The sequence below is a fragment of the Tuberibacillus calidus DSM 17572 genome (genome assembly GCF_000430685.1).
GTDB lineage: Bacteria > Bacillota > Bacilli > Bacillales > Sporolactobacillaceae > Tuberibacillus > Tuberibacillus calidus.
Window position 1 is genome coordinate 1 of record NZ_AUMM01000003.1, and the last position, 57,671, is coordinate 57,671.

Sequence of the window (57,671 nt, forward strand, 5' to 3'; positions counted from 1 at the left end):
AACATCAGAGGAGAAGCGCAAGGAAACACCGTGAAGTGAAGAGGGTCGTCAAAAAGGCTGAAATTCTCCATCAAAAGACGCGCCCTTCCATTGGTGTGAAGCATGGGCGTATCCCGTTGAACGGCCCAAGTTCATCCGCTTTGGGACAGCTTATCAAAGGGTTCAAGTATTAACCCAAAATATCAACCTGTGTGATTTTGATTCATTCTTTGAATGAACGAAATCACACAGGATACCAAGCGATAGCGCGGTAGGGTAGGCGTACAAAATTAGGGTGCCGGAGATATTGATCTATAAAGGTTGTCGAGAAAATCTTGACACATACATTTTTGATTTCCGAGTTGAAAATTCGTTAGGAATTCACTATAGTTAATGTGTAATTTATTGTCCGATTTCAGAAGGCATCGGCAATGATCCTTTTTGCTAGTAGCGAAAATTGGGTGAAAGTTATGGGAGGTATAAAATGGTAGCCCAAAATCATTCAGAACAGAGTCATAAAGAAAAACTTGATGTTCTGGAATCAACACAAACCATTATTCACGAGGCTTTAACCAAATTGGGGTATCCCGAAGAAGTGTATGAATTATTGAAAGAACCGTTGCGCATTTTAACGGTTCGCATTCCTGTCCGCATGGACGACGGCAGCATCAAAATTTTTACAGGCTACCGTGCACAACACAACGATTCTGTTGGGCCAACGAAAGGCGGCGTACGCTTTCACCCCGATGTTACAGAAACAGAAGTGAAAGCGCTGTCAATTTGGATGAGTCTGAAAGCGGGAATCGTCGACTTGCCCTATGGCGGCGGTAAGGGTGGCATTGTGTGCGATCCGAGGGAGATGTCTTTCAGAGAGCTGGAAGCATTGAGTCGAGGATATGTGCGTGCCATCAGCCAGATCGTCGGGCCGACAAAAGATATTCCGGCACCTGATGTCTTTACCAATTCGCAAATAATGGCTTGGATGATGGATGAGTACAGCCGAATCCGAGAATTTGATTCCCCAGGATTTATTACCGGTAAACCCCTTGTCCTCGGCGGGTCACATGGCCGTGAAACAGCGACAGCCAAAGGTGTGACGATTTGCATCCGCGAAGCCGCAAAGAAAAAAGGCATCGCATTGGAAGGCGCACGCGTTGTCGTTCAAGGGTTTGGCAATGCCGGAAGCTTTTTGGCAAAATTCATGCACGATGCTGGGGCAAAAGTCGTCGGGATTTCCGATGCCTACGGCGCGTTGTATGACCCAGACGGTTTAGACATCGATTATTTACTGGATCGCCGAGACAGCTTTGGAACGGTCACAAAACTGTTTAAAAATACAATTACGAATAAGGAACTTTTGGAATTAGATTGTGACATTCTCGTACCCGCTGCGATTGAAAATCAAATAACGGAAGAAAACGCACATAACATCAAAGCATCCATTGTCGTGGAAGCGGCGAACGGCCCGACCACATTACGGGCGACGGAAATTTTAACTGAGCGCGGCGTCCTCATCGTACCCGATGTTTTAGCGAGCTCCGGCGGTGTAACCGTTTCATACTTCGAATGGGTACAAAACAACCAAGGATATTATTGGTCGGAAAAAGAAGTTGAAGAAAAGCTCGAGGAAGTGCTGGTTAAAGCTTTCAACAACGTTTACAATACGGCACAGAATCGCAAAGTCAATATGCGACTTGCAGCGTATATGGTCGGTGTCCGCAAAATGGCCGAGGCTTCCCGGTTCCGCGGTTGGATTTAATCAGATATCTTGCATTCACTCCATGCTTCCCCTATGATTTTAGGGGAAGTTTTTATATGGCTATCATCAAGCGAACCGCGGTTCGCTTTTAGAGAAAGGCAAGATGGGGAGTGTTGATATGTCGGAGCATCGAGAGGATGTCATTATCATTGGTGCTGGACCATGCGGGTTATCGGCCGCGATTTACCTTCAAGAAGCAGGCATCGAACCGCTCGTGATTGAAAAAGGCAATATTGTCGAGTCTTTATACCGTTATCCGACCCACCAACAATTTTTTAGTTCCAGTGATAAATTAGAAATCGGTAACATGCCTTTTGTGACAGAACATCCGAAACCGAAACGCAATCAGGCGCTTACCTATTATCGGGAAGTCGCAAAACGCAAAAACATTCGCATTCGTCGGTTTGAAGAAGTCATTGAAGTTAAGAAAGAAGCGGATGAATGTTTTTCTATTGTGACGGATAAGAACGGGAAAAAAGCTTTCTATACCGCTCGATTTGTCGTCATCGCCACAGGTTATTACGATCATCCAAACTACATGGGCATTCCCGGGGAAGAGCTCCCGAAAGTTTTTCACTATTTTAAAGAAGCACACCCGTTTTTCGATTGCGATGTCGTCGTGATCGGAGGGAAAAATTCCGCCGTCGATGCCGCAATGGAGCTACACCGTGCAGGGGCACGTGTGACGGTTATCTATCGCGGTTCAGATTATTCCCCAAGCATCAAGCCGTGGATTTTACCGGAATTTCAATCCCTTGTGAAACACGGCTACGTTAAGATGATCTTTGATGCGGATGTCATTGAAATCACCGAAGACCGCGTCATTTATAAGAAAAACCAAGAAACGCATGAAATCGTCAATGACTTTGTCTTTGCCATGACCGGTTATCATCCGGACCATGCCTTTCTGAAGAAACTCGGCGTCGGCGTTGACCAAGAAACTGGTCGGCCTATTTATGATCAAGAAACAATGGAAACGAACGTTTCCGGCGTTTTCATCGCCGGTGTGATTGCCGCAGGAAACAATGCGAACGAAATTTTTATTGAAAACGGCCGCTTCCACGGTGAACCGATTGCTAAGACCATTAGCGCGCGCATAAAAAAACGGATGGTCAATGAACGATAGGCATGGTACGATAAAGGAAACGGAGGACAAATGAGGCGAAGACATGGTTGGCGTTATATCAGCAGCGATAGCCCCTGGGCTTGCACTATTATCTTATATTTATCTCAGAGATAAATACGAATCTGAACCAATCGGTATGGTTGTGAAATTATTCATCATCGGTTGCTTGCTCGTCTTACCGGTGATGGTCATTCAATATGCTCTACAAGCGGAACACCTTTTTCAGTATAAATGGGTGCAATCCTTCCTTGTTGCTGGTTTATTGGAAGAGTTTTTGAAATGGTTTATGATCATTTATACCGCCTATCATCACGCGGCTTTCTCCGAACGGTATGACGGCATTGTGTATGCCACGGCCGTCTCACTCGGTTTTGCGACGGCTGAAAACCTGTTTTATATCTATGCCTATGGGATTCATGTGGCGTTTTGGCGGGCGCTTTTACCGGTATCAGGACATGGCCTCTTTGGCATCATCATGGGTTATTACATTGGCTGTGCTAAATTTTCAAAAACGCCAAAGCGCTGGCTATTATTATCCCTTTTGCTTGTGAGCAGCTTGCATGGGATTTATGATTATATGGTATCCGCTGGTTTATCATGGGTTTATCTGATTTTACCTTTTATGTTGATATTGTGGATTTTTGCCTTATACAAAATGAAACGGTTAAATGAAAAACCAGATGCGTGGCTCGCTCGAGATCCGCAAATCACAGACCGCTTTTAAGGAACTCAACTCATTGTTGAGTTCTTTTTTTATGACGAAAAATAGGTGGCGATGCTTTTTTCATGTATCGCGCCATTTTGAATAAATAAGCGCTTTTGACAAAAAATACAGTTATGAGTTAACCAGTTCCAAATGATAGGGGCTTGATTTTTTTGCTTACCGATTAAAGGAGGTTTTGGAACGCGATGCATGGAATTCGAAAGCGCCTCTTGATGATTTTACTAGGCATCACCTTGAGCATCCCGCTTGCAGCGTTTTGGAATGAAAAGCCGGCACAAGCCTTTTCCCCACAAGTCATCCAGAAAGGGGCTACCGGCGATGACGTCATTGAACTTCAAGCCCGTCTACAGTATATCGGTTTTTACCGGGGTAAAATCGACGGTGTCTTCGGTTGGGGAACCTATTGGGCGCTACGTAACTTTCAACAAAAATTTGGTTTGAAAGTAGATGGTCTTGCTGGTCCCGATACGAAGAACAAACTCGTGCGTGTCTCCAAATATAACGAGTGGTATGTGAAATCAAATATTCGGAAAGGCAATGATTTTACGTATTACGGCGGAGTCCCATTAGAGAAACAATCGGCTCCCCACCCTAAAGTAAGAAAACCGAGCGGAAAACAGGCCGCGCCGACCCCAAATGCGGGCGGTGGCCGCCGTCAGACGGCCGCTAACAATGCGGAAGGAAATGATGCCAACTACAGCGTCAATAACCTGCCAGAAGGTTTTTCCCAACAAGATTTAAAGCTGTTAGCCAATGCGGTATACGGTGAAGCGCGTGGTGAACCGTATATAGGCCAGGTCGCGGTTGCTGCCGTAATTTTAAATCGGGTGGACAGTCCGATATTTCCGGATACAGTAGCCGGTGTCATTTTTGAACCCGGTGCGTTTACAGCGGTTTCAGACGGGCAAATCTGGCTGACACCGAATAAAACAGCCGAAAGAGCGGTGATCGATGCGCTTAATGGCTGGGATCCGACACATGGGGCTTTGTATTACTTTAACCCGGCAAAAGCGACTTCGGCTTGGATTTGGAGCCGACCGCAAATCTTAAAAATCGGGAAACACATTTTCTGTAAATAAAACGGAGGTGAAAAAATGGTCCGTAACGTCATCATCGGCGTCTTGGCTGTTGCTTTAGTGGCTGTCGGCATTTGGGGATATAAAGAACATCAAGATAAAAATGCCGTCTTAATTCATGCGGAAAACAATTATCAGCAGGCCTATCACAATTTAACTTACTATGTTGATCAAATCCACGACCATCTTGGCACTGCTTTAGCCGCAAGCTCCATGGATATGGCACGCCCGGAACTTTCGGAAGTATGGCGATTATCTTCCCTTGCGCGCGGGGATATTGGTCAGCTACCGCTTACACTTCTTCCATTTAATCAAACGGCTGAATTCTTGTCCAATTTAGGGAAATTCAGCTTTCAGACGGCTGTGCGCAGTGATCAAAAAATCTCAGGGGAACAATACCAACAACTGGAAGCTTTATACCGTCAATCGGACAAAATCGAAAATGACCTGCGCGATGTCCAGAAAAAAATCGCCGACCAAAACATGCGTTGGATGGATGTCGAAATGGCCCTCGCTTCACAAAAGCAACCGATGGATAACCAAATCATCGATGGATTGCGTACCGTCAACAAGAAAGTCGAAGGGTTCGATAATAAATGGGATCCGGCTGTCACACGTTCCTCGCTGGATGAATTAAGTAAGCTAAATCATTTAAGCGGGAAACCTGTTTCGGAAAGTGAAGCAGCCAAAAAGCTAAAGGCGTTTGTAGGCATAAAAAATGGCAGCGCAGAAGTACAAAAAATTGGCAAAGGCGCAAATTATAAAGGCTATACCGTAACAGTGAACGATCCAAAAACCCATCATACGGTCGTCGCTTCCATTACGGAAAAAGGTGGCCATGTTATCTGGTTCTTCAAGGAGCGCCCGGTTTCAGCTCGCCGATACAGCTTATATCGCGGCGATCTTTTAGCGAAGGAGTTTTTAAAGACTCACGGGTATCCAAAAATGGATCTCGTAAAAAGCGATCAGTATGATAATGTCGGTGTCTATACGTATGTTCGTTTGTTTGACGCGGTACGGGATTATCCGTCTTCCGTGCGGATTAAAGTCGCCTTGGATAATGGGGAAATCTTAGGATTTGATCAAAGGGAATACCTCGTACACATGTCAGACCAAAAAATCGATTTGAAACCGAAATTGACGAGTCGTGAGGCCAAAAAAGAGTTGAACAAAAATATGAAAGTCCAGGAGGAACATTTAGCCATTTACGAAAATGAGCTTGAGCAAAATGTCCTCTGTTATGAATATATCGCTACTAAAGGAAACGACACGTACCGCATTTTGGTCAATGCCAATACGGGTAAACAAGAAAAAGTGGAACTCATGAATGCCTAAACGAAGGTTGACACCAGAGGGCTTGCCCTTGGGTGTCAACTTTGTCTTTTTAAAGCAGCCAATGCCTTTATTAGGTATTGAATTTTTTCTTCGTACAGGCTTCTAAAATCGATGATAAGATGACATAATAGAGGTAATCGATGGAAAATTATGTGTTGGGGGTTATGGAGGATGCTTACGCCTGGGGATCGTCTGGAACTTGAATGGGTCAATGAGGAAGGTCAACGCGAACGGTACCAAACCGTGGTGGCCTCGCAATACAATCGACACTTATATGTAGAAATACCGTTGAATGTAAAAACAAAAAAATACGGTTATTTTCTGCTCGGTACTGTTTTTCATGCGACTTTTTATAAAAAAGAAAAAGCCTATCGTTTTGAAACCGAGTTGCTCGGACGCGTCCGAGAAAATGTTCCACTTTTACTCTTATCCTACCCTGGGGATGACCAGTTGCAAGTCATTCAGCGCCGTGATTATTTTCGTGTTGAAGCTGCACTGGATGTCGCCGTACACCCTGTCAACCGATCATTCAAACCGTTTACTACGTTGACTTATGATATAAGTGGGGGTGGATTATCCGCCTATCTGCCAAAAGAAGTATCAGAGAAATTACAGCCGGACATGGAAGTTGTTCTTTGGCTTGTTTTACCGATGTCCTCCGGACGATTGTACTATTTAAAAAATAAAAGCCGCCTGATCCGCGTGTATTCGGATAAAGGACGGTCACTTGCTTCCTTTCAGTTTATCCATTTGAAGAACTCGGAACGGATGCATGTGATGCGTTACTGTTTTGAGAGGGATTTATATTTAAAAAAAGAACTTGAGAGTAAAGGGGTGTGACAATTGAATGCCAAATGGGTTGAAAAATGGCTCATTCGGCTTTGCGTCATTCATTTGATTTTATTAATTATCGCTCAGTTCTTAATGGCGCATCGCGCATGGACGCCCTATTTGAATAAAGCTGTTCGGTATGAAGGGGTATTTGGGACTACATCAAAACAGACGGAATCGGTGGATGAACCGATTGGGTTATGGTATCATAAATAAGGCTTGAGACGGGAAACTTTTACCGACTCATGAAAATGATACTACATAAAAAAGCAGGATGCCTCCTGCTTTTTACATGATGTAAAGGATGTTTGTACATGGCATTGCAAATTGCGATTGATGGACCAGCCGCTGCAGGAAAAAGCACAGTGGCCAAACGGATTGCTGACCGACTCCACTACATCTACATCGATACCGGTGCAATGTATCGCGCGGTCACGTATAAAGCGTTAAAAAACAACATGGATCTGAATGACGGTCCTGCTTTAGCCGAGATGCTTCGGCACACTCACATTGATCTATTTGCAGGTAGAGATGGACAAACTGTCATTTTAGACGGGGAAGATGTCACCGATGTCATCCGGTCGCCTGAGGTGACCAATCATGTCTCATTTGTATCAAAACATCCAGAACTGCGCGAAGTGATGGTTGACAGGCAAAAGGCGCTGGCGGCAAAGGGCGGCGTTGTGATGGATGGTAGAGATATTGGCACACGCGTCATGCCGCATGCGGATGTCAAAGTGTTTTTGCAGGCTTCCGTTGAAGAAAGAGCAGAAAGGCGTTATAAAGAGCAAATAAAAAAAGGAATTAATACCCCTCTTGACGAATTAAAAAAAGAGATCGCATTGCGTGACGAGCGGGATCAAAAACAGCTGCAAAAAGCAGAAGATGCTATCGTCATCGATACGACGTCTTTATCGATCGAAGCCGTCACCGATAAGATCATGGATCTGATTAAAGAGAGGGTTAGGTCTCAGTGAGTCTCTACAGCGTGGGGAAAATTTTTGTTAAGGCCTATTTTAAATTTTTTTATCGATTAGAAGTCATTGGAGAAGACCACTTTGCAAAAATCCCGGAAGATCAAGGCATACTTCTTTGTGCCAATCACGTCAGCTTGCTGGACCCGCCAGCCATAGGCTGCGCAAGCCCGAGAGAATTAAGTTTCATGGCGAAAGCTGAACTTTTTAAAATTCCATTATTTAACAAGTTAATCACGACGCTAAATGCTTTCCCGATTAGACGCGGTCAAAGTGACCGAGCGTCACTTAAAACTGGGATCGATATTTTAAACCAAGGGAAAACACTTGTCGTTTTTCCAGAAGGGACGCGCTCGAAGGATGGGTTAATTGGCGAAGGTAAACCGGGTGCCGGTTTTCTTGCATTACGCTCGGATGCCGTCGTCATGCCTGTGGCGGTCATCGGCCGCTATAAATTGTTTCGCAAAACGAAAATTGCTTTCGGTGCTCCAATGCAAATGGACGAGATGCGCCTTTCGAAAGCAAGAGCGAATGAAGTGTCGGAGGCAATTATGGCAGAAATCAAAGCGCTTCATGAGAAATTTCAATCCTAAACGGATGTGCGTCACTTGACAAATAGACGGCTTTATTAGACTTTTAAATAAAGCGAATTTTTTATAATCGGCAGTTGAAATGATGATGCCTTCCTTCTAGATGGAAAAATATATTTACCAAAGAAAAACGCTTAGAAGGAGAACGTCATTGTGTCGTTGCTGAATTTAAGGAGGTCCTCAGTCTATGGTTGATGAACTGAACAATGAAATGACGACGTTTAACACCTTGTCTGTTGGGGATGTCGTCACTGGGAAAGTCACGAAAATTGAAGAGAAACATGCCCTTGTCGACGTCGGTTATAAAGTGGACGGGATTTTACCCATCAGTGAAATCTCGAGCCTGCATATAGAAAAGGTCAGCGATGCCTTAAATGTTGGTGATGAAATCACTGCGAAAGTGACGAAAATTAACGATGATGAACTCGTTTTATCCAAAAGAGATGCCGATGCCGATCGTGCATGGGGAGATTTGGAAGAGAAATTCCGTAACAATGAGACATTTACGGTACATATCGCTGATGTTGTCAAAGGCGGCCTAGTCGTTGATTTAGGCGTCCGCGCGTTTATTCCCGCATCCCTTGTGGAAAAGCATTATGTTGAAGATTTTTCCGACTATAAAGGGAAAGAATTGGATGTCAAAATCATTGAACTGGATCCGGAAAAACGTCGCGTGATTTTGAGCCATCGGGCCGTATTAGACGAACTCGCTGAACAAGCGAAACAAAAAACATTAGATGCCCTGAAACCGGGAGACATCGTCGAAGGGACCGTTCAACGCTTAACCGATTTTGGTGCTTTCGTCGATATCGGTGGCGTCGATGGACTTGTCCATATTTCGCAACTCGCCCATTATCGCGTTGAACAACCGTCTGATGTCGTCAAAGAAGGCGAGAAAGTGAAAGTCAAAGTGCTTTCCGTTGACCGTGATAACGAACGAATTTCCCTTTCCATTAAAGAAACGCAACCTGGTCCTTGGCAAGAAGCTGCTGAAAAAATTAAGCCAGGTGACGTCCTTGAAGGGAAGATTAAACGGCTTGTTCCGTTTGGCGCTTTTGTCGAACTTTTACCTGGCGTCGAAGGCCTTGTGCACATTTCGGAAATTTCTCATCGCCATATTGGTGTGCCAAGTGAAGTGCTTACTGAAGGTGACACCGTAAAAGTAAAAGTTTTGGACATCAATGTGCCTAACAAAAGAGTTTCTCTAAGCATCCGAGCCTTAGAGGAACCGACCGTCTCAAAGTCGGAAATCATTGAAGGAAAACCCGAAGAATCCACCGGTTTCTCTCTCGGTGATGTCATCGGAGAACAACTGGAAAAATACAAACAATAATCAATGGGTCAAACGAAGTCGGCCGTCTCTTAAGTCCAGATTCGGACTATTGGAGGCGGCTGCCCTTATTTTTGGGCGTCGAGTGGGTTGATCCAATGAGACGAGATTTTTGCCTATTTGGTTTATTTTCCGTCTTTTCCACTGATAATGGAAGCAGGAGGAAAACCAAAATGAGCGTTCTATTTTATTGGATCATATGGGGTTTCTGGATTTATTGTGCGTTTCTGATGAATAAAACGACCTGTCGAAGTCGAATGATGTTTGGCTTATTAATCATCATTATTAGTGCCGGCTACACTTTTTCTTTCGACGCAGTCACCATCAACGGCGCATGGCTATTGCTCCTTGTTGCAGGGTATGTTTTTTATATGAGGCGACCGTTATGGCAGGTGTTCCGATTATGCCTTTCGAATATGACAGTCACGATCGTCTACAGCCTCATTCATATTTATTGGTTAATGGACCCAGCCATTTTTCTAGTCATTGATCCTTGGGTATTTAGTGTTGTCCTTGCGGTTTTCACCATGTTCATCGTCAAAACGTATCATGAGCGGCTTGTCACTGGAATTATCGGAATCGGACAAGGCAATGGCCTCCTTATGCTGATTTTTTACCCTTATGAAAATGTTCTCGGAAACAGCGAATGGTTGAATACCGTAGCGGTGTGCGTTTTGACAATGAGCATTTGGGAAGGTTTACGCCTGCTTTCCGGTAAACTGCAAGCGACGCTCGGTAAGCCCTTTCATGAAAGATTGTAAAGGACCCTCATTGCCCACCTGCTCGGTTTCTGGTAATATGAAAAGGCTTGTATACCATACATATTGTTAAAACCGAGTGTATCGGTATGGAACTGTATGCAAAGGAAGTGACGTACATTGAGTTTACCGGTAGTTGCCATCGTCGGCCGACCAAATGTTGGTAAATCGACGATTTTTAACCGCATCGTTGGTGAACGGGTCGCCATCGTCGAAGATCTTCCCGGCGTGACAAGGGACCGGATATATGGTGAAGCCGAATGGTTAGGACAACGCTTCAACGTTATTGATACGGGCGGCATCGATTTAGGGGATGAGCCGCTCCTCGTACAAATTCGCGAACAGGCCGAATTAGCCATAGAAGAGGCGGATGTCATTTTATTCATCGTCGATGGTCGGGATGGCTTGACGGGTTCCGACCAAGATGTGGCAAATATTTTGTATCGTTCCGAAAAACCTGTCGTTATTGGGGTTAATAAGGTGGATAACCCTGAACGCAAGGATAATCTCTTTGATTTTTATTCCCTCGGCCTCGGTGAGCCGATACCGATTTCCGGCGCCCATGGCACAGGGATCGGCGATTTATTGGAGGAAATCGTTAAGCATTTCCCGAATCGTGACACATCGGAATACGACGACTCTGTGATCCGGTTTTGTTTAATCGGTCGACCAAATGTAGGGAAATCATCGCTTGTTAACGCGATTCTCGGCCGAGAGCGCGTAATCGTCAGCAATATCCCCGGAACGACCCGCGATGCCATCGACACGCCATTCAAAGCTAACGGCAAAGACTATGTGATCATTGATACGGCTGGCATGCGAAAAAGAGGGAAAATCTATGAGAAAACCGAAAAATATAGTGTACTGAGAGCTGAGCGCGCGATTGAACGCTCCGATGTCGTTCTCGTCGTTTTAAACGGTGAAGAGGGGATTATTGAACAAGATAAAAGGATTGCAGGATACGCGCATCAAGCGGGCCGAGCCGTTATTATCGTCGTCAATAAATGGGATGCGGTCGAAAAAGACGAAAGAACGATGGATCAATTCCGCCGAAAAATTCGCGATCATTTTCAATTTTTAAGCTATGCCCCAATTGTGTTCGTTTCGGCAAAGACGAAGCAGAAGATGCATCAGCTCATTCCCATGATCGACCGGGTTGCCGAAAATCACAGTCTGCGCGTGAAAACAAGCGCTTTAAATGAATGCTTAGCCGATGCGGTTGCCATTACCCCGCCGCCGTCTGATAAAGGGCGCCGTTTAAAAATTTTTTATGCCACCCAAGTTGGGGTCAAACCGCCGACCTTCGTGTATTTCTGCAATGATCCGGAACTTGTCCATTTTTCTTATGAGCGGTATTTGGAAAATAAATTGCGCGAAGCTTTCGGTTTTATCGGGACACCAATAAAACTCATCGCTAGAAAAAGAAATGAAACTTAATGGGAGGGGGGTACCCTGATGTTTTCGGCTCTATCATTTATTTTGGCTTATCTCATTGGGGCGATCAGCTTTAGCATCATTCTTACAAAACTGATTAAAAAAGAGGACATTCGCCGCTTTGGCAGCGGTAATGCCGGCGCGACAAATACGTTGAGGGTGCTTGGTAAAGGTCCGGCGGTCGCTGTACTCCTATTGGATATTTTAAAAGGCATTGTCAGTATATTACTCGCTTTTGCCTTTGGGCTTTCCGATTGGGGGATTGCCTTAACCGGTTTAGCGGCCATTGTTGGGCATGTCTGGCCGATTTATTACGGTTTTCGTGGGGGTAAAGGTGTGGCCACGACGATCGGCGTGATCAGCATGCTTTTGCTCGTTCCCGGAGCGATTGCCGGCGTTCTAGCTATTCTGGCAATTGTCTTGACCCGTTACGTGTCGTTAGGTTCCTTGATTTTTACGATCGCCACACCCATTGTGGCTTTGATCCTAGGAAATTATCCCTCATCTTATGTCATCGTCGCAGGGATCATCGCTGTTATATCGGTATGGAAACATCGGGCCAATATCAGCCGATTGATCAGCGGAACCGAGAATAAAATCGGCTCTGGAGCAAAAAAAAGCGTAAACTAAACTGATTATTGGAGGTAAGTGATGATGAAAGAGACCGTCACAGTCATCGGAGCAGGAAGCTGGGGAACGGCCCTTGCCATCGTCTTGGCCGATAACGGTCGAAGCGTCCGGTTGTGGGGAAGAAACCGAGAACAAATAGAAGCGATTAATAAAGAACACCGCAATGAACGGTATCTTCCTGGGGTCGACCTACCCAATTTAATCTATGGAACGACAGATCTTGAAGAAGCGCTGTCAGAGACGGAGACGGTCGTCCTAGTCACGCCGACAAAAAGCATGCGTGAGGTGCTCGGAAAAATAAAAAACCACCTCAAGCATCCGGTGACGTTCGTTCATGCATCAAAAGGGATTGAACCCGGTACCTTTAAACGGATATCGGAAATGATTGAGGAAGAAATACCGTCTGAATGGATTCGAGCCGTCGTCGTGTTGTCCGGGCCGAGCCATGCTGAGGAAGTATCCCGCCGTCAACCGACAACGGTTACGGCTGCCTCGGTGGATGTTCGAGCAGCTAAAAGAATTCAAGACTTGTTCATCAATCAAAATTTTCGCGTCTATACAAATGACGATGTGATTGGTGTGGAAATCGGCGGTGCACTAAAAAACATTATCGCGCTTGGCGCTGGCATTTCCGATGGACTCGGGTACGGTGATAATGCCAAAGCCGCTTTAATGACGCGCGGACTTGCGGAAATTACCCGGCTTGGCGTTCAAATGGGTGCCCACCCTTTGACTTTTACCGGTCTTGCCGGAATGGGCGATTTAATCGTCACATGTACAAGTACGCACAGCCGCAATTGGCGCGCCGGTCATATGCTCGGTCAGGGTCACACATTGGAACAGACGCTTGATGCAATCGGAATGGTCGTCGAAGGTGTTCGCACGACGAAAGCAGCTTATTTTTTGGCGAAAGAACAAAAGGTTTCGATGCCTATCACGGAAATGCTTTACAAAGTGCTTTTTGAAGCAAAAGACCCGAAGTCGGCTGTCGATGAACTGATGGGCCGAAATAAGCGGAGCGAATACAATGATCTTACTGAAATGCTCTCCGAAAAAATCAAAAGCGGTGACAGCCCTTTTTAAGATTTAAGAATTTAAAGCGCGCACATGGAAGCTCACCTCACCATATAATGTGTTGAACGCATGGAAAAGGAGGGCTTTCATGGATCCGAATCATCCATTTTTCGACCAAATAGAAAAAAGGACAAACGTCAAAAGAGAAGATATTTTTGCTTTAGCCCAATCCATTGCTAACGCGAATTTTCAAGACGAAGCGACCGTGCGTCAAATCGTCGGCCGAGTGGCCAAATTGGCGAATGTGGATGTTCCCAAAGAAAAAGAAGATAAAATTGTGCAATCGATCATTTCTAATAACATTCCCATGAATCTTTCTTCCTTGGCCAAAATGTTTGAGAAAAGGTAAAAAACTGGGCCAACGTCAGCGACAATACAATCTTTTAAGGCATACGGTATAAGGAATACACAAAACAATCCTATTAAGGGCTGTCAAAAACGGAAGGTTTTAGTCACTCGCCGAAAGAAAGCACCGCTTTCTTTCGACATTTTTTTTGGGGGTCAGTCCCCCACTAATTTAAAGTGCTAAAGCAAAACATTAAAAAAAGCTTATTACTGTAACTTTATTGCTTTAATGCATTAGTGTGATGGGGGACTGACCCCATATAGGATAAGTGCGCCTAAGGGGATAGCTATCGATGGGACCTATTTCTATGCGAGGTGTTTTTAGTGCTTTAAAGCGTTGGGGGACTGACCCCTTTATTAACTCTTGCGAAAATGTTGAAAATACAATAGAGTTTATAGAGGAGATGATGATAGCGGCGGGGCCGTTGTAAGGAGGAGTTGGTATGACCACGGGTATGGCTAGTATGTGGCTTTCCTTTGTGGCGATGGGGTTAATGATTGCCTCAGCACTGCTTATTATGTTTTCGCGCGCAAAGGTTACCGGCATGATTCGTTATCTCTTATCACTCATTGCTTATGCTATGTTCATCATCGGGGGGCTCCTGATGTTTCTCGTCGTTATTTCAGGTCCAGTCTAATCAGAGAACAAGAGCACTTCCTCTACGATGAGCGAAAAAGGATGTCTGTATGAAACGGAAAAACATTTACATCATCTTAGCAATGTGCCTAGTTATACTGTCGGGTTGTTTGAATCCCGGCAATGAAAAAGCACAAAACCATATAGCCTATCAATCAGATTTGACGGCTGTTCAAGAAGCGGTGAATGCCTACCGAAAGGACCATAATGGGCTGCTTCCGATCAAAAACAGTACGGAAAAAACGCCGATTTATAAAAAGTACCCGATTGACTTCGATAAATTAGCGCATTATATGGCCAATCCTCCAACAAACGCCTATGAAGAAGGCGGCATCTTTCAGTACGTCTTAGTAGATGTGGAAACCCATCCGACTGTCAAAGTCATTGATTTGACTTTGACGAATAAAGTCGAAGAGATTCAAATGAAGATCAATAATTTCCGCGCCATCCATCACTTCTCACCGATTAAAAATATTGTGATGAACGGCGTCTACACGATCGACTATCAGGATCTTGGCTATGAACGCCCGCCATATGTCATCAGTCCATACAGCGGTAAACAACTTGGTTTTGTGATTGACAACCGTTCAAAAGTTTATATCAATTACCTACCAGACATTTATGAAGCCGTTAAAGCTTCAGGAAAGGCATATCAGGAAGGAAAAGACTTGCGTCCGCTGCTCGTTTCAAAAAGCGCATTCGTACCGGTTGAATCCCTTCCCTATACGTTAAAAAATGGACAAGTCACCTTTTTACTAAACCATTGAACTACCACCACTTAATTTTCTAATGAAAATTTGAAGTGGGAGATTCCTTCGTAGAGGGTTCCAACGAACTCTAATTTAGCCCGCCGGAAAGAACAGGCTTTGAAAAGCGCTTTGCTTGTGGAAGGAGTCTTCTGGCTTTGCTCTGATAAAAATCTTTGACATAAAAGGTTTTCCGATTTTCTATAATTTTAGGCATCAAACCGCCTCTCCCAAAATAATCTGTATTGGGAGAGATTTTTTATGCTTTCAATCTGATAAACACCCACACATGTGTTTATATCAAAAAGGCATAATTGATGGACAAAGTCATAGTTATATAGTAATTGACAATGGCTTTTCAAGATTATGTTGATCGGGAGGGTTCAAAGTGGAAAGAGTCGATATTTTCAAAGATATCGCAGAGCGCACGGGTGGGGACATCTACCTGGGTGTTGTTGGGGCCGTGCGGACGGGGAAATCGACATTCATCAAAAAGTTTATGGAATTGGTCGTGCTCCCGAACATTCAAAATGATTCCGAACGAGCCCGGGCGCAAGATGAGCTACCGCAAAGCGGTGCCGGACGGCAAATCATGACGACCGAGCCAAAATTTGTCCCGAATAACGCTGTGGCGGTTAAGGTCGATGAAGGGCTGGAAGTCAACATCCGGCTCGTAGATTGCGTCGGTTATGCAGTGGCAGGGGCAAAAGGGTTCGAGGATGAAAATGGTCCAAGAATGGTCCATACACCATGGTATGATGAACCCATACCATTTCAAGAGGCGGCGGAAATCGGCACGCGCAAAGTCATTCAAGAACATTCGACATTGGGGGTTGTCGTGACGACCGATGGCTCAATTGGCGATATTGCTCGTCAAGATTACATTGAGGCCGAAGAACGGGTTGTCGAAGAATTAAAAGAAGTCGGCAAACCCTTTATCATGATCGTGAATTCCAGCCACCCGCACCATCCAGACACGCAAGCATTAAGAAAAGAACTGGCAGAAAAATACGATATACCGGTACTCGCTCAAAGCGTGGAAAATTTAACGGAACATGACATCAACAATATTCTACGTGAAGCTTTATACGAATTCCCTGTGCTCGAAGTCAACGTCAATCTGCCGAGCTGGGTCATGGTGCTGAACGAGGATCACTGGTTGCGCGCAAGTTATGAAGAAGCCGTTAAAAATACCGTCAAAGACATTAAACGGCTGCGCGATGTTGACCGCGTTGTCGGCCATTTCCGCGATTTTGATTTCATTGAAGAAGCACATTTGGCGGGCATGGAAATGGGGCAAGGCATTGCGGAAATCGATTTGTATGCCCCAGATGATCTCTATGACCAAATCTTAAAAGAAGTCGTCGGCGTTGAAATCAGAGGAAAAGACCATCTCCTCCAACTCATGCAAGAATTTGCCTATGCCAAGAGAGAATATGACCAAGTCGCCGATGCTCTAAAGATGGTCAAACAAACCGGATACGGCATCGCAGCGCCGTCCATTAATGACATGAGCCTTGACGAACCGGAAATCATCCGTCAAGGATCGCGTTTCGGTGTCCGGTTGAAAGCGGTGGCGCCGTCTATTCACATGATCAAAGTGGATGTGCAATCGGAATTCGCCCCGATTATCGGCACTGAAAAACAGAGTGAAGAACTTGTCCGTTATCTCATGCAAGATTTTGAAGATGATCCACTATCGATTTGGAATTCTGATATTTTCGGGCGCTCCCTTAACTCCATCGTCAGGGAAGGCATATCAGCGAAATTAGCCTTAATGCCGGAAAACGCCCGCTATAAACTCAAAGAAACGCTCGAACGCATCATCAATGAAGGATCGGGCGGCCTCATTGCCATCATTTTATAGAAACGGGCTCTCGTTTCGGCGAGGGTCTTTTCTTTTTTACAGACATTAAATAGAAATAAATGGTAAAAAACCAATAAAAAAGCTGGAAAAACGAGAAAAAAGCATAAAACCATTAAAAAAACGTTGAAATATCGCGGAGCTTCATTTAATATATCGTTGAAACCAGCTTTTTGTCGAAAAGACAAAGCTGAATCCTTCAAAGGAGGTGAAGGCTTTGAATAAGACCGAATTAGTGAATGCCGTGGTTGAATCCACGCAATTGTCCAAAAAAGACGCTGCCAAAGCGGTTGATTCTGTATTCTCCGCTATTACAGAAGCCCTAAAAGAAGGCGGTAAAGTACAATTGGTCGGTTTCGGTAACTTTGAAGTTCGTGAACGTGCAGCACGCAAGGGTCGTAACCCGCAAACCGGGGAAGAAATCGATATTCCTGCGAGCAAAGTGCCGGCTTTCAAACCAGGTAAGGCCCTTAAGGATGCTGTCAACTAAACCATACATAGGGCGCAAAAGAGCTGCCATTTTCGGCGGCTCTTTTTTTGCATGGGAAAGCTTTTTAGGCCTGCATAAGGGTAACTAAGGCAATGCTATTGCCCATAGGTCTTACGAGTGCCAAGCTGTCCCCATTGACATAACCAAGGATTGTGCAAGTGACACAATGGACAAATCCGATGAAGCGGTTCGATTATCTGCTTTTATAGCTTTCTTATTTGTCGTTTTAAGCAAAAAGCTCGACAATATCTGAAGGGTATACGAAAAATAATGAGAATAAGGTTGATCTCCCACCCAACAATATTTGCTCTCGAACTAAAAAACATTATGGCGGTGGCTTTACCTAAACTTTGGATCCACGAATGGCGCGTATAATACCATGCGTACGGGGCGAAAATTTTTGCTAACGTGTGACGGGTGTGTTATCATTTTAATGATACATATGGACTTTCGCTTGAGGAGGACAAGTCGTGTCTGTCGATAAAGAAAAAGTCGAACGGGCGGTTCGGATGATCATTGAAGCGATCGGCGAAGACCCGAATAGGGAAGGACTATTGGAAACGCCGAAACGCGTCGCCCGTATGTACGAGGAAATTTTCCAAGGCTTGGACCAAGACCCGAGGGATTATTTCGCAACCATATTTGGTGAAGATCACGAGGAACTTGTTCTAGTTAAAGATATTCCGTTTTATTCGATGTGCGAACACCATCTCGTACCGTTCTACGGCATGGCTCATGTGGGCTATATCCCGCGCGGTGGCCGGGTGACAGGACTGAGTAAATTAGCTCGCGCCGTCGAAGCGGTGGCCAAGCGGCCGCAACTTCAAGAAAGAATTACCTCGACGATTGCCGATGCCATCGTCGAAACACTTGACCCACACGGCGTGATTGTCGTCATCGAGGCCGAGCATATGTGTATGACGATGCGAGGCGTTAAGAAACCAGGAGCAAAAACCGTTACCTCTGCCGTCAGGGGCATTTTTGTCAAAGATGCCTCGGCACGTGCAGAAGCATTGTCTTTAATCAAGGGTTGACGTCTAATTTTCGGAGGGAAATATGAAAGAAGAGGCATTAAGCGAATTTATCGTCATAAAGGCGTTGGAAAACGGGGTCAATGTCATCGGTTTAACAAGAGGAGCAGATACACGCTTTCATCATTCAGAAAAGCTCGATAAAGGTGAGGTTATGGTCGCCCAGTTCACGGAACATACATCTGCGATCAAAATCAGGGGTAAAGCCATTATACAAACGCGGCATGGTGAATTAACATCCGGGGAATAATAACTGGTAAAGCTCATATTGATTTACTTTAAGTGGATTTTTATGGAACATCTTTGCTTTTACGGGGGGCGCGTGATGACGTTAGATGGACGGATAAATCAAATCAAAAGACAGATCAATGAGCGGACGCAGCACCCCTTTCTTGATCGATTTATAGAAAAACCGGACATAGATGAGGACAAGATTAGAATCCTAGCCTTGATGTTTGAAGAAAACGGCGAATATGGTGATGCGCTTCAGTGCATCACAGCGGTCATGCTCATGCAAATGGCATTGGATATGCATGACTTTGTTGATAATGCCGACTTCAGCCAACCGTTGCGACAAAGACAATTGAGCGTCTTAGCAGGCGATTACTATAGTTCGCAATATTATTGCTTATTATCCGAAGCTGGGGCTTTTTCCATGATTCGTTCGTTGGCAAGAGGCATCCGTCTTTTAAACGAAGAGAAGGTCCGCCTCGTTCAAGGCACGTGGCAATGGCCGCAATTTATCCACTTGATCGAAAAAATTGAAGCATCGCTCATCATAGCTCTGGCCGACTTTTTACATCTTTCTGATTGGGTGCCGTTTATTCAATCCTATTTTGCTTATAAACGCATTCTTAAAGAGAAAAATACCTGGCAATCCGGAAGACCTTCGTCTTTCCTTCGGCCGCTTTTTCATGCGGACATGGTGAAAAAAAGTGAATTTTTAGCTAGGTGTGACGAGTTTCTTCTGGTATTAAAAGAACGGCTCGAGGCGCTTATGCGGCAAGCCAGCGGGAATCATCACATTTTTCATGCTTTTGACCCGATTTGGAAAGCACAAGACGAGGTGGCGCCGAATTCTTTGGCGGGAGAAGGGTTTTAATGAACGAAGAAAAACGCGAGAAAGTGCACCACGTTTTCCAACAGATTTATAAAAAATATGATTTTATGAACTCATTAATTAGTTTTAACCAGCATAAAGGCTGGCGGAAAAAAGCGCAACAACTCATGGATGTTGAAACCGGCCAAAAAGTCTTAGATGTGTGTTGCGGCACAGGTGATTGGACCATAGCGCTGAGTGAAGCAGTCGGGCCGACTGGACAGGCCGTCGGCTTGGATTTTAGTGAAAATATGCTTTCGGTCGCTCGACACAAACTGGAACAAAAAGGGCTAAAAAACTGGAAGTTGGATCACGCCGATGCCATGCACATGCCTTATGAGGATGGAACTTTTGACAGGGTGTCTATCGGTTTCGGCTTGCGCAATGTCCCGGACTATCTTCAAGTTTTAAAAGAAATTTACCGCGTGTTAAAGCCAGGTGGAACGTTGACTTGTCTGGAAACATCACAGCCATCCATTCCTGGTTATTCACAGCTTTTCTTTTTTTATTTTCGCTTTATCATGCCGGTGTTAGGAAAAATGTTTGCGGGGAGTTATAAAGAATATGTCTGGCTGTACGAATCCACGCGAACTTTTCCAAATAAACAAGCCCTTGCCGATTTATTTCGGGAAGCCGGTTTCCGAAACGTCCGCTATACGTCTTTAACCGGCGGCATTGCAGCCATCCATCAGGGAACGAAACTTTAAAGCGCTTTAAGAAAGTATGACTCAATGATAAAGGTGAAGGGCCCATGAGTTTAGGGACAATTTATAATGCATTAAAACCTGAATTGCAGAAGATTGAGGATCGGATTGAACAAGTGTTGAAAAGCGGGCAACCGATTGTCAACCAAGCTGCCTTTCAGCTTTTGAAAGCAGGGGGAAAACGGATCCGCCCCATATTCGTTCTTCTCGCATCCCGCTTTGGAGAAGGGCAAACTGAACGCGTTCTGGATGTGGCCGTCACTTTAGAACTGATTCATATGGCCTCACTGGTACATGATGATGTCATCGATGACGCTGAACTCCGGCGCGGCAAAAAAACAGTGAAAGCCGAGTGGAATAACCGGGTCGCCATGTATACCGGCGATTTTATTTTTGCGCGAGCCCTTGATTTAATCGGCGGTTGGTCCGATCAAAGGATTCATGGCATTCTCTCACATGCCATTCGCGAAATGACGATTGGGGAAATCGTGCAAATTCGTGATCAATATAACTGGCAACAAAGTCTTCGTCAATATTTACTAAGAATTAAGCGGAAAACCGCCCTTTTAATGGCCATCAGCTGTCAGCTGGGGGGGCTTGCGAGCGGTGCGAAACTTAACACTGTGGAACTTCTTTACCGCTTTGGCTATTATATTGGAATGAGCTATCAAATCGTTGATGATATTTTAGATTTTACGGGAACCGAAAAACAACTCGGTAAACCTGCCGGAGGCGACTTGCGGCAAGGACATGTCACCCTTCCGGCGCTCTTTGCTTTAACGAATCCAGCCATTAACGCAGAGCTGAAACAAAAACTGGATGAAGCGCGAAAGACCGGCATCGGTTGGGATGAAGCGATCCGCATCATTAAAACATCACCAGCCATTGAACAAGCAAAAGATGTGAGCGATCGTTACTTGGAAAAAGCTTTTCGGGTGCTTGATCGCATGACTCCGGATGAACCAACCGCTTTTTTAAAAGAAATCGCCCGTTATATTGGAAAGCGAAAGTTCTAGTCTTTAAAAATCGAGTTTGTCACTTGGCCGCGGATTTGGTAGACTATAAGCGATAATGAGGGTTTCCCCTTTTTTATTTAGAAAAGAAAGGAACGATTGTTGATGGAGAGAACATTTTTAATGGTTAAACCGGATGGCGTACAGCGCAATCTGATCGGTGAAATCGTCAGCCGTTTTGAAAAGAAAGGCTTTAAGCTCGTTGGTGCTAAACTGATGCACATCTCTCAAGAGCTGGCTGAAAAACATTATGCGGAACACAAAGAACGTCCATTTTTCGGTGAACTCGTGAGCTTCATCACTTCTTCTCCGGTTTTTGCGATGGTCTGGGAAGGCGAGAACGTCATTGCTGCAGCGCGCGCGATGATGGGGAAAACGAATCCATTGGAAGCAGCGCCAGGGACGATTCGCGGTGATTATGGGGTACAAGTGAGCCAAAATATTATCCATGGTTCAGACTCCCCAGAGAGCGCGGCGCGTGAAATCCAGCTGTTCTTTAATGATGATGAATTGTTAAGTTACGAAAAAGCGGTGGATAAGTGGGTATAACCTACACTTACATAACATCAAATTACTGAGGCTGGCTTTTCGGCATCACATTCGGCATACTTTATTGCTGAATGATGATCTTGCCAAAAGCCACCTTTTTTATAAATAAAGAAGGGGAAAGACATGGCGGACGGGTATGAACGCTTTATCGCCGATATGAAGCAATTGACGGGGATCGATCTTTCGCTTTATAAAGAAGAGCAAATGAGAAGGCGGTTAACCGCATTAAAGAACAAATACCAGGCGGCTGATTTCCACGAATATTTTACGCTTCTCAAACAGGATGCCCGTTTATTGGATGAGTGTCTCGATCGGATGACGATCAATGTCAGCAGCTTTTTCCGAAACCGAAAGCGATGGACCTATTTGGAAGAGCACATCCTTCCGAAACTAATTGAAAAACGAAAAGGGAAACTAAAAATTTGGAGCGCCGCTTGTTCGACAGGCGAAGAACCATACACCTTGGCGATGATTCTGTCAAAATTTTTGCCGCTGACTGACTTTACCATTTTGGCAACGGATATTGATGCAAAAGTCCTTGAGAAGGCTCAAACCGGTCTTTACGATGAACGGGCGTTTCAAGAATGCACAAAAGACGAGATCAAAACGCACTTTACACAAGAAGGAAAACTCTATCGGATCACCCCTCGTCTGAAACAACCGATTCGCTTTAAAAAGCATAATTTATTAAGTGACCCTTATGAACGCGGTTTTGATTTAATCGTTTGTCGGAATGTTTTAATTTATTTTACCGATCAAGCCAAAGAAAAAATCTATGCCTCTTTTTCCGAATCGCTAATGCCCGGTGGATTTTTATTTGTCGGAAGCACGGAGCAAATCTTTCATCCACATACATTTCATCTGCAATCTTCAGCGACCTTTTTTTACCAACGGATGAAGGAAGAGGTGGCATTAAAAAATTGATTTAACAGGAGGGATCCGGATGCGATTTTTGACGGCGGGTGAATCACACGGCCCGCAGCTAACAGCGATTTTAGAAGGTTGTCCGTCGGGATTGGAATTAACAGAAGACATGATCAACTGGGAATTGGAAAGGCGGCAAAAAGGTTACGGTCGCGGCCGGCGCATGAAAATTGAGAGTGACCGCGTGCAAATTTTAAGCGGTGTGCGCCACGGCCGGACGACAGGTGGTCCGATCACGCTAGTCATCGAAAATAAAGATTGGTCGCACTGGACGGACATCATGGGCGTGGAACCGATCAGCGACCCCACCCAAGTGAAAAAAAGGGTGACGCGGCCGCGGCCGGGACATGCGGATTTGAATGGTGCTATCAAATACGGGCATCGTGATATGCGGGATGTTCTTGAACGGTCTTCTGCCCGGGAAACCGCCGCGCGCGTTGCGGTCGGTGCCGTTGCTAAGCAATTTCTTTCCGCTTTAGGTATTGACATCGCCGGTCGGGTTGTTGCCATTGGCGGCGAATGGGATCGGACGTCTTCGACAGACATTGCCTTTATCAAAAAAGTAACCGAAGCTTCCCCGGTTCGGTGTTTAGACAAGGATGCCGAAGCGCGCATGATCAGAGTGATTGATCAAGCAAAAGAGAACGGTGACTCCGTCGGCGGGGTAGTGGAAGTAATCGCGACAGGCGTACCAATCGGTCTCGGCAGTCATGTGCATTATGATCGTAAATTGGATGCCAAAATCGCCCTAGCCGTTTTAAGCATTAATGCTTTTAAGGGCGTGGAGTTCGGCGAAGGTTTTCGCATGGCTGAGCTTTTTGGCAGCCAAGTCCACGATGAAATCATTTGGTCTGAAGAAACAGGCTATTCTCGAAAAACGAATCGGTTAGGCGGTTTTGAAGGCGGAATGACTTCGGGCATGCCGATTATCGTGCGCGGCGTCATGAAGCCGATTCCGACACTCCTTAAACCTTTGCAAAGCATCGATATCGAAACGAAGGAGCCTTTTAAAGCGAGCATTGAACGCACCGATAACTGTGCCGTGCCAGCCGCAAGCGTCGTATGCGAAGCAGCCGTTGCTTGGGAGCTAGCTTGTAGCGTCCAAGAAAAATTCGGCGGCGATCAGATGAAGGAAATTATTCGCGATGTCGAACGGTATCGTGAAGAGGTGAAATCGTTTTAATGGAATCTCTATGGATTCAAACGAAGACCGGGCAATATCCCGTTTATATTGGTAAGGGGTTAAGACACCGTCTCTCGGAATTAATCCAAGGTAACCCAACCGCCTTTTTCGTCATTACGGATGACAAAGTCGCCCCGCACTATCTGGATGATGTCATGCAAGCATTAGATAAAGTTTCGCCCGTTTATTCCTACACGGTACCGGCTGGTGAACCCGCCAAATCATTTGCCGTATATAAAACGCTCATCGATGAATGCGTGCGCCTCCGTCTTGATCGAGGTGCCGCCATCGTAGCGCTTGGCGGCGGTGTTATTGGCGATTTGGCTGGGTTTACGGCGGCAACTTATTTACGGGGCATTGACTATATTCAAATGCCAACGACGCTCCTTGCCCATGATAGTAGTGTCGGCGGCAAAGTCGGCATTAATCATGAGGAAGGGAAGAATTTGATCGGCGCGTTTTACCCACCTCAAGCCGTCATCTATGATACGGCTACCTTGTCGACACTTCCTGCCAGGGAATGGCGGAGCGGGTTTGTCGAAATGATTAAGCATGCGATGCTCGATTCCGAAATGTTTTTGTCTGAATTAAAAGAAAGGTTTCAAGACGAGAGTAAATTGACGGTTGAGAACATCGAACCGTGGCTCGCGAAGGCGATCGCCGTCAAAGCTAACATTGTCTCACAGGATGAAAAAGAAAAAGGCTTGCGGGCGGTGTTAAATTTGGGTCATACCTTAGGCCATGCGCTCGAAAAAGAAGCGGGGTATGGGAGTTGGTCGCATGGGGAAGCCGTTGCCGTTGGTCTCTTGTTTGCCTTAAAACTCAGTGAAGCGCACTACGGCATACAGCTCGACACGAATGGCATCCGCGCGTGGTTTCTAAAATTAGGGCTAAGGGTGAGGCTTCCGGAAGACATTGACCGAAATCGACTCATCCAGCGCATGTATCAAGACAAAAAGCGAAAAGGAGAAACGCTTCGCTTTATTCTACTAAAAAAATATGGCCAGCCCGTGATTCAATCGCTACCCGAATCCGTTGTCAGCAAGCATTTAGAAGATTTTTAGAAAATATGTCTCATTTGGGTAAAAAGATGATTGTGGAGGCCAAAAGAAAAAACCTTGGAAGTGGTGTTGGATTTATATCCAAGGGATCTTCCAAGGCTACCAGTCATCGAGGAACAATCAAGGAATGAAGTGGTCATTTTTTCGTTGATTTTTCCAACTGGTTTTTATATTTCATTAGCCGCTCACGATACTTTTTGCTCCCATCTGGATATTTGTTAAGAACCATGGTGATTAAATCTATTTTATTTTTATTGCTGTTTAAAACATTTAATTGAACAAAATCATAATACCCTTGAAGCGGATCGCCTTTATGGATCTTGTCAATCAATTGCCGGATATGTTAGCTACAGTCTTCAGTGTCGTGCTGTTTTCGGGAAACAGATGATGCAAATGCTTTAGGTATTTTAATGCGTCGGTTTGCCTCCCTTTTAATAAATCTTTATTCGTCTCGTTCCAAAGCGATCGCGCTTTTTTCAATCGAGTAAGGAAATCGGATTCGTCATCCGCAAATCTTCTATGCATGGATTTAGCATAGGCATCTTCCTAGATTTTTCCGTCATTTGGGAAAATGGCTCTCGCCGCTTTAGAACAGACACCTTTTCCAGGAGATCTCGTTGGAAAAGAAGTGGATGAGGTATTAATGCTTTATTGTCAAAGCGAAGGACTGAAGGCGCCACAAAGGCCGAAGGCAATCAAATTGATTCAACTTGCCGAAAGCTCCATTGGCGTAACGGAAGGCAATCAGATGGCCCGTATTGAAGTTGCCACACTTGTCCGCCGTTACCGTCAACTTGAGGATGAGATTAAGTTACTCACCCAGCAACTGACTGAACTTGTTCAACAATCTGTAGAGTATCAATGGCTTAAGACTGTACCGGGTTTGGGAGACGCTACTATTGTAGAATTGTTATCGGAAATAGGAAGCTTCTCCCACTACCAATATCCACGCCAATTACTGAAACTAGCGGGATTGACTTTAAGGGAACATTCTTCTGGCCAACACAAAGGCCAAAAACGGATATCTAAGCGTGGAAGAAGGCGTTTGCGCGCCCTTCTATTCCGAGTTATGATGCCCTTGATCCGACACAATGAGGCCTTTAGACAATTGCATGAGTATTACACAAACAGACCTGAAAATCCATTGCGTAAGAAGCAGTCTATCGTGGTGTTATGTGGAAAGTTATTAAAGGTACTATACGCTATCAGTACGAAGCAAGTGGCGTTTGATGCAAAGCGAATGATGCAAGACATTCCTAAACTCGAAATGGCTGCCTAACACACCTGCATACGTTTAATAGACAATAGGATGACACGGAGAAGCCGGCGGTATATTATCCATTCGACCACGAGTCCCTAAAGGAGCTTTGCCAGCCTCTGCCTTATGACTAGACCGAACGAAGGAATGTGGGCACTTAGATGCCAGGAGACATGGGAGGGTACGTCATCATAAGCGACGCAGAGATCCACAGTGCATCGTATAGTAACCCATCGTTACATCCAAAAATATCCTGTAACGACCGCGAAGCACACCCATTAACTGTGATAAAATTACACGTTTTCAAAATGATGTTAGAAGGCGTGTCGAAAAATATTTTTTCGACGCCCCTAAAACGGTAAAAATCCTTGATAAATCAATGTTTATAGAGGGAGGTTGCGTGTATTATTTTGTCTGAATTTTTCTTATACCCAAACAAATATTATAGTGCCATTTTATGAAGATTAAAAATGACTTTCTCTTTTCCTCCCCATCATCCCTATTTTGCTGTTTCCTTTGTTGCCCAAACGGTTAGTAAAAATAAAGAAGATTTTTGTCGAACGAATCTTCAGAGTATTAGCAGGTATTTTGTTGAATTGATAGAATTATATATCTTAACAAAATTTAGTAACTACGGTGTGATGTCAAGAGTTAAAAACAAGTGAATGGGAAATTCTTTTGGCCATATGTCATAAAAAAGGGTGCACTAAACCAAGCCTCCAGCATATTGCAAATAACTGGAAGTCAACGAGACCAAGGCTATCGATGAAGGTTACCTCATCGCGTCACCTTCTTCTTCGGCGCATAAATTTGATCGTTGCGGAGCATCGCATCAATCAGGCGCACCAATTTTCTTGCCGTTAAGACAAGGGCGCGTTTGTGTGAGTGTTTCTGCACTTCACGATACTTCTTTTGGTAAAAGGCACGGAATTCAGGTTCGTGTCGTTGGACCAGATTGGCAGCCTCAACCAGGTCATACCGGAGATAACGATTGCCTGTACGCGCAAGCATTTTGTCATCCGCCTCGTAGTCACCCGATTGGTGACGCGGCCACGATTCCATCGATCCTAATACGGAGAGGTGAAAGCGACATGCCCTTATTTGTCGGTATTGAAGTGAGCTCTAAAAACCTCGAGGCCTGCGTGATGGTTCGGGATATCCCCAGAAGGCTTGCCAATCGATCAGCCTCGCGTATGAGAACTCATCCGGTTCGTGGGCTGCCTGGAACTGCTCATTTCCAGCACGGGATCCGGAGGAACGGCCTACGGGTTAGACGTTCAGGCAAGAACCTGGGGACGCAGACTTTATAAGTAGTCATCGCTACAGGGGGACTAAGCATTGACCCAAACGATCCTAAGACCATTATCCGGGAACATAGCGAAGCGTCCAAGTCCGAAATTTGTATTCCGGGCTCGCCCGGAATACAAAACCGATATTCACTTGTCAATGTGTAAAAATGAACTGGAAATTGACATCAACCATGGATTTGAAACTTATTATACGAGGAGGGTTTGTAGTGAAAACAATAATCACAATGCTAATTACTTCCATGTTAGTAGCTATGTTTGCGTTTACAGGTGTTATTAAACCAGCAAAAGCCCAAAGCAGTGTTGGACCAAGCATTTATCCAACAAATGATGATCCCACTGTTGTTGATCCCGATCCAACTACGCCTCAAGTCACACCAGATCCTAATGATCCAGAACAAACTCCAATAACCCAAGAAGAAATGGATCAAGCTGTAGAAGACGCTACAAACGAAATTTTAGCTAATGCACCAAGTGCAGAAGTAGTAGCACTTGAAAACTCAACATATCCAGAAGTATCCATAGCAATAGATACTGATACAGGTCCACAATTCCTAAGTGCATATTCGCTCGGAACAAAGCTTATAAAAAAACTTCGGTAAAAGATACGTAACAACCGTCCTTCCAATATATATTTATCGACACTTACCTTCTATAGCAACAAAACATTTTAGTGAATCTGCATTTGTTGGTTTTTGGAATACCTATATTTTACTTGGTCCATTAGATTCTGTTCATCAATCAGTCAGCAAATGGGTAGACAAATATACATGGCATTGGGTAGCTGAAACAGAAGGATATATAGCCCAAGGAATTGTCTGGGCAATAATTTAAGGAGGTCATATATGGACACGAAAACGATTTTAATATTTTTCATAATCTATGTTTCTTTAAAAATCTCAGATGAATTAATAAAAATAAATAACTGGATTCTCGCTCAATTACTTCAGTTAATCATTTGTTTCATTGTGTTTTTTGTCTTCTCACTCATCTGGAATAAAGTTTTAAAAAAGCCCTTTAGCCAAGATTAAAGTGGTGATGCAGAAATTGGGCCTGTTGAACTACCTCCACTTCAATTTCTAACGAAAATTTGAAGTGGGAGATGATATATGATTTGGTGAAACCTATGAAGTCATTATGGATATAAAAGGGCCAAATGGTAAGACAGCTAAAGTATTAACTGCTTGGATTGTTGATAACGTGACGAATGAAACTAGACTAACAAATATTTATGTGGACAAGAAAAAAGGTGGTAAACCATGAAGGAAAAAGAACTAGATGTGGTTTTGCTGAAGAATGGTAAAACGGTAACCATTTTGGAAGCATATCCAAAAGAGAAGTATCAGAAGCCCCAAGACGCTTACATGATTGAAGATGATGAAAGTCGGGGTGAAATTATTAAAGATGATGATATTGTGAAGATAGTGTATCGATCATGATACGCGGCTTTTTAATTTGTCCTAAGCATGACATTAAAAGGCTTATTTATTTTGCCCATTTTAAAGGCTTGGGGTAAAACTAAGCGCATCCTTTCAGCGCGAGGGTTGACACGCCAAAAAACATCAATAAAGGAGTCGATTATAGATGAGTTTTAGAAAATAGGCATCCTTTCATTGACAGCCAGCAAATTTTTCTTATAAGATAACAACAAGATGATTAACGGGTTTACCCGAAGCTTGAGTTTAGATGAGTTTAGAGCAGAGAATGAGCCAAGAAAAGTTAGTTTTTTATACAGTGTCACCTAACGGACTTTTCATCAAGTCCTGTGTTCCGTATTCCGACACGCTCATTCTCTCCAAAACGAGGAGGGAATTTTTTTATGTCACAACTCTTTCAAGATGGCCTCAAACGATTAATTGACGGTGAAACGCTGTCAAGAGATGCTTCCCGTGCCATGATGGACGATATCATGCGCGGAGAAGCGACCCCTAACCAAATCTCCTCTTTTTTGACGGTTTTACGATTTCGCGGTGAAACAGCCGAGGAGTTAACCGGATTTGCGGAATCGCTGCGCCAACATTGTGACCGACTCATCGTTGAAAACCGCGATGTCTTGGATACATGCGGCACAGGTGGTGATGGGTCCTCTACTTTTAACATCTCCACGGCAGTGGCCTTACTCACAAGCGGCATGGGCGTCAACGTCGCCAAACACGGCAACCGTGCTGTCTCTTCCAAAAGCGGGAGCGCCGATGTCATCGAAGCCCTTGGTTTAACCATCCCCTATGATAAAGAAGCGGCGCTCGCTCAACTTGAGGCATACGGCATGTGTTTTTTATACGCCCCCATTTATCACGCTTCCATGAAGCACGCAACGCTACCGAGAAAAGAGCTGGGGTTCCGGACCATATTTAATTTATTGGGACCCCTTGTTAATCCTGCCGGGAGCCGTTTCCAACTGTTGGGTGTATACAGCGAGCGGGCGGCAGAGAAAATGGCGCATGTCTTAAATCAGCTAGGTACTAAAAAAGCTTTGCTCGTCACGGGACATGACGGAATGGATGAAGCTTCTATTACCGGTCCAACAACCATTTTTGAAGTCGCTTGCGGCACCGTTCAAAAATACACCATTGAACCGGAAGATGTCGGCCTCCCGCGCGGACGGTTAAAGGATCTCCAAGTCAAAAACGCACGGGAAAGCGCTGCGTTGATTGAAGCCACTTTCTCCGGCAAAGCCAATTCCTCAGCGGAAAACATCGTCTGCTTGAATACAGGTTGCGCCTTATATACGGTTGGAAAAGCTAAGGATCTCCAAAGCGGTGTCGAGATGGCGAAAGAAGCTTTAGCAAGCGGAGTAGGCCTCAGGCAATTACAACGGATGCGCGTTCAGCGAAATGAGGGATTAGCCGATGCTTGAGAAAATTTTACAAACGAAACAACACGAAATGGAACAGTTTACGCCACCGGTTCCGCTCGGCCTTCGCAAACCACGATCATTCCGGGAAGCATTAGTCCATCCGCATCGCGCGATCGCCTTAATTGCCGAAGTCAAAAGGGCGTCGCCATCCAAGGGGACATTTAAAACGCGCATTGACCCAGCGGACATTGCCACGCGATATGAACGAGCGGGAGCTGATGCGATTTCAGTATTGACCGACCGGACTTATTTTAAGGGCGACCGCGATGATTTAAAGGCGGTCAAAGCGGCTGTCGATTTGCCAGTCTTGCGCAAGGATTTTATCATCGATGAACGGCAAATAGAAGAAAGTGCTCAAATCGGCGCGGATGCCATTTTATTGATTGCCGCAGCGCTCCCACCAAAACGTCTTTATACTTTTTATAAGCTTGCCGGCGAAATGGGCATGGTGTGCCTTGTCGAAGTGCACGATTTGAAAGATTTAAAAGCGGTGCTCGACGTTTTTCAACCGGAGATCATCGGCATCAATAACCGCAATTTAAAGACGTTTCATACAACTATCGCCAACACTCTCGATCTATTACCATATCTGCCGCCGGATAGCATCATTGTGAGTGAATCCGGGTTCTTAAGCCATCAGGATGTCTCCCGGATCTTGCCTTATCCCGTTCACGGAATCTTGGTCGGGGAGGCACTGATGACGGCCGCTTCACCTGAAGACGGGATTTGCCGCTTAATGGATGGTGATGACTGATGCCAAGGCCGTTCTTAAAATATTGTGGGATACACTCATTTTCTGATTATACGGTTTGTCTTGAAAGTGCAAGCGACTTTCTCGGGTTTGTTTTCTATCAAAAAAGTCCGCGTCACATCAAACCTGAAGCCGTAGCAGATTGGGTTCGCCGCGCGGGCCAGAGAAAAAAGCCATTGGTTGGCGTATTTGTCAATCCGACGTTTGATGAGTTAAGGGTTGTTTTGCAAACCGCTCCATTGGATATCATTCAACTTCATGGGGAGGAAACGCCAACCTTTGTCACTGAAGTGCAAAAGACATTCCATAAAAGAGTGTGGAAAGCCATTCATCACACCCCCGGCGCATGCGGCCTCATGGCACAATATGAGCATACCGTTGATGGGTTTGTCATCGATTGTAAAGTGAAGGATGCTTGGGGAGGAACGGGTGTCCGTTTTGATTGGACATACGTCCCTGATTATACCGAAGAAGCGCGCCGCCAAGGGGTACCGTGTTTTATTGCCGGTGGCATCACACCAGATAATATCGAAAAATTGCTGGCTTTTGACCCGATGGCCATCGACCTTGCCTCAGGTATTGAATGTGAGGGAAAAAAATCGAGGCGACTCATTCAGGATCTCGAAAGAAAGGTGGGGGCAAATGATGAAACTTTATCCCGATGTACGCGGGCGATACGGTGAATTCGGCGGGCGCTTTGTACCAGAAACGCTGATGCATGCCGTTGAAGAATTAGAACATGCCTTTAATGAAGCATGGGGCGATCCTACATTTCGCGAACAATACCGCCAGACATTAACGGCTTATTCCGGCCGTCCGACACCTTTAACTCATGCCAAACGGTTATCGGATTATATTGGCGGTGCCGACATCTATTTAAAACGGGAGGATTTGAACCACACAGGAGCTCATAAAATCAATAACGCCATCGGTCAAGGGTTATTGGCAAAGCGGATGGGAAAACAAAAGCTCATCGCCGAAACGGGTGCTGGTCAGCACGGTGTTGCCACGGCTACCGTCGCTGCCTATCTTGGTTTATCCTGTAAAGTGTTCATGGGTGAGACCGACATGGAAAGGCAAAAACTGAATGTCTTTCGCATGGAATTGCTCGGCGGTGAAGTCGTACCGGCGAAAACCGGTTCCCGTACGCTGAAAGATGCGACAAACGAAGCTTTAAGATATTGGGCGGAACATGTTGAGGATACGTTCTATTTAATCGGTTCGGTTGTCGGTCCCCACCCGTACCCGAAAATGGTTCGTGAGTTTCAAAGAATAATAGGTGACGAAGCAAAAGAACAATTTTTGCAAGCGACTGGAAAACTACCGGATGCCCTTGTTGCCTGCGTCGGCGGCGGGAGCAATGCCATCGGGCTGTTTTATCCGTTTCTTGAAGATGATCACGTTCAATTGTTTGGGGCAGAAGCGGGCGGTAAAGGTATTGATACCGATGAACATGCTGCCACTTTAGCTCGGGGAAGAAAGGGCGTCCTCCATGGCGCTTTAACGTATGTCTTGCAAGACGAAAATGGTCAGATCCAAGAGCCGTATTCGGTATCTGCCGGCCTGGATTATCCCGGCATCGGCCCGGAACATGCTTATTTAGCCTCGATAGGCCGGGCGGTTTATGAGCCGGTTACCGATCAAGAAGCCTTAGAGGCTGTTTCCCTTCTTTGTCGGTTAGAAGGCATTTTGCCGGCATTAGAAAGTGCGCATGCGCTGGCGCTTGCCGCCAAAAAGGCGCGCGAGCTCGGCAAGGGGCGCGCGCTCATTGTCAACCTTTCCGGCCGCGGTGACAAGGATGTTGAGACCTTGATGAAATATAAAACGGCAGGTGGTCACGCATGATGCGACTGGCGCATTATATCACATCTCACCCAGAACGCATGCATTTTATCCCTTTTATTACAGCTGGGGACCCCAATGAGGAAACCACCGTGGCCATGGCGTTTGCGCTTGAAGAGCTTGGTGCACAGGCGCTGGAGATCGGCATCCCTTATTCCGATCCCCTTGCGGACGGTCCCGTCATCCAAAGGGCTTCGGCTAGGGCGTTAACCAGGGGAATGACCTTAAGAAAAGCTTTTCGGTTAGTCAGGCGCCTCCGAGAAGAGGGGCTACAAATTCCCATCATTCTCTTTACTTATTACAATCTTTTGCTACAATTAGGGGAAAACGAATTGTCTCAGATGCTATCAACCGGTGATATAGACGGCCTGCTCGTTCCGGATTTGCCGTTTGAGGAAAGCGAAGCCCTGGGCGCGCTTTGCCGCTCTCAAGGCTTACCTCTTATTTACCTTGTTAGCCCAACGACGAGTCCATCAAGATTGGCACGCATCGGCCAAGCCGCTAAAGGTTTTTTATATTGCGTTTCATCTCTCGGAGTCACGGGCATGCGTGAAACTTTTCATCCGGAGATCATCGCTTTTCTCAAGGCCGTCCGTCATTCAGCATCATGTCCGATTGCCGTCGGCTTTGGCATCTCAACAAGTGCTCAAGTTGAAGCGTTATCCGGATTGGCTGATGGCTTTATCGTCGGCAGCGCCATTGTCAATGAGGTGGAAGAGCGCTTGCCACTTCTTGAGCAAGATGACACCCGATCTGAGGCAATCGAGGCGATCAAAATAGCGCTGACTCATAAACTATTACCGGAATACAAGAATGGTAGGTGAAGATATTGAAAAGCCAGCTTCGTCATATTTTGCCTTATAAACCCGGAAAGCGCATTGAAGACGTTCAACAGGAACTCGGGTTAACACATGTGGAAAAATTAGCTTCCAACGAAAATCCATTCGGTTCATCGCCGCGCGTTCAAGCGGCCATCACCAACGTGATTAATGGTCTATCCTATTATCCGGATGGTTATGCTACGGCGTTGAGGGAGGCTCTCAGTGACCATCTCGGCGTCCAACCGGAACAACTCATATTTGGAAATGGCACAGACGAACTCATCCATTTGTTTAGCCGCGCTATGCTTTATCCGGGAAAAAATGCGGTGATGGCAACACCTACTTTTCCTAATTATAAAAGAAATGCATTAATCGAAGGCGCTGAAGCCAGAGAAGTGCCGCTGAAAGACGGTCGCCATGACTTAGAGGGCATGCTTCGGGAAGTTGACGAAAATACGGGCCTCATTTGGATTTGCAATCCGAATAACCCGACAGGCGTCTATGTTACCGCCGATGAATTTTCGGCATTTATGGCGCGCGTTCCTGAACAGGTGATCGTTGTTGTTGACGAAGCCTATCGCGAATACGTCACAGCCGCCGATTTTCCAGAGACACTCCAGATGATTGACCAATACCCGAATTTAATCATCACCCGGACATTTTCTAAAGCCTACGGCCTTGCCGGACTGCGCATCGGCTATGGGATTGCTCAAGATGCCTTAATTCATCAATTAGAACCTGCCCGCGAGCCGTTTAACGTTTCATCAGTAGCGCAAGCGGCGGCACTTGCGGCATTAAGCGACCAAGCGTTTATCGCTCGTACCGTTGAAGAAAACAATAAAGGGAAACAACAATATTATGCCTTTTGCGAGGAGGCAGGTTTAGCTTATTATCCGACCGAAGGCAATTTTATCCTCATCGAGTTCGGCATTTCAGGTGATCGGATTTTTGATTATCTGCAACGCCGCGGTTATATCGTCCGTTCTGGAGTGCAACTCGGGGTACCTACGGCCGTACGCATTACCATTGGCAGTGCCGAGCAAAATTCCGGAGTCATCCGATGTTTAAAGGAATTTTTAAATGATGAAACAAGTTGATGAAAAAATGAAAGTATTGATTGCAGGAATTGGTTTGATCGGCGGATCGTTGGGACGAGCGATTCGAAAAGGGCAAGATGTTTTTATTACTGGTTGGGATATTGATGACCGAGCGGCTGAACGCGCTTTGGAATTAGGCATTATTGATGAAAAAGCTCCGACACTTGAAGCAGGAGCAAAAGAAGCGGACATCATTATCCTCGCTTCCCCCGTTGGCAGCGTTTTACAAAATTTAGATGCCTTAAGCCGCATGACGCTTAAACCAGATGTCATCATTACAGATACCGGAAGTACCAAGAAAACAGTCTGTGAACATGCAAAAAAGGTGTTGGGTGGCCGATATCTTTTTATCGGCGGCCATCCGATGGCGGGTTCACATAAAAGCGGCGTGGAGGCGGCGAATGGGGATTTATTTGAAAACGCGTTTTTCTTTTTGACACCTGAAGCGGATGTACCCGCTCTGCCCCTTACCCGTCTGAAGGATATTCTCAAAGGGACGCGGGCGAAATTTATGACGATCGATCCGGCCACCCATGACCGAATCGTTGGGGTTCTCAGCCATTTTCCGCATATTGTCGCAGCCGCCCTTGTTCATCATTTAAAGGAGTTTAATGGGGAAGGGTTGGACCTGAAGCAATTTGCAGCCGGCGGTTTTCGGGATATTACGAGAATTGCCTCATCGGACCCGTTTCTTTGGCAAGACATCATCCTTCACAATCGGGATGTGTTACTGAACTTGTTCCAATCTTGGGAAGACATCATGAGGCGGGTAAAAAAGAAGATTAAGAACGGTGATCCTCAAGCCATTCAAAGTTTTTTTCGTGAGGCAAAGTTTTTTCGCGACGGTTTTCCCATCAAACAAAAAGGCGCTATACCCTCAACGAACGACTTATATGTGGATATCTCCGATCGTCCTGGTGAAATTGCTAAAGTGACAGGCCTCCTTGCCGAAGCTGGGATTAGTTTGACAAATATACAAATTATTGAATGGCGTGAAGCGATCTCTGGCGTTTTACGGTTATCGTTTAGGACCGTAGAGGATCGCGATCAAGCTGCAGCATTGCTTCAGAATGCCGCTTATAATACTTATTTTAACGATTAAATGATGGGCATTCGGACAATGGTAGGTTAAGCGCAACTTTATACATCTTTTGTGATGGTATGGCGGTTACGTCCGTCAATCCTCTGTAATTAGGAAGTTGCAGCATGATTCGTGTAGCGAATGTGATCTGGTAAAAACACAATGAATGTTGGATGGAAGGTGATGTTTTGGGAAAAAAATCAGTAAAAGGGAAGGTACAAGTTCCTGGAGACAAATCCATTTCTCACCGAGCCGCTATTTTTGGAGCCATGGCAGTCGGGAAAACTGTGATTCATGGTTATTTGACCGGAGAAGATTGCCTTCATACCTTAAGTTGTCTTGAAGCGCTCGGTGTTCAAATAGATCGTCAAGAAAAAACGGTCATCATCAACGGAACCGGATGGAAGAACTTGCGCGAACCGAAGACTGTGCTTGATGTCGGAAATTCGGGAACGACGATGCGCTTATTGCTCGGTGTATTGGCTGCCCAGCCTTTTTATACTGTTCTTTCAGGTGATAAAAGTTTAAATGAACGCCCGATGCGCCGGGTTTCCATTCCGCTGACCGAAATGGGTGCACGCTTTGACGGCCGTGAAAACGGAAATAAAGCGCCGCTTTCAGTAAGAGGGAATGCATTGCGACCGATCACTTACCAGTCCCCCGTTGCCAGCGCCCAGGTGAAATCGGCTATCCTGCTTGCAGGCTTGCAAACCGAAGGCGTGACAACGGTGGTGGAGCCGGTGGCAAGCCGTGATCATACGGAACGAATGATCGAAGCATTTGGCGGTTCGATCGACACCAACGGGACCCGTCATTCGGTAAAAGGGAGGCAAAAGTTGATAGGAACAGAAATCGTCGTACCCGGCGATTTCTCTTCGGCAGCATTTCTCATCGCTGCGGCACTTGTTACAGAAAACAGTGTATTGACGATTGAAAATGTCGGCATTAATCCGACGAGAACCGGCATGCTGACGATTTTAAAACAAATGGGTGCAAACATTGAACTTTTCAACCAAAGGGAATTGAACCGTGAACCGGTCTGCGATATATTGGTGCGCTCATCCGCCCTAAAAGGGACTGTGATTGAAGGAGCGGTGATCCCCCGATTAATTGATGAAATTCCCATTCTTGCGCTCATTGCCTCACAAGCAGAGGGACGGACCGTCATTAAAGATGCTGGCGAGTTAAAAGTTAAAGAGACCAATCGAATTCAAACGGTGGTTTCCGAGCTGAAAAAATTAGGCGTCGATATTGAAGCGACTGATGACGGCATGATCATTGAAGGCGACCCTGACAAAGTGCTCTCTGGCGGTGTCGTCAATGCTTATGGCGACCATCGCATGGCGATGATGCTTATGGTCGCATCTTTAATCAGTGCTGATCCGTTAGTTATTTTAGAGGCTGAAAGCGCCGCCGTCTCTTTTCCTGGGTTTGATCGGCTTTTATCTGCAATTACACGCGATTAAAAATTTAGAAATATCATTGAATTATTTCTATTATACCTGTATAATAAAAGCAAATGGTTTCTCTCCACTCCATCCATATTCCATTAGAACCCTTTAGAACGGGTTCTTTTTTTTATTGACTTTCATATTTTGTAATAGGACAAGGCTCTGGAGGTGAAGGATGCGCCCTGTATGTCACACGGCTTTCGCATTTCTTGAAGGTCATGCGATAAAAAGCTATGATTAAATTACGATTTTTGGACTGTTTCAACAAGGTAAAAGCAGGCTGACTGATTAATGGGAGTGCATGATCATGAATGATGAATTAACCTTGGCTGTGACATTAGTGCAAACAGGGCAATATGAAGAAGGACTACAAAAATTAAAGGCGCTTTTGGCAAAATCTGATGATGAGATCGCCTTTCAAATCGCTTCGCTTTACGAGGAATGGGGCATGGTGGATGAGGCTTATAAAATACTTAGCCGTCTTGCCCAAAAACACCAGGGGGATTCACATATTTTGCTATCCCTCGCGGAAAGCGCCATTGATTTAAATCGAGAAGATGAGGCGGTGGAATGGCTTTTAAAAATTCACCCGCTGGACGAAAACTATTTGAGCGCCCAAGTGTTGCTCGCGGATCTTTACCAAGCACAAGGCTTTGAGGAAGCGGCGCATCGTCACTTGATGTTGGCGAAAAAACAAGCGCCAAATGAACCGATCATTGACTTTGCTCTTGCCGAATTTTACTTTTCTTTTGGTTATTACGGGAAAGCAGAAGACAAGTATAAAGCGGTGCTTCATGCCGAAAGCCTTGCTCATGAAAATATCCCGTTGAAATTGGCAGAGTGCTTATCTTTAAACGGTAAATTTGAAGAAGCGCTGATTTATTATAAGAAGGGTCTGGAACGGGAAAAAACACCGGATGGTCTTTTCGGTTTGGCTGTCACGGCCATGCGCATTGAAAAATATCAAACAGCCATTCGCGCGTTAACCGAGTTAAAAGCGATGGATCCGGATTACAGTACGCTATATCCCGTTTTAGCCGAAGCCTATGAGAAGGAAAAAGCTTATGAAGAAGCGCTTTCGGTTTTGGAAGATGGGTTGAAAGTCGATGAACAAAACGAACGGCTTTTGCTAATGGCTGGCGATCTGGCCGTTAAAATGAACCAACAAGAAAAAGCAGAATGGTTTTATGAACGTTTGTTGGAATGGAACCCTGAACATACGGAAGCACTAAAAAAATTGTTAACACTTAAAAAGGAAGCTGGGAAAACGGCGGAAATTATTCAAAGACTGACGCAAGATGAAGCCGATGACCCGGAAATCCTTTGGTACCTGGCGGAAGCCTACCGAGCAGAAGAGGAATTGGAAAAAGCGTTGTCCATTTTCAGCTCGATTAAAGATTATTTTAGGGGTGATCCTGACTTTTTGGAAAGTTATGGGCAAACGCTCTGGGAGCTTGGGCAAAGGGAACTTTCGCTTGAGGTTTTTGAACAGGCGTTAGAAATCGATGGTACGAATGAGACTTTGAGGGATTTTGTCGAACGAATCCGGCAGGAGAATTTCGGTTGAATGGTGAACTAATCCAATAAAGGTTTGGCATAAACGCTAGTGTACGAAGAAATAATGTGAAGGGGGGTTGCTTGTGGAACAGACGATATCCATCGAAGATAAGCGAGCGTTTCTAAAGTGGTTTTTAAGGCATTATCAATTAAAGAATCGCGAATGCGTCTGGTTATTGAATTATATTTTAAGTGATAATCAATTGATTAACATCTTGCGCTTCGTTGACACGATCACAGACTGCCCGCGGGCGATGATGATTTCGGAAAAACGGTCTCAAGCATCACCATTCATGTATCGCAAGGGCACCGTGGAAACGGATCAGCCGGAAAAAGCCTTTCACGATCTTCGCCTGGATACGGTTGAACCGATATATGTGAAACTGATCTTTCCTGATTCCTCCCGTTCTTCGGAATATGTTTGCGTCTTAGAGGACAATCCCTATGCATTAAAACAATTGCAACAAACCTATCACCAAATCGCCGACCGTATCTTGCACGAAGCGATGAGAGATTTTCAAATTCAAAAGCTTTACGAAGCGATCGATCAGGCTTTGGACCGACGGGATGAGGTGGCCTTTTACCAACTTGTTGCCAAATGGCGCGATATTAGCCAACAATAACTGTTATCTACTTATATTGCAAGACCTGCCAAGAGGCGGTCTATTTTTTTTTTGACTATTTCATTTAAACAACGACAAACCATAATGCCGAATGTTTAAATATGATGCATCTGAATGGACCGCTCGTTTATTGCTGATGCTTGGCATGATGCGATGGCTTCGATAAAATCAAATCAATAGATGAACACAATGGAGTGGGAGGAATCGCTCATGAGATGGATAGCAACAGATATTCAAAAATATTTGGAACAAAAAGCGTTCATCGACACGGTGCTCATACCGCTTGTTCCGGTGGCGTGGGGAGAAGATCTTGTCCCTGCAGTAAGAGAAGGGGAATTCATTCTGACCCTTATTTCTGAAACCGAACGGCAATTGCAAGGCCGTGTCGTTTTAATGCCCCCCTTTACTTACCTCAAAAATGAACCCATTGAGCAAACTTTAGAGCGACTGTCCCGTTGGGAAGAGGTCATTAGGTCGGAAAATGTCAAATGTGTCTTTTTTGTGACAGCGGATGTGACGTGGAAAAAATATGAGGAGCGCTTGAAAACCTTGATATGGGCGGCACCCATCCCGCTTGAGCACATGGATGAGCGCTACCTCAAAGAATTTGTTGACGAAAATGTTGGTTTTATTATGAGGAAAATCACAGAAATATGGCGAATTTCGTGAATAAAACTCTCTGAATTTTATTGACATGGCCTAAATGGTTGCGCTATCATGGGAATGTCCTAGTAATATGTGAATTTTATAATGTTATCTGAATTCCTATAGAATAGGGGGGGAATCATGAGCAACAAGGAGCATGATGTGACCCGACGCCAATTTTTAAACTACACTTTAATGGGTGTAGGCGGATTCATGGCAGCCGGGTTATTGACGCCGATGGTTCGCTTCGCGATCGATCCGCTCCTCCGCGAAGAAAAAGGCGGTAAGATGGTAGATGTCATGGCCGTCAAGGATATTACGACCGAACCGCAACGCAAAACGTTTTCGATTGACAAGGTTGATGGGTGGCACAAGTTTAAGGAACAAAAAATTGCCTACATATTTAAGAAGGACAACGGCGAAATTATGGCTTTGTCACCGGTTTGCACCCATCTCGGCTGCACAGTGTCATGGAACGATGATCCGGCCCACCCTAATCAGTTCCACTGCCCATGTCATGGCGGGCGTTACACGAAGGACGGAATCAACATTCCCGGTACTCCCCCGCCTGCGCCGCTTAGTGTTTACGAAATGAAAGTAAAAGATGGTAGGTTATATCTTGGTGCTGAAAAACCGAGAGGGGGGGCTTAATAAATGTTACAAAAAGTGTACGATTACATTGACGAACGGTTGGATATTACACCGCTTTGGCGTGACTTAGCCGACCATGAAGTCCCCGAGCATGTCAATCCGGCTTACCATTTTTCGGCATTTGTCTATTGTTTTGGTGGGTTGACGTTTTTTACGATCGTCATCCAAATTTTATCCGGGATGTTTTTGACTATGTATTATGTACCGGATATTAATAACGCTTGGGATTCGGTTTATTACTTGCAGAACCAAGTGGCTTACGGCCAAATTGTTCGAGGCATGCACCATTGGGGCGCAAGCATTACCATTGTGATGGTTTTCCTACATACTTTGCGCGTCTTCTTTACTGGGGCCTATAAAAAACCGAGAGAGCTGAACTGGATCGTTGGTGTCCTTTTATTCTTTGTTATTCTTGGCCTCGGCTTTACGGGTTATTTATTGCCATGGGATATGAAAGCACTGTTTGCGACCAAGGTCGGCCTGCAAATTGCTGAATCATTCCCGTTTATCGGTGATTGGATTAAACTATTGCTTCAAGGAAGTGATATCGTCGGCGCCCAAACACTGGCTCGTTTCTTTGCCATTCACGTCTTCTTCCTGCCAGCGCTTTTAATGGGCTTGATGGCCGCCCACTTCCTCATGATCCGCCGCCAGGGCATATCCGGGCCGCTATGATGGCCATCTATTTCATGAAAAAAGGGAGGGAAATCCATGCATCGTGGTAAAGGAATGAAGTTCGTCGGTGACTCGAGGGTACCGGATAAAGCCAAATTTGTCCCTCCGAAGGATTATTCCGAATATCCGGGAAAAACAGAGGTCTTTTTGCCAAACTTCCTGTTAAAAGAATGGATGGTTGGTGCCGTTTTCTTAATCGGTTTTCTAATATTGACGATGTCCGATGCGGCACCGCTGGAAAAGGAAGCCGATCCGACGAGTTCAGGGTATATTCCCCTGCCTGACTGGTATTTCTTATTTTTATACCAACTCTTAAAATATCCTTATGCCTCCGGTCACTTTAAATTGATTGGGACCGTTATCATCCCTGGGCTTGCAGCTTTAGCATTGCTGCTTGCTCCGTGGCTGGATCGCGGTTTTGAGAGGCGCCCAGTGAAACGGCCGATTGCAACAGGCATTATGCTTTTAACGGTCGTATCCATTGTTTATTTAACATGGGAAGCCACCGTTTCCCATAACTGGGCACTGTCTGAGGAACAAGGTAAAATTGTAAAACAAGTGGAAGTTGATAAAAGTTCCAAAGGATATCAGCTATATAGTCAGAACTGTGCAGGTTGCCATGGCAATAATTTAGACGGCGGTGTCGGTCCAGCCTTAATCGGTCAGAACTTGCCCGAAGCTGTCGTCGAATCAATGGCAACAAAAGGTGGGGGCAACATGCCGCCGGGTGTTTTTAAAGGTTCCGAAGAAGATCTGAAAACGCTGGCAAAATTCGTCTCGGAAGTAAGTAAAAAATAATTCCGAGCTGGCATTTTGCCAGCTTTTTTCTTATACTTTGAGATAAATGGCTTGTGAAACACGGAAGCTACCTTGCATCAATTAAAAAATAAATGAGGGTTCAGGATGGTTTCTCTACGCGTTCTGCTTTTCCATAAACAGGTACTTTTACTACTTCTCATTATTAACGCTCTTGGAACAGCTTATGGTTATTATTGGTATAAGGTTCAACTCGTTGAAACACCGTTTTACTTTTTACCGTTTGTCCCCGATAGTCCCACGTCCAGCCTGTTTTTTTGCATTGTCTTACTAGGTTTTTTATTTAAAAAACATTTACCTTTGTTTGAGGCCTTAGCGGTGACGCATCTCTTTAAATATGGCGTCTGGGCGGTGGGCATGAATGTGGCGACGGGATTCGTTGGCTATACACTCGAATGGGGAAACTATATGCTGATCTTTTCACATGCGTGTATGGCGTTGGAAGGCGTTTTATATGCCCGTTATTTTAAAATTAAGCCGTGGCATTTGGCGGCCTCCGGCATTATCCTTTTACATAATGAAATGATTGACTACGTCTTTCATATGATGCCGTGGTATTTCCAACTCATTCATTATGAACGGCTCATCGGTTATCTCACGTTTTGGTTAAGCTTGCTTAGCATTTATGTGGCTTATTTACTTTGTCTCAAATACCCTAAACGGGAAATCGATCCTTTCTATTAAACGGCATAAACCTGTCCAATCTTTCATATATTGTGATAGTACAAATTGGAAGATCGAAGGGACGTTTGCCGATGAAAGTTTGGGCAGTTTGCTTAGTTTGTCTGTTTTCCTTAAGCATACCTTTACATGGATTTGCCCGTTCGGATCTTGCGCCACGACAAACATTGACGGGTTTAGCCAACCGTGTTTATGAGGCGGTTTCGAATCAAACGGCTGAAATGGCGATTGACGCATTAAATACCTTTGAAAAAACCTGGGAGGAGGTCGAAAGAACCGACCATACCATATCTCCCATCGCAAGTCGCACGGTCACAACACAAGTGGAAACGCTGCGTGAAACACTGGAAAATAATGAAGACAGAGATCAATGGAATGCGGCTGGTGTCACTTTTCGTCTCGCTGTCGATGCGGTTGTGAATGCCGAACATCCTTTGTGGATGGGGATGAGGGATAAAGTGCTCGGAAGCTTCCAAAAAATCATCCGCGATGTCAATGAGGATCAAGACCGGGCGTTTCAAACGGACTTTAATCACTTCCTTTCGCTTTATCAAATGATTTATCCGTCTCTCGTGATTGATGAAAAACGTGAAACTGCCCAACTCCTTGAATCCGAGATCAACCATATCATGAATGACCGCATGACGATTGTTCAAAATAAAACGATGCATCTACCCCATCTCCAAAAGATTTATGAGGACTTAAAAAAGATTTTTGGCAGTTCGGAGGCAGTGTCCGGCTTCCTTCATACGCCGGAAATGTGGCCGCCGTCCGTGATCATCGGTGGCATTGTCCTTCTTACATTATTGTATGTCACCTGGAGAAAATATAGGGGTGAAGGCGTTCAAAAGGAAATACCTGTGACGAAACGGTGACATTGATGAACGTGAACGGCACGTAAATTGACAATTGGTGCAAGTTTGACTAAAATTGACCTTAAGAAAACCCATGGAGGGATTAATATTGGGGATATACCTGTTATACTTTGTGATAATTATGATTATACCGTTATGGGCGCAAGCGAAGGTCAAAGGAACGTATAGTCGATTTGCCCAAGTTGCGAACCAAACGGGATATACAGGTGCACAGGCCGCCCGTGTGATTTTGGATCAGCATGGGTTGTACCATGTTGGCATCGAAGAGATCGGCGGAAGGCTGACGGACCATTATGATCCTCGTGATAAGGTGTTAAGGCTTTCTTCTGAAAATTATCATGGACGATCGATTGCAGGCATTGCCGTTGCTGCTCATGAAGTCGGTCATGCCATCCAAGATAAAGAAAACTACGCTCCGCTTCGCTTCCGACACGCCTTGGTGCCTGTTGCGAATTTGGGGTCCAACTTATCGTATTTCTTTATTATCATCGGCATTCTATTGCATTTCACGCAATTAGCCGTTCTTGGGATCATCTTCTTTGCTGCGGCTGTGCTGTTTCAACTTGTGACATTACCCGTTGAATTCAATGCGTCAAGTCGGGCGATGGCTCAACTTGCAGACTTAGGCCTCATTACGTCCGAAGAACGAAGCCCGGCAAGAAAAGTGTTAAGCGCGGCTGCCTTAACGTATGTTGCTGCAGCTTTGGTAGCGGTATTGGAATTGCTTCGCTTCGTGTTCATGTTCCTAGGCACAAATAACAATGAAGAATAAAGAGAAAAAGGAGACTTGGCTCTGCTCATCTATATGGACGATGGCAGAGCCTTCATTTTACACCTTATGTTGGCCAGGAATATGAAAAACTTTCTTATCAGCAAAAAAGGTTGGTTCATGAGGAACCAACCTTTTAATCATTAAATGTTTTAAATCAAGCAACTTACTCTTCAAAAATTGGCTTTTTGTTTTCATCAAGTGTAAACCCTTCGCCTAGTACATCATGAATTTCATGCACAGATACGAAAGCATGGGGATCGACGCTTTTAATAAGGTTTTTTAAACGAAAAATTTCACTGCGGCTGACCACACAATACAGCACCTCGATATCGTGCTTGGAATAACCGCCTTTGCCGTGTAACAAAGTGGCACTACGATCCAACTCATCTATGATTTTTTTGGCAATGATTTCATTCTTTTTGGAAATCACCATAGCGGCATTTGCGGCATACGCACCATTTTGTATAAAATCAATCACTCGCGCTCCGACAAAAACGGCCACAATGGTATACATAGCTTCCCTGTAATCAAGATAAATAAGGGATAAGGTGATGACGATGACGTCAATAAAAAACAACGTTTTTCCCATCGACCATCCCCAATACCGAAAGGCCATGCGCGCGAGAATATCGGATCCTCCGGTTGTCCCCCCATAACGAAAAATAATACCGAGACCTGTCCCGACAAAAACGCCGGCAAATAAAGCGGCAAGTGTCATATCGTGTTCAAGGGTGAACGAAACAGGCGTGAGATATTGGAATACCCACAAAAACAAGGACAGGGCACATGTGCTAATGATCGTATAGGCAAAGACGTTTCTCCCCAACATGCGAAAGCCAAGGATAAACAATGGGATATTAATAACCAAGTTGCTAATGCCGGGGTCAATGTGAAAGAGATTATATAGGATAAGTGTTATCCCAGTTACCCCACCTTCAGCCAAATGGTTTTTCATATTAAAATTAACGAGTCCAAAGGCATAAATCGCCGATCCGATCAGCATAAAAAATATATTTTTGGCCTTAAGTGAAAATGGCATGGTGTCAACTCCCGTCCATAATGTTCCTTAGCCAGTATAGTGAAAATGGCCGCGCAGTTCAACGCTTTTCTTACCTCTTAGTATTATAAGCGAAAGAGAAAGCGGTCAACCGATACCCATCATTGCGGTTAAAAAGATTGTCATGGTCTCAACGTTTTCGTTAATATAAAGAGTACAAGCGATGAAAAGATCGGAAGGTGAACCCATTATGCCGAACAAAACCATGCAGGAAATGCAGGATGAAGTCGACCGCTACATCAAACAGTTTAAAGAAGGCTATTTCTCACCTTTAGCGATGATGGCCCGGCTGACCGAGGAATTAGGCGAATTGGCTCGGGAAATCAACCATTATTATGGTGAAAAACCAAAGAAGAAAACGGAAAAAGAAAACACGGTCGAAGAGGAATTAGGCGATTTGCTATTTGTCATCATTTGTCTTGCTAATTCATTAGGCATCGATCTTACGGCGTCCTTTGACCGCGTGATGCATAAATTCAATACCCGAGATAAAGATCGTTGGACAAGGATAGAGGAGGTACTGCCAGATGACGGAGAATAATATACGCATTGTCGTAAGCGGCCCAAGGGGAAAAATGGGGCGTGAAGCTGTACATATGATCACGCGGACCGACCACTTCCAATTAGTAGGGGCTATTGACCATAAATATGACGGAAAACTTTTGAGTGATTTAGAAGAATTCCCAGATGTGGACGTTCCCATCTTTACGGATAGTGATCTTTGTTTTTCAAGCACGAAACCGGACGTTCTCGTTGATTTTACTAATCCCGAGGCAGGTATGCGCCTTGCCGCATCGGCACTAAACAATGGCATCCGGCCGGTCATCGGCACCTCAGGTTTTACTGAGGAAAGCGTCCACCATTTCCAAAAAATCGCTGAAGAAAAGCGTATTGGCATGATTATTGCACCTAATTTTGCCATTGGCGCTGTTCTATTGATGAAATTTAGTCAAATGGCTGCCCGTTATTTTCCCGACGTCGAAATCATTGAACAACATCATGATAAAAAGTTGGATGCGCCTTCTGGAACCGCCATCAAAACCGCTGAGATGATTCGCACGGTGCGAGGAGAAAAGCAACAAGGGCATCCATCGGAAAAAGAACTTTTGACTGGCGCTCGAGGGGCAGAATTAAGCGGTATGCGGATCCATAGTGTCCGTCTTCCCGGACTCATCGCCCATCAACAAGTGATTTTTGGCGGTGAAGGGGAGCTTCTTTCGCTGCGACACGATTCGATGAATCGTTCCTCATTTATGACTGGAGTGCGCCTTGCGGTAGAGACGGTGATGACACTCGATACGTTGGTATATGGTTTGGAAAATATATTGGAATAGGGGAATGACCGGTGAAAATCGCTTTGGTTGCCCATGATAAGAAGAAAGACGATATGGTGCAATTTACATTAGCCTATCAATCCATTTTAGAAAAACACGAGTTATTTGCCACCGGTACAACCGGACAGCGTATCGCAGAGGCCACCGGTTTGAAGGTGAGGCGCTTTCAATCAGGCCCACTTGGGGGAGACCAACAAATCGGAGCGATGATCGCCCAAAACGACATGGATATCGTCATTTTTTTCCGAGATCCGCTCACCGCACAGCCCCATGAACCTGACATTAACGCGCTGATCCGACTTGCTGATGTGTATGAAATTCCATTGGCCACGAACATGGCGACGGCAGAAATTCTCATTATGGCCATGGAACGCGGTGAACTTAATTGGCGGGAAATCATCCGAAACAGGCGACACGCAGGGGGCAGCCTATGAAAATCGGCATCACGTGTTACCCGACGATTGGTGGATCTGGCATTGTGGCCACAGAACTCGGTAAAAAGTTAGCCGAAAAAGGCCATGAAATACATTTCATTACATCAAGCGTTCCGTTTCGCATCGACCATTTCTCGCGCAACATGTTTTTTCATGAAGTGGAAGTGAATCAATATGCGGTGTTTCGCTATCCGCCGTATGACATTTCGTTAGCGAGCAAAATGGCAGAGGTCGCAAGAAACGAACATTTGGATGTGTTGCATGTTCATTATGCGGTGCCTCATGCGATTTGTGCGTACCTCGCCAAACAGCTTGTCGGGGGCCAATTAAAAATCGTAACAACCCTACACGGTACCGATATTACCGTTCTCGGTTATGATCCGACGCTATCCCATATGATTCGCTTTGGCATTGAACAGTCGGATGCGGTCACAGCTGTTTCCCGTGATTTAGTCAGGGAAACACAAGAGCTTTTGGAAACAAAGAAAGCGATTCAACCGATATATAATTTCGTTGACGAAACGACCTATTATAAAAGGGATGTACCGGATTTAAAAGCGGTTTTAGGAATTGCACCTGAAGAACAGGTGCTCACGCATATTTCCAATTTTCGCTCTGTCAAACGAGTCCCGGATATTGTCAAAGTTTTTGCCAATGTCCGAGAGGTGATGCCATCGAAACTGTTGATGATCGGCGAAGGTCCGGAATTGCCGATTGTCAAGAAACTCGTCTCGGATTTACATCTTGAGCGCCACGTTATTTTTCTCGGAAAGCAAGAAAATATCGCGGAAATTCTAAACATTACCGATCTCGTCTTATTGTTCTCATCAAAAGAAAGTTTTGGGCTCGTGCTTCTTGAAGCGGCCGCCTGTGGTGTTCCGGCCGTCGGCACAAATGCTGGTGGAATACCCGAGGTCATTTTAGACGGAGAAACCGGCTTTATTGCCCCAGTCGGTGACATCGCTCGCTTGACGGATCGGACACTTAAGATTCTAAAAAATCCGGAACTTAAGAAAAGGATGGGAGAAAAAGCCCAATTAAGAGCCGAAAGCGAGTTCCATTCTAGTATTATTGTCAACCAATATGAAGAACTTTATAAAGAAATACTCGGCCAAAAATCATAATACCCGCATCGGGAAATAAGGGAGATGCAGCATGTCGGATCCGTTTACCCATGCGAAAACCATATTAAAAATCCTTGAGGAAAATGGCTTTAAAGCCTATATCGTTGGCGGCAGTGTGCGCGATTACTTGCTCAAACGGCCGATTCATGACATTGACATTGCCACCTCGGCCACCCCTGAACAAGTGATGACTATTTTTCCGGTCACTTTCCCGGTCGGCGTTAAACATGGCACCGTGATCGTCCGTCACGAGAACTGTAATTATGAAGTGACGACTTTTCGCTCGGAATCGGGATATAAGGATTTTCGCCATCCTGACGAAGTGACCTTTGAAACGTCGATTTTTGTCGATTTAGCGCGCCGGGATTTTACAATGAACGCCATGGCGATGGCGATGAATGGTCAAATCCTCGATCCGTATGGAGGACGGGCGGATTTGAAAAAAGGTATACTACGAACCGTTGGGAACGCCGAAGCCCGGTTCAAGGAAGATCCGCTTCGACAGCTGCGCGCCATACGTTTTATTGCCCAACTTTCACTTAAACCCGATCGCGTGATGGAAAAAGCGATCACAACCTGTGCCCCATATATCCGGCATTTGGCGGTGGAGCGAATCCGCGAAGAAATGACGAAGCTGCTCATGCAGGATGCCGCTCCGCGCGGCCTGGAGCTCCTCCTTCGCACGGGGCTTCACACGCATCTGCCTGGAAGTCAATGGTTACCGCGACTCGAGTGCACTTTGGATGTGTCATTTCGATGGTTAGATACGGAGGATGAACGTTGGGCATTGTTTCTCATTAGTAGTGACTGCAAGAATCCCGATGCGTTCCTGAAAACATGGAAGTTTTCCAACAAAACGGCTTTAGCCATTCTCTCATTGATGAACGCCTTTCAAAGGCGTAACCAATATGAGTGGGACAAGCTGACTTTATATCAATATGGTCTTGAGACGGCTTGTTCAGTGGAAAAAATAAGAAGAGCCATGGGTCATGCCTTTACATCTCAAGAGATCTTGACGGAGTGTTGGGTCGAGCTTCCCATTAAGTCGCGCTCGCAACTGGCTGTGAATGGGAGGGACCTATGCCGCTGGCTGGATAAAAAAGGCGGTCCTTGGACAGGACGTTTACTCGAACACATTGAAAATAAGGTTATCCTTGGTGAAGTGAGTAATGATCGTCATGCGATACAAAGGTGGTTAGAACGTCATGCCTTCGACTAAAGCGCGTATTTTGATGATGCTTTTTGAGCATCCACACCAATTTATTTCCGGCCAAGAAATGAGTGATGCCATTGGTTGCTCGAGAACGGCGGTTTGGAAACAGATCAAGGAATTGGAAAAAGACGGTTACCGAATTGAATCCATACCGAAAAAAGGGTACCGATTAAAGGGAACCCCTAATCGGATTTCGCCTGAGGAAATTTTAGCCGGTCTTAAAACAGAAATATTTGGCCGCCACATTGTTTATGAGCCATCCATGCCATCGACGCAAAAACGGGCGCACCATTTGGCTGAAGACGGTGCTCCTGAAGGTACACTTGTCATTAGCGATGAACAGACAGAAGGGCGCGGAAGGCTTGGCCGAACCTGGCATTCACCAAAAGGCACTGGCATTTGGATGAGTCTCATTTTAAGGCCAAAACTTTCCCTCAACAAAATACCGCAGTTAACCTTGATGACGGCCGTGGCCATCGTCAAAGCGATTAAAGTGGTGACGGGGATTGAATGCCAAATTAAGTGGCCTAATGACATTTTTTATAATGGCAAAAAGCTCGTAGGTATTCTAACCGAATTACAGGCTGAAGAAAATCAAGCAAAAGCTGTGATCATCGGAATGGGAATGAATGTCAATCTCACAGAGCAAGATTTACCAGATGATATTAAAAAAATTGCTACATCCATCCAAATGATTACAGGAAAGCCTTGTTCTCGCGCGCATCTCATTCAAGACATCATGAAACAAATGGAAAGTTTTTATCACTTTTATCTTGAAGACGGTTTTGGGCTTATTAAAACGCTTTGGGAAACCTATGCAATGAATATCGGCCGAATCATCACCGCAAGAAACGTCAACGGCCAGGTTGTCAAAGGGCTTGCCAGAGGCATTAATGACGAAGGCGTGCTCCTGTTAGAAGATCAAGAAGGGCGCATCCATCGCATTTACTCTACTGATATCGAATTCAACGGGTAAATTTCTGCGGTTGACAGGGGATTAACCCAACAGTAAACTAAAAATGACGGACGGCATCCGTTTGCGGAGCTGTACCTTTCAACGAAGCTTTAACAACTGCAAACGCATTCTGCCTTGATCCGCATGAAGGACTGGGACAGAGGGATGGAACGCGCATGCCTAACTCCTTCTTTGCGAACGATGCAAGGAAGGTTTTCATTTTATGCGCCATCCTTCTCCCCTCAAAAAAAGGAGGAGATGGATATGAAAAGCACGTCTGATTTCAAAAAAATGAAAGCCAATGGCGAGCCGATCGCCATGATGACTGCCTATGACTATCCGGCGGCAAAACTGTTGGAAAAAGCGGGGATTGATATCCTGCTTGTCGGCGATTCGGTCGGAATGGTGGCGCTAGGTTACGATTCGACGATTCCGGTTACGCTTGACGACATGCTGAGACATACGAAAGCGGTCCGAAAAGGCGCTCCCAATACGTTTATTGTGACCGATATGCCGTTTATGACTTATCATGCCAGCTTGTCCGAAACGCTTGCTAATGCCCGGAAATTAATGCAGGAAGGCGGTTCGGATGCATTAAAACTGGAAGGAGCCGGACGTGTCTTTGAAATGATTGAAGGCCTGACGCAGGCAGGGGTTCCGGTCGTCGCTCATTTGGGTCTAACCCCCCAATCCGTCGGCGTTCTCGGCGGTTATAAGGTTCAAGGAAAGGACCTTAAAGAGGCGGAAAAATTGTTAGACGATGCGAAAAAAGCCGAGGAAGCCGGTGCATTCATGCTCGTTCTGGAATGCGTCCCGTATGCGCTTAGCGAGCGGATTGCTGAAGCTATCACCATCCCAGTGATTGGCATCGGCGCTGGAAGTGGGGTAGACGGTCAAGTGCTCGTTTATCATGACGTTCTTGGTTATGGCGTTGACCGTGTGCCAAAATTCGTCAAACAGTACGCCGATTTATCGACGATGATTACGGAAGGGGTTTCCGAATATATCGATGAGGTCAAGCAGCGAAAGTTTCCGGGCCTTGAACACAGTTTTAAAATGAAGGAAGAAACCTTGTCCCAATTATATGGAGGCCAAAAAAATCAATGAAAGTAGCATATACCGTAAAAGATCTGAGAGACTGGCTTGCCGAAAGTAAAAAAAGCGGTGGAACGATCGGTTTTGTACCGACGATGGGTTATCTCCATGATGGGCATGCCTCTCTTTTTTATAAAGCAAAAGAAACAGCGGACATCGTTGTTGCCAGCGTCTTTGTCAATCCTACACAGTTTGGACCAAACGAAGACTTCGAAACATATCCACGTGATTTTGAACACGACTTGCGGATAGCTGAATCGTGCGGGGTTGATATTGTCTTTCATCCGGATGTATCGGAGATTTATTCGGACAGCGATATGATTCAATTGAAAGTCACTGACCGGGCGGACGTGCTCTGTGGAAAAAGCCGTCCAGGTCATTTTGACGGTGTGGTAACAGTGCTCACTCGTCTTTTTCATATTGTTCAACCGGATTATGCCTTTTTCGGCAAAAAGGATGCGCAGCAACTGGCGATCGTCCAAGGCTTAATCCAAACACTTCATTTCCCCATACGCCTTATACCTTGTGAGACGGTTCGTGAGGCTGATGGGTTAGCTAAAAGTTCGCGAAATGTCAGGCTATCCGTTGAAGAACGAAAAGAGGCAGTGCATTTATATCAATCCCTCACCCTAGGACGTCATTTGATTGAAAAGGGGGAAAGGGATGCCGAACGCATTCGACAAGCGGTCATGGCTCATCTAGAAGAGCATCTGAAACTCGGCCGTATCGATTATGTGGAAGTGTTAAGTTACCCTCAGTTAAAGGTGATCGAATCAATCAACGACACCGTCATCATCGCTTTGGCTGTCTTTTATGCCAATGCACGACTTATTGATAATGTCATTATAGAAATTCCATCATGAAAGGATAGGCACCATGTATCGTACGGTTATGAGAAGTAAAATCCATCGCGCCCGCGTTACGGATGCGAATTTAAACTATGTCGGCAGCATCACAATTGATGAAGATATCATGGACGCTGTGAATATTGCTCCAAATGAAAAAGTGCAAATCGTCAATAATAATAACGGTGCGCGGTGGAAACATATGTCATTCCGGGTGAACGCGGCTCCGGACAGATTTGCCTTAATGGTGCGGCAGCACGCCTCGTTCAAAAAGGAGACATTGTCATCATTATTGCATACGGTCTCGTTTCCGAAGAAGAATTACGAAGTCATCAACCCGTTATTGCCATTATGGATGAAAACAACCGCATTACTGAATTGATGGGCAAAGAGGAAGCCAATACTGTTCGCTAATTGAATGGATAACATCCCCCAATATTCATAAACTAATGGGTGATTGGAGGATGTGTTTGAAGAAAGCCTAATGGGGACGGCTCCGCCGTCACCTTTTTTTGTACTGGTCAATATCAAAGCTACTTCTACTATGGCCCAAAGGTCTTGTGCTGGTAAGATAAGATTTCATTTTTGGGTCGATAGCAGGGCAACTAATACTTGCCTACGCCCAAATCGACATGTTCTGATCAAAAATGATCCTTTTTCCGAAGCCAGCCTATGGGCAACTAAGGTTCTCGCTATGACCAAATGGGCTTGGCAGAACCACGTTTTTTTAGACAATGTTTACGGCATAATTTTTTAATGCGTTGCGGCTTTCGAAATATGTCCTAACATGGTACGATAAAAATGGCGTGACAAACAAACGAAACCCATATGGGTTTCGTTTGTAAAAAGGTGTTGGTTAGGCGATTTTCCCAGCGGGATATTTTTAGTTTGACCGGCCTAAACCGTTATATGAATAGTAGATTTTTCAGGGAATATCCCAAATAATGTGAGCTAGATGGAGGGAAGCTGTTGAGTGATAAAATTGAATTGCTCGCTTCGTTAAAAATTAAAAAGTGTGATGAATTATATAAGATTGTGGATTTATTGAATCGCACGCTTAAGAGTGATGACTTGATGTTCGGATTGGCATTAGACCCTGACGATCGAGAAAAAATGGTATTTACCATTTACCGTACATAACAGGTGAGACACATGAAAAAATGGGTATTTATTTTTGTTATTGTCATTATCGTGATCGCCTGGCAATCTGTTTCCGTTTATCAAGCAGCGATAGCGCAAAAATATTCAGCCGCCGATGCCGCAATGAAAGCCGCCGAAGCTGCCTATCCAGTCAAACGAGTGAATGATGTGACGTTTTACCACGGGAAAGACGATTATCATATCGTTGATGCGGTTTTAAAAAACGGCCAGCACGTGTACATATGGGTTTTTGACCCGGGACACAAGGTCGTTCAAATGCTCCCGGTTTCGGCGGGTTATTCAAAAGCAGAAATCCTTAACGCCTTTCGTGAACATGTCGCATTCCGGAAAATCATTTCTGCCCGCTTAGGCATGGAGGACGGGCGGCCGGTTTGGGAAATCACATATATTGATAAAAATGGCGCTTATGTTTTCAGTTATTATGATTTTTCAACTGGACAAAGTCTACTCGATCCAATCAGCATTCAATAAAGTCAGCAAGGGAAACATCGCGGCTGGGTTGAATCGCGGATCGAACGAGATATTTTCGGCAATTCATTAAAATATTTAAATGGGAGTGAATGGCGTGCAATTTGCGTCAAGAGTGAAGACGATTACCCCCTCCAGCACATTACAAATTACGGCCAAGGCGAATGCCTTAAAAGCGGAAGGATTAAATGTGATCAGTCTTGGTGCTGGTGAACCGGACTTTAATACACCGCAAGCAATCATTGATGCTGCGTTTCGGGCCGCAGAATCCGGTAAAACAAAATACACCCCGACTGCGGGCATTCCGGAATTAAAAATGGCTATTGTCGAAAAATTAAGGCATGATCAAGGCCTGTCTTATCATGAAAAAAACATCATCATTACTAATGGAGCAAAGCACGCGCTTTATTTGATTTTCCAGGCCTTACTTAATCCCGGCGATGAAGTGATCATTCCTGCACCTTATTGGGTGAGCTATCCTGAACAAGTGAAGTTGGCCTATGGCGTTCCGGTGATCATCGAGACGTCTGAAGACCATGATTTCAAGATCACGCCTAAACAGTTGGAGGCAGCCATTCATCGTCGGACGAAAGCGGTGATTATCAATTCCCCAAGTAATCCGACGGGCATGATTTATACCGAGGATGAGTTGCGTGCCATCGGTCGACTTTGCCAGCGCCACGGCATTATCGTGATATCTGATGAAATTTACGAAAAACTCGTCTATCATGGGGAACATGCACCATCCATTGTTGAAGTGATGCCGGAAATCAAAGATCAAACCATTATTGTCAACGGCTTTTCTAAATCCCATGCCATGACGGGCTGGCGGATTGGTTATGCAGCAGCGGATGAGGCACTCATCCAAGCAATGACGAAAGTCGCCAGTCACAGTACATCCAACCCGGCATCGGTTTCACAATATGCCGCTCTGGAAGCGTATACCGGTTCAAAAGATTCCGTCACTGTCATGCGCCAAGCTTTTGAAGAGCGCTTGGATAAAGCGTATGAACGGTTAAGCAAAATACCGGGCCTTCGTTGCGTCAAGCCGAAAGGAGCGTTTTACTTCTTCGTCCATGCAAAAGATGCGGCGATAAACAACGGTTTTAACAGTGTGACAGAATGGGCGCAGGCGCTGTTGGAAGAAGCCCACGTTGCTGTCATTCCTGGTGAAGGTTTCGGGGCACCGGATTACATCCGCTTATCCTATGCGACTTCCCTTGATCAAATTTTAGAAGCTCTGGACCGAATCGAAGCCTTTATCCGGAAACATCAAAAATAATGGATCTTGCTAAATGATAGGAGGACGAGCCATGCTCAAAACGACGATTTCGGAAGTCAGTCAACACGTCGGCCAAGATGTAAAAATCGGTGTCTGGCTGGCCAATAAACGTTCAAGCGGAAAAATTCAATTTTTACAGCTCCGGGACGGCACTGGGTTTATCCAAGGCGTTCTCGTGAAAAATGAAGTGTCAGAAGCTGCCTGGGAAGCGGCCTCATCACTCACTCAGGAAAGCTCATTATATGTCATCGGCGAAGTGCGTAAAGACGAGCGGGCACCATCCGGTTATGAATTGACATTGAAGGATATTGAGATCATCCAAATTGCAGAGAATTATCCGATTACTCCCAAAGAACATGGCGTTGAATTTCTCATGGATCATCGTCACTTATGGCTGCGCTCAAGGAAACAACACGCCATCCTTCGCATCCGCAATGAAGTGATCCGGGCGACCTACAATTTCTTTCATGAAAAAGGGTTTGTGAAAATCGACCCGCCGATTTTGACCGGAAGTTCAGCCGAAGGAACGACCGATCTCTTTCACACCACATATTTTGACCGAGATGCTTACCTGTCCCAAAGCGGTCAGCTTTATATGGAAGCAGCCGCTATGGCTTTTGGCAAAGTCTTTTCATTCGGACCGACTTTTCGGGCGGAAAAATCGAAAACACGCCGCCATTTAATTGAGTTTTGGATGATCGAGCCGGAGATGGCTTTTGTGGAACACGAAGAAAATCTTGAAATACAAGAGCAATATGTCTCTTACTTAGTCCAATCGGTGTTGGAAAATTGCCAAGCAGAACTGAAAACGCTCGAACGCGATACTTCTAAATTAGAAAAGGTAACCGCACCTTTCCCGCGGATTACATATGATGAGGCCATCGCGCTACTGAAAGATAAAGGCTTCACGGATATCGAATGGGGAGACGATTTCGGAGCACCTCATGAAACCGCGATCGCCGAAAGCTTTGACAAACCGGTGTTTATTACCCATTACCCGACTAAAATTAAAGCCTTTTATATGAAGCCCGATCCAAAGCGCGAAGAAGTCGTTTTATGTGCGGATTTAATCGCGCCAGAAGGGTATGGAGAAATCATCGGTGGTAGCCAAAGAATTGATGATTATGACCTCATGGTTGAACGATATAAAGAACACCATTTAACCGCACCAGCTTACGAATGGTATTTAGAATTGCGAAAATATGGCAGTGTTCCGCATTCCGGATTTGGACTTGGCCTTGAGCGAACCGTCGCGTGGATTTGCGGCATTGACCATGTTCGGGAAACGATCCCCTTCCCGCGCCTTTTGAATCGCCTTTATCCATAAGGAACGGGGTTCTTCAATGAATATCGATTTTTTCAGATTGTAGCCCTGCCGCTTTTCGGCAGGGTCCTTTTATACCGGTAAGAATTTTACGGGCTAGCATAAGAGCCAGGTTTCTTTAGCAGAGCCAGTTTTTTCACAGGGGCATGTTTTCTTTACCTTTTCGTAAAAAGCCAAGGCCGGTCAAAAGATTTTTTACCCTGATCATGGCTTGGGATGGTATAATGAAAAGGAGGTGTCGAATGATGGAGAAAGAAACACTTATTGAATTCATGACAAAAGGTCATGTGACGATTCCGCGGCTATTATTGGATTACTATAGCCAAATCGGTTTAAATGAAGAAGAATGTCTG

The 57,671-nt window shown here is 45.2% G+C and carries 61 protein-coding genes and 4 pseudogenes (1 of these 65 running past the window's edge); 63 read left to right on the plus strand and 2 right to left on the minus strand.

Going from position 1 to position 57,671, the window contains the following annotated elements; all coding sequences use genetic code 11:
• The first annotated feature begins 463 nt into the window (after positions 1 to 463).
• The 29 genes and pseudogenes from H532_RS0100010 to H532_RS17430 form a co-directional block, all read left to right on the plus strand.
• Positions 464 to 1,738: a Glu/Leu/Phe/Val family dehydrogenase gene (locus H532_RS0100010; RefSeq protein ID WP_027723744.1), complete on the plus strand. Its 1,275-nt coding sequence runs from the start codon at positions 464 to 466 to the stop codon at positions 1,736 to 1,738.
• A gap of 118 nt (positions 1,739 to 1,856) precedes the next feature.
• Positions 1,857 to 2,864 carry a YpdA family putative bacillithiol disulfide reductase gene (locus H532_RS0100015; RefSeq protein WP_027723745.1) on the plus strand — a complete coding sequence of 336 codons (1,008 nt, stop codon included), beginning with the start codon at positions 1,857 to 1,859 and terminating at the stop codon, positions 2,862 to 2,864.
• A gap of 43 nt (positions 2,865 to 2,907) precedes the next feature.
• Complete coding sequence (gene prsW, locus H532_RS17425) at positions 2,908 to 3,588, plus strand: glutamic-type intramembrane protease PrsW (protein WP_051263030.1); 681 nt, start codon at positions 2,908 to 2,910, stop codon at positions 3,586 to 3,588.
• A gap of 212 nt (positions 3,589 to 3,800) precedes the next feature.
• Entirely contained in the window at positions 3,801 to 4,667 is an 867-nt protein-coding gene (gene sleB, locus H532_RS0100030) for a spore cortex-lytic enzyme (RefSeq protein ID WP_155994924.1), read from the plus strand.
• A gap of 15 nt (positions 4,668 to 4,682) precedes the next feature.
• The gene (ypeB, locus tag H532_RS0100035; protein ID WP_027723747.1) at positions 4,683 to 5,999 is read left to right on the plus strand and encodes a germination protein YpeB; all 1,317 of its coding nucleotides are present in this window, start codon (positions 4,683 to 4,685) and stop codon (positions 5,997 to 5,999) included.
• 171 nt (positions 6,000 to 6,170) lie between these two features.
• Positions 6,171 to 6,839, plus strand: coding sequence for a flagellar brake protein (locus H532_RS0100040; protein WP_027723748.1), 669 nt, complete (start codon positions 6,171 to 6,173; stop codon positions 6,837 to 6,839).
• Positions 6,840 to 6,842: 3 nt separating this feature from the next.
• Entirely contained in the window at positions 6,843 to 7,046 is a 204-nt protein-coding gene (locus H532_RS0100045; protein WP_027723749.1) for a DUF5359 family protein, read from the plus strand.
• Between the two features lie 98 nt (positions 7,047 to 7,144).
• The gene (gene cmk, locus H532_RS0100050) at positions 7,145 to 7,807 is read left to right on the plus strand and encodes a (d)CMP kinase (RefSeq protein ID WP_038111175.1); all 663 of its coding nucleotides are present in this window, start codon (positions 7,145 to 7,147) and stop codon (positions 7,805 to 7,807) included.
• An 11-nt stretch (positions 7,808 to 7,818) separates the two neighbouring features.
• Positions 7,819 to 8,397: a lysophospholipid acyltransferase family protein gene (locus tag H532_RS0100055; protein ID WP_245566376.1), complete on the plus strand. Its 579-nt coding sequence runs from the start codon at positions 7,819 to 7,821 to the stop codon at positions 8,395 to 8,397.
• A 184-nt stretch (positions 8,398 to 8,581) separates the two neighbouring features.
• Positions 8,582 to 9,727 (plus strand): 30S ribosomal protein S1, encoded by a 1,146-nt coding sequence (gene rpsA / locus H532_RS0100060; protein WP_027723752.1) that lies wholly within the window; start codon positions 8,582 to 8,584, stop codon positions 9,725 to 9,727.
• A 170-nt stretch (positions 9,728 to 9,897) separates the two neighbouring features.
• Positions 9,898 to 10,485, plus strand: a complete 588-nt coding sequence (locus H532_RS0100065) for a YphA family membrane protein (RefSeq protein WP_027723753.1) — start codon at positions 9,898 to 9,900, stop codon at positions 10,483 to 10,485.
• A 117-nt stretch (positions 10,486 to 10,602) separates the two neighbouring features.
• On the plus strand, positions 10,603 to 11,919 hold the full coding sequence (der, locus tag H532_RS0100070; RefSeq protein ID WP_027723754.1) for a ribosome biogenesis GTPase Der: 1,317 nt from the start codon (positions 10,603 to 10,605) through the stop codon (positions 11,917 to 11,919).
• 18 nt (positions 11,920 to 11,937) lie between these two features.
• Positions 11,938 to 12,546, plus strand: a complete 609-nt coding sequence (plsY, locus tag H532_RS0100075; protein ID WP_038111177.1) for a glycerol-3-phosphate 1-O-acyltransferase PlsY — start codon at positions 11,938 to 11,940, stop codon at positions 12,544 to 12,546.
• Positions 12,547 to 12,570: 24 nt separating this feature from the next.
• Complete coding sequence (locus tag H532_RS0100080; RefSeq protein WP_027723756.1) at positions 12,571 to 13,629, plus strand: NAD(P)H-dependent glycerol-3-phosphate dehydrogenase; 1,059 nt, start codon at positions 12,571 to 12,573, stop codon at positions 13,627 to 13,629.
• A 79-nt stretch (positions 13,630 to 13,708) separates the two neighbouring features.
• Positions 13,709 to 13,969 carry a stage VI sporulation protein F gene (locus H532_RS0100085; RefSeq protein WP_027723757.1) on the plus strand — a complete coding sequence of 87 codons (261 nt, stop codon included), beginning with the start codon at positions 13,709 to 13,711 and terminating at the stop codon, positions 13,967 to 13,969.
• 439 nt (positions 13,970 to 14,408) lie between these two features.
• Entirely contained in the window at positions 14,409 to 14,603 is a 195-nt protein-coding gene (locus H532_RS0100095; RefSeq protein ID WP_027723758.1) for a DUF2768 domain-containing protein, read from the plus strand.
• A 49-nt stretch (positions 14,604 to 14,652) separates the two neighbouring features.
• Positions 14,653 to 15,369 carry a hypothetical protein gene (locus H532_RS0100100; protein WP_027723759.1) on the plus strand — a complete coding sequence of 239 codons (717 nt, stop codon included), beginning with the start codon at positions 14,653 to 14,655 and terminating at the stop codon, positions 15,367 to 15,369.
• 367 nt (positions 15,370 to 15,736) lie between these two features.
• Positions 15,737 to 17,215 (plus strand): stage IV sporulation protein A, encoded by a 1,479-nt coding sequence (spoIVA, locus tag H532_RS0100110; RefSeq protein WP_027723760.1) that lies wholly within the window; start codon positions 15,737 to 15,739, stop codon positions 17,213 to 17,215.
• A 214-nt stretch (positions 17,216 to 17,429) separates the two neighbouring features.
• The gene (locus tag H532_RS0100115) at positions 17,430 to 17,702 is read left to right on the plus strand and encodes an HU family DNA-binding protein (protein ID WP_038111180.1); all 273 of its coding nucleotides are present in this window, start codon (positions 17,430 to 17,432) and stop codon (positions 17,700 to 17,702) included.
• A gap of 470 nt (positions 17,703 to 18,172) precedes the next feature.
• Positions 18,173 to 18,736 carry a GTP cyclohydrolase I FolE gene (gene folE / locus H532_RS0100120; RefSeq protein WP_027723762.1) on the plus strand — a complete coding sequence of 188 codons (564 nt, stop codon included), beginning with the start codon at positions 18,173 to 18,175 and terminating at the stop codon, positions 18,734 to 18,736.
• Positions 18,737 to 18,758: 22 nt separating this feature from the next.
• Positions 18,759 to 18,983 (plus strand): trp RNA-binding attenuation protein MtrB, encoded by a 225-nt coding sequence (mtrB, locus tag H532_RS0100125; protein WP_027723763.1) that lies wholly within the window; start codon positions 18,759 to 18,761, stop codon positions 18,981 to 18,983.
• A 75-nt stretch (positions 18,984 to 19,058) separates the two neighbouring features.
• On the plus strand, positions 19,059 to 19,835 hold the full coding sequence (locus H532_RS0100130) for a heptaprenyl diphosphate synthase component 1 (protein ID WP_027723764.1): 777 nt from the start codon (positions 19,059 to 19,061) through the stop codon (positions 19,833 to 19,835).
• Entirely contained in the window at positions 19,835 to 20,539 is a 705-nt protein-coding gene (locus H532_RS0100135) for a demethylmenaquinone methyltransferase (protein WP_027723765.1), read from the plus strand. Before H532_RS0100130 ends, H532_RS0100135 begins: the two co-directional genes overlap by 1 nt.
• Positions 20,540 to 20,583: 44 nt before the next feature.
• Positions 20,584 to 21,552, plus strand: coding sequence for a heptaprenyl diphosphate synthase component II (hepT, locus tag H532_RS0100140; RefSeq protein WP_027723766.1), 969 nt, complete (start codon positions 20,584 to 20,586; stop codon positions 21,550 to 21,552).
• A 102-nt stretch (positions 21,553 to 21,654) separates the two neighbouring features.
• On the plus strand, positions 21,655 to 22,098 hold the full coding sequence (gene ndk, locus H532_RS0100145; RefSeq protein ID WP_027723767.1) for a nucleoside-diphosphate kinase: 444 nt from the start codon (positions 21,655 to 21,657) through the stop codon (positions 22,096 to 22,098).
• Between the two features lie 123 nt (positions 22,099 to 22,221).
• On the plus strand, positions 22,222 to 23,022 hold the full coding sequence (locus tag H532_RS0100150) for a CheR family methyltransferase (RefSeq protein WP_027723768.1): 801 nt from the start codon (positions 22,222 to 22,224) through the stop codon (positions 23,020 to 23,022).
• 19 nt (positions 23,023 to 23,041) lie between these two features.
• A complete protein-coding gene (gene aroC, locus H532_RS0100155) occupies positions 23,042 to 24,205 on the plus strand; it encodes a chorismate synthase (protein ID WP_027723769.1) in 1,164 nt (387 codons plus the stop codon).
• Positions 24,205 to 25,269 (plus strand): 3-dehydroquinate synthase, encoded by a 1,065-nt coding sequence (gene aroB / locus H532_RS0100160; RefSeq protein WP_027723770.1) that lies wholly within the window; start codon positions 24,205 to 24,207, stop codon positions 25,267 to 25,269. The genes aroC and aroB overlap by 1 nt, the downstream gene beginning before the upstream one ends.
• A 547-nt stretch (positions 25,270 to 25,816) precedes the next feature.
• A pseudogene (locus H532_RS17430) lies at positions 25,817 to 26,545 on the plus strand (IS110 family transposase); the annotation flags it as partial.
• A gap of 756 nt (positions 26,546 to 27,301) precedes the next feature.
• Here H532_RS17430 and H532_RS0100180 read toward each other — a convergent pair.
• A pseudogene (locus tag H532_RS0100180) lies at positions 27,302 to 27,580 on the minus strand (transposase); the annotation flags it as partial.
• A gap of 460 nt (positions 27,581 to 28,040) precedes the next feature.
• Here H532_RS0100180 and H532_RS0100185 point away from each other — a divergent pair.
• The 20 genes and pseudogenes from H532_RS0100185 to H532_RS0100285 all read left to right on the plus strand — a co-directional run bounded on the left by H532_RS0100185 (position 28,041) and on the right by H532_RS0100285 (position 45,026).
• A complete protein-coding gene (locus H532_RS0100185; RefSeq protein ID WP_027723774.1) occupies positions 28,041 to 28,433 on the plus strand; it encodes a hypothetical protein in 393 nt (130 codons plus the stop codon).
• Positions 28,434 to 28,956: 523 nt separating this feature from the next.
• Positions 28,957 to 29,094 (plus strand): annotated as a pseudogene (locus tag H532_RS21050) (hypothetical protein); the annotation flags it as partial.
• Positions 29,091 to 29,270: a hypothetical protein gene (locus H532_RS0100200; RefSeq protein WP_027723776.1), complete on the plus strand. Its 180-nt coding sequence runs from the start codon at positions 29,091 to 29,093 to the stop codon at positions 29,268 to 29,270. The pseudogene H532_RS21050 and the gene H532_RS0100200, both read left to right, overlap by 4 nt.
• A gap of 380 nt (positions 29,271 to 29,650) precedes the next feature.
• Positions 29,651 to 30,688, plus strand: coding sequence for an anthranilate phosphoribosyltransferase (gene trpD, locus H532_RS0100205; protein WP_027723777.1), 1,038 nt, complete (start codon positions 29,651 to 29,653; stop codon positions 30,686 to 30,688).
• Entirely contained in the window at positions 30,681 to 31,442 is a 762-nt protein-coding gene (gene trpC / locus H532_RS0100210; RefSeq protein WP_027723778.1) for an indole-3-glycerol phosphate synthase TrpC, read from the plus strand. The genes trpD and trpC overlap by 8 nt, the downstream gene beginning before the upstream one ends.
• Complete coding sequence (locus tag H532_RS17435) at positions 31,442 to 32,122, plus strand: phosphoribosylanthranilate isomerase (RefSeq protein ID WP_051263032.1); 681 nt, start codon at positions 31,442 to 31,444, stop codon at positions 32,120 to 32,122. Before trpC ends, H532_RS17435 begins: the two co-directional genes overlap by 1 nt.
• A complete protein-coding gene (gene trpB, locus H532_RS0100220) occupies positions 32,082 to 33,284 on the plus strand; it encodes a tryptophan synthase subunit beta (RefSeq protein ID WP_027723779.1) in 1,203 nt (400 codons plus the stop codon). Before H532_RS17435 ends, trpB begins: the two co-directional genes overlap by 41 nt.
• A complete protein-coding gene (gene trpA, locus H532_RS0100225) occupies positions 33,281 to 34,105 on the plus strand; it encodes a tryptophan synthase subunit alpha (RefSeq protein ID WP_027723780.1) in 825 nt (274 codons plus the stop codon). The genes trpB and trpA overlap by 4 nt, the downstream gene beginning before the upstream one ends.
• A gap of 2 nt (positions 34,106 to 34,107) precedes the next feature.
• Positions 34,108 to 35,199: a histidinol-phosphate transaminase gene (gene hisC / locus H532_RS0100230; RefSeq protein WP_425426208.1), complete on the plus strand. Its 1,092-nt coding sequence runs from the start codon at positions 34,108 to 34,110 to the stop codon at positions 35,197 to 35,199.
• Entirely contained in the window at positions 35,186 to 36,301 is a 1,116-nt protein-coding gene (locus H532_RS0100235) for a prephenate dehydrogenase (protein ID WP_027723782.1), read from the plus strand. The genes hisC and H532_RS0100235 overlap by 14 nt, the downstream gene beginning before the upstream one ends.
• 152 nt (positions 36,302 to 36,453) lie before the next feature.
• Positions 36,454 to 37,746 (plus strand): 3-phosphoshikimate 1-carboxyvinyltransferase, encoded by a 1,293-nt coding sequence (aroA, locus tag H532_RS0100240; RefSeq protein WP_027723783.1) that lies wholly within the window; start codon positions 36,454 to 36,456, stop codon positions 37,744 to 37,746.
• 292 nt (positions 37,747 to 38,038) lie between these two features.
• The gene (locus H532_RS0100245) at positions 38,039 to 39,298 is read left to right on the plus strand and encodes a tetratricopeptide repeat protein (protein WP_027723784.1); all 1,260 of its coding nucleotides are present in this window, start codon (positions 38,039 to 38,041) and stop codon (positions 39,296 to 39,298) included.
• Between the two features lie 73 nt (positions 39,299 to 39,371).
• Entirely contained in the window at positions 39,372 to 39,911 is a 540-nt protein-coding gene (locus H532_RS0100250; protein ID WP_027723785.1) for a ReoY family proteolytic degradation factor, read from the plus strand.
• Between the two features lie 210 nt (positions 39,912 to 40,121).
• Positions 40,122 to 40,580 carry a DUF2487 family protein gene (locus H532_RS17440; protein WP_051263033.1) on the plus strand — a complete coding sequence of 153 codons (459 nt, stop codon included), beginning with the start codon at positions 40,122 to 40,124 and terminating at the stop codon, positions 40,578 to 40,580.
• A 117-nt stretch (positions 40,581 to 40,697) separates the two neighbouring features.
• Entirely contained in the window at positions 40,698 to 41,207 is a 510-nt protein-coding gene (locus tag H532_RS0100260; protein ID WP_027723786.1) for a Rieske (2Fe-2S) protein, read from the plus strand.
• A gap of 3 nt (positions 41,208 to 41,210) precedes the next feature.
• Positions 41,211 to 41,882: a menaquinol-cytochrome c reductase cytochrome b subunit gene (qcrB, locus tag H532_RS0100265; protein WP_027723787.1), complete on the plus strand. Its 672-nt coding sequence runs from the start codon at positions 41,211 to 41,213 to the stop codon at positions 41,880 to 41,882.
• Positions 41,883 to 41,918: 36 nt separating this feature from the next.
• Positions 41,919 to 42,680, plus strand: coding sequence for a menaquinol-cytochrome c reductase cytochrome b/c subunit (locus H532_RS0100270; protein ID WP_027723788.1), 762 nt, complete (start codon positions 41,919 to 41,921; stop codon positions 42,678 to 42,680).
• A gap of 105 nt (positions 42,681 to 42,785) precedes the next feature.
• A complete protein-coding gene (gene lhaT, locus H532_RS0100275; protein ID WP_027723789.1) occupies positions 42,786 to 43,382 on the plus strand; it encodes a lipoprotein heptaprenylglyceryl N-acetyltransferase LhaT in 597 nt (198 codons plus the stop codon).
• Positions 43,383 to 43,453: 71 nt separating this feature from the next.
• Positions 43,454 to 44,254 carry a sporulation protein YpjB gene (locus H532_RS19355; protein WP_051263034.1) on the plus strand — a complete coding sequence of 267 codons (801 nt, stop codon included), beginning with the start codon at positions 43,454 to 43,456 and terminating at the stop codon, positions 44,252 to 44,254.
• Positions 44,255 to 44,348: 94 nt separating this feature from the next.
• Positions 44,349 to 45,026, plus strand: a complete 678-nt coding sequence (locus H532_RS0100285) for a zinc metallopeptidase (RefSeq protein WP_425426209.1) — start codon at positions 44,349 to 44,351, stop codon at positions 45,024 to 45,026.
• 163 nt (positions 45,027 to 45,189) lie between these two features.
• Here H532_RS0100285 and H532_RS0100295 read toward each other — a convergent pair whose 3' ends face one another.
• Positions 45,190 to 46,065 (minus strand): YitT family protein, encoded by an 876-nt coding sequence (locus H532_RS0100295; protein ID WP_027723791.1) that lies wholly within the window; start codon positions 46,063 to 46,065, stop codon positions 45,190 to 45,192.
• Between the two features lie 208 nt (positions 46,066 to 46,273).
• Here H532_RS0100295 and H532_RS0100300 point away from each other — a divergent pair, with 208 nt between their 5' ends.
• The 14 genes and pseudogenes from H532_RS0100300 to H532_RS0100375 form a co-directional block, all read left to right on the plus strand.
• Entirely contained in the window at positions 46,274 to 46,624 is a 351-nt protein-coding gene (locus tag H532_RS0100300; protein ID WP_027723792.1) for a nucleotide pyrophosphohydrolase, read from the plus strand.
• Positions 46,611 to 47,417 carry a 4-hydroxy-tetrahydrodipicolinate reductase gene (gene dapB, locus H532_RS0100305; RefSeq protein ID WP_027723793.1) on the plus strand — a complete coding sequence of 269 codons (807 nt, stop codon included), beginning with the start codon at positions 46,611 to 46,613 and terminating at the stop codon, positions 47,415 to 47,417. The genes H532_RS0100300 and dapB overlap by 14 nt, the downstream gene beginning before the upstream one ends.
• Positions 47,418 to 47,428: 11 nt before the next feature.
• Entirely contained in the window at positions 47,429 to 47,851 is a 423-nt protein-coding gene (mgsA, locus tag H532_RS0100310; RefSeq protein ID WP_027723794.1) for a methylglyoxal synthase, read from the plus strand.
• Positions 47,848 to 48,975: an N-acetyl-alpha-D-glucosaminyl L-malate synthase BshA gene (gene bshA, locus H532_RS0100315; RefSeq protein WP_027723795.1), complete on the plus strand. Its 1,128-nt coding sequence runs from the start codon at positions 47,848 to 47,850 to the stop codon at positions 48,973 to 48,975. The genes mgsA and bshA overlap by 4 nt, the downstream gene beginning before the upstream one ends.
• Positions 48,976 to 49,006: 31 nt before the next feature.
• A complete protein-coding gene (locus H532_RS0100320) occupies positions 49,007 to 50,194 on the plus strand; it encodes a CCA tRNA nucleotidyltransferase (RefSeq protein WP_027723796.1) in 1,188 nt (395 codons plus the stop codon).
• Positions 50,181 to 51,164, plus strand: coding sequence for a biotin--[acetyl-CoA-carboxylase] ligase (locus tag H532_RS0100325; protein ID WP_027723797.1), 984 nt, complete (start codon positions 50,181 to 50,183; stop codon positions 51,162 to 51,164). Before H532_RS0100320 ends, H532_RS0100325 begins: the two co-directional genes overlap by 14 nt.
• Before the next feature lie 243 nt (positions 51,165 to 51,407).
• A complete protein-coding gene (gene panB / locus H532_RS0100335) occupies positions 51,408 to 52,250 on the plus strand; it encodes a 3-methyl-2-oxobutanoate hydroxymethyltransferase (RefSeq protein WP_027723798.1) in 843 nt (280 codons plus the stop codon).
• Complete coding sequence (gene panC / locus H532_RS0100340; RefSeq protein WP_027723799.1) at positions 52,247 to 53,101, plus strand: pantoate--beta-alanine ligase; 855 nt, start codon at positions 52,247 to 52,249, stop codon at positions 53,099 to 53,101. Before panB ends, panC begins: the two co-directional genes overlap by 4 nt.
• A gap of 13 nt (positions 53,102 to 53,114) precedes the next feature.
• A pseudogene (gene panD / locus H532_RS17450) lies at positions 53,115 to 53,497 on the plus strand (aspartate 1-decarboxylase).
• A gap of 555 nt (positions 53,498 to 54,052) precedes the next feature.
• Positions 54,053 to 54,223 carry a YpmA family protein gene (locus tag H532_RS19735; RefSeq protein WP_081412244.1) on the plus strand — a complete coding sequence of 57 codons (171 nt, stop codon included), beginning with the start codon at positions 54,053 to 54,055 and terminating at the stop codon, positions 54,221 to 54,223.
• Positions 54,224 to 54,235: 12 nt separating this feature from the next.
• Positions 54,236 to 54,715: a PepSY domain-containing protein gene (locus tag H532_RS19360; RefSeq protein ID WP_051263035.1), complete on the plus strand. Its 480-nt coding sequence runs from the start codon at positions 54,236 to 54,238 to the stop codon at positions 54,713 to 54,715.
• Between the two features lie 94 nt (positions 54,716 to 54,809).
• On the plus strand, positions 54,810 to 55,994 hold the full coding sequence (locus tag H532_RS0100365; RefSeq protein WP_027723801.1) for a pyridoxal phosphate-dependent aminotransferase: 1,185 nt from the start codon (positions 54,810 to 54,812) through the stop codon (positions 55,992 to 55,994).
• A 31-nt stretch (positions 55,995 to 56,025) separates the two neighbouring features.
• Entirely contained in the window at positions 56,026 to 57,321 is a 1,296-nt protein-coding gene (asnS, locus tag H532_RS0100370) for an asparagine--tRNA ligase (protein WP_038111188.1), read from the plus strand.
• Between the two features lie 242 nt (positions 57,322 to 57,563).
• Positions 57,564 to 57,671: the 5' portion of a DnaD domain-containing protein gene (locus tag H532_RS0100375; protein WP_027723803.1), read on the plus strand. Its footprint extends 588 nt past the window's final position; only the first 108 of its 696 coding nucleotides appear in the window; its start codon is at positions 57,564 to 57,566; the stop codon falls past the right edge of the window.

Coding starts and splice junctions, on each gene's coding strand:
- H532_RS0100010 (WP_027723744.1), top strand. CDS start 464: ATGGTAGCCCAAAATCATTCAGAACAGAGTCATAAAGAAAAACTTGAT.
- H532_RS0100015 (WP_027723745.1), top strand. CDS start 1,857: ATGTCGGAGCATCGAGAGGATGTCATTATCATTGGTGCTGGACCATGC.
- prsW (WP_051263030.1), top strand. CDS start 2,908: ATGGTTGGCGTTATATCAGCAGCGATAGCCCCTGGGCTTGCACTATTA.
- sleB (WP_155994924.1), top strand. CDS start 3,801: ATGATTTTACTAGGCATCACCTTGAGCATCCCGCTTGCAGCGTTTTGG.
- ypeB (WP_027723747.1), top strand. CDS start 4,683: ATGGTCCGTAACGTCATCATCGGCGTCTTGGCTGTTGCTTTAGTGGCT.
- H532_RS0100040 (WP_027723748.1), top strand. CDS start 6,171: ATGCTTACGCCTGGGGATCGTCTGGAACTTGAATGGGTCAATGAGGAA.
- cmk (WP_038111175.1), top strand. CDS start 7,145: ATGGCATTGCAAATTGCGATTGATGGACCAGCCGCTGCAGGAAAAAGC.
- rpsA (WP_027723752.1), top strand. CDS start 8,582: ATGGTTGATGAACTGAACAATGAAATGACGACGTTTAACACCTTGTCT.
- H532_RS0100065 (WP_027723753.1), top strand. CDS start 9,898: ATGAGCGTTCTATTTTATTGGATCATATGGGGTTTCTGGATTTATTGT.
- plsY (WP_038111177.1), top strand. CDS start 11,938: ATGTTTTCGGCTCTATCATTTATTTTGGCTTATCTCATTGGGGCGATC.
- H532_RS0100080 (WP_027723756.1), top strand. CDS start 12,571: ATGAAAGAGACCGTCACAGTCATCGGAGCAGGAAGCTGGGGAACGGCC.
- H532_RS0100085 (WP_027723757.1), top strand. CDS start 13,709: ATGGATCCGAATCATCCATTTTTCGACCAAATAGAAAAAAGGACAAAC.
- H532_RS0100095 (WP_027723758.1), top strand. CDS start 14,409: ATGACCACGGGTATGGCTAGTATGTGGCTTTCCTTTGTGGCGATGGGG.
- H532_RS0100100 (WP_027723759.1), top strand. CDS start 14,653: ATGAAACGGAAAAACATTTACATCATCTTAGCAATGTGCCTAGTTATA.
- mtrB (WP_027723763.1), top strand. CDS start 18,759: ATGAAAGAAGAGGCATTAAGCGAATTTATCGTCATAAAGGCGTTGGAA.
- H532_RS0100130 (WP_027723764.1), top strand. CDS start 19,059: ATGACGTTAGATGGACGGATAAATCAAATCAAAAGACAGATCAATGAG.
- H532_RS0100135 (WP_027723765.1), top strand. CDS start 19,835: ATGAACGAAGAAAAACGCGAGAAAGTGCACCACGTTTTCCAACAGATT.
- hepT (WP_027723766.1), top strand. CDS start 20,584: ATGAGTTTAGGGACAATTTATAATGCATTAAAACCTGAATTGCAGAAG.
- ndk (WP_027723767.1), top strand. CDS start 21,655: ATGGAGAGAACATTTTTAATGGTTAAACCGGATGGCGTACAGCGCAAT.
- H532_RS0100150 (WP_027723768.1), top strand. CDS start 22,222: ATGGCGGACGGGTATGAACGCTTTATCGCCGATATGAAGCAATTGACG.
- aroC (WP_027723769.1), top strand. CDS start 23,042: ATGCGATTTTTGACGGCGGGTGAATCACACGGCCCGCAGCTAACAGCG.
- aroB (WP_027723770.1), top strand. CDS start 24,205: ATGGAATCTCTATGGATTCAAACGAAGACCGGGCAATATCCCGTTTAT.
- H532_RS0100200 (WP_027723776.1), top strand. CDS start 29,091: ATGAAGGAAAAAGAACTAGATGTGGTTTTGCTGAAGAATGGTAAAACG.
- trpD (WP_027723777.1), top strand. CDS start 29,651: ATGTCACAACTCTTTCAAGATGGCCTCAAACGATTAATTGACGGTGAA.
- trpC (WP_027723778.1), top strand. CDS start 30,681: ATGCTTGAGAAAATTTTACAAACGAAACAACACGAAATGGAACAGTTT.
- H532_RS17435 (WP_051263032.1), top strand. CDS start 31,442: ATGCCAAGGCCGTTCTTAAAATATTGTGGGATACACTCATTTTCTGAT.
- trpB (WP_027723779.1), top strand. CDS start 32,082: ATGATGAAACTTTATCCCGATGTACGCGGGCGATACGGTGAATTCGGC.
- trpA (WP_027723780.1), top strand. CDS start 33,281: ATGATGCGACTGGCGCATTATATCACATCTCACCCAGAACGCATGCAT.
- H532_RS0100235 (WP_027723782.1), top strand. CDS start 35,186: ATGAAACAAGTTGATGAAAAAATGAAAGTATTGATTGCAGGAATTGGT.
- aroA (WP_027723783.1), top strand. CDS start 36,454: ATGGAAGGTGATGTTTTGGGAAAAAAATCAGTAAAAGGGAAGGTACAA.
- H532_RS0100245 (WP_027723784.1), top strand. CDS start 38,039: ATGAATGATGAATTAACCTTGGCTGTGACATTAGTGCAAACAGGGCAA.
- H532_RS17440 (WP_051263033.1), top strand. CDS start 40,122: ATGAGATGGATAGCAACAGATATTCAAAAATATTTGGAACAAAAAGCG.
- H532_RS0100260 (WP_027723786.1), top strand. CDS start 40,698: ATGAGCAACAAGGAGCATGATGTGACCCGACGCCAATTTTTAAACTAC.
- qcrB (WP_027723787.1), top strand. CDS start 41,211: ATGTTACAAAAAGTGTACGATTACATTGACGAACGGTTGGATATTACA.
- H532_RS0100270 (WP_027723788.1), top strand. CDS start 41,919: ATGCATCGTGGTAAAGGAATGAAGTTCGTCGGTGACTCGAGGGTACCG.
- lhaT (WP_027723789.1), top strand. CDS start 42,786: ATGGTTTCTCTACGCGTTCTGCTTTTCCATAAACAGGTACTTTTACTA.
- H532_RS19355 (WP_051263034.1), top strand. CDS start 43,454: ATGAAAGTTTGGGCAGTTTGCTTAGTTTGTCTGTTTTCCTTAAGCATA.
- H532_RS0100295 (WP_027723791.1), bottom strand. CDS start 46,065: ATGCCATTTTCACTTAAGGCCAAAAATATATTTTTTATGCTGATCGGA.
- H532_RS0100300 (WP_027723792.1), top strand. CDS start 46,274: ATGCCGAACAAAACCATGCAGGAAATGCAGGATGAAGTCGACCGCTAC.
- dapB (WP_027723793.1), top strand. CDS start 46,611: ATGACGGAGAATAATATACGCATTGTCGTAAGCGGCCCAAGGGGAAAA.
- bshA (WP_027723795.1), top strand. CDS start 47,848: ATGAAAATCGGCATCACGTGTTACCCGACGATTGGTGGATCTGGCATT.
- H532_RS0100320 (WP_027723796.1), top strand. CDS start 49,007: ATGTCGGATCCGTTTACCCATGCGAAAACCATATTAAAAATCCTTGAG.
- H532_RS0100325 (WP_027723797.1), top strand. CDS start 50,181: ATGCCTTCGACTAAAGCGCGTATTTTGATGATGCTTTTTGAGCATCCA.
- panB (WP_027723798.1), top strand. CDS start 51,408: ATGAAAAGCACGTCTGATTTCAAAAAAATGAAAGCCAATGGCGAGCCG.
- panC (WP_027723799.1), top strand. CDS start 52,247: ATGAAAGTAGCATATACCGTAAAAGATCTGAGAGACTGGCTTGCCGAA.
- H532_RS19360 (WP_051263035.1), top strand. CDS start 54,236: ATGAAAAAATGGGTATTTATTTTTGTTATTGTCATTATCGTGATCGCC.
- asnS (WP_038111188.1), top strand. CDS start 56,026: ATGCTCAAAACGACGATTTCGGAAGTCAGTCAACACGTCGGCCAAGAT.